The organism is Maricaulis virginensis (assembly GCF_027922185.1).
GTDB classification, from domain to species: Bacteria; Pseudomonadota; Alphaproteobacteria; order Caulobacterales; family Maricaulaceae; genus Maricaulis; species Maricaulis virginensis.
Genome location: NZ_BSFE01000004.1, coordinates 225,759 through 283,201, shown reverse-complemented (window position 1 = coordinate 283,201; position 57,443 = coordinate 225,759). Strand labels below are relative to the sequence as shown.

Here is a 57,443-nt window from a genome sequence, read left to right as displayed (position 1 = left end):
GAGGTCCTCAAGCTGGCGCTCACCGAGCCGGTTCAGCCGGTCGAATGGACCGAGGCCGACGAAGCCGCCCTGGCGGCGATGGCGTCGCAGACCGGCGCGGAAACCGGCGAGACACCCATGGCGCACTAATGCTGCCCCTATCGGGCACTCATGGTGTCGCTACGTGACAGGAAAAGGGCGGCTTTGGCCGCCCTTTTTCGTGGTCGCCGCCAGATTTTTGCACGCGCACGACGCAGATGCGGAAATTGAGCATTGACCTTGCGCAAAACCCCCGCCACTCTCGTTTCATGACTTTCGCGACGTTCTATTTCTTCGGCTACTTTACCAACGCAACCCGTGAGGGGGCGGTGGCCGGCTGACGTGTGTGAAAGCACCGGATTTGCAGGGCCTCCCCCTCGGGGAGGCCCTTTTCTTTTGCGTGAAAAGGAAGGTGAGACCGTGACGACGACAAAGAGCCGGGACGAGATCCGGGCGGAGATTTCCCAGATCGACGGGCAGTTGATCGATACCATTGCGCGACGCCAGGAACTGGTCGACGAGATACAGGCTGCCAAGGCCGCCAGCGGTCAGCCGGTGCGCGACCGCGAACGCGAGCAGGCCGTCCTGCGCGACGCGCTCGCACGCGCAAAGGCGCTCGGCTTGCCGCCCGAACTGGTCGAGAGCCTGTTCCAGGCCCTGTTCGAGGTGTCGATCCGCCGCCAGCGCCAGCGCTTCGATTCCATGCGCAACGAGGATCTCAACGAAGCCACCGTCGCCTATCTCGGCGGGCCGGGCAGTTACAGCCATATCGCGGCCCAGAAGGTCTTCGAGCGCCGCAACGCCACCGTCGTGCCGTCACCCAAGCGCGACTTCGTCTCGATCTTCCGCTCGGTCGAGAATGCCGAGGTCGATTACGGCGTGGTGCCGATCGAGAACACCACGACGGGCTCGATCAACGAAGTCTATGATATCCTGATCAATTCACGCACCCAGATCATCGGCGAATTCCTGCTGCGCGTCGATCACTGCCTGGTCGGCAAGGCCAGCGGGCAGGGGCGGATCAGCCGGGTCTTCGGCCATCCGCAGGCACTGGCCCAGTGCCGCCGCTATATCGCCTCCCACCCGGAGCTGGAGACGCACATGGCGGCCTCGACCACGCGGGCGCTGGAGCGCCTGCTGGAGGATGACGACACGGCGGCAGCCGTGGCCGGCGAGGACGCGGCACGCCTGTTCGGCATGGATATCCTGGCCCGTGGCATCGGTGATCACGAGCAGAATATCACCCGTTTCATCGTGATTGCCCGCAAGGCCAAGCTGCCGACCCGCGAAGTGGAGTGCAAGACGTCGATGATGTTCACCACGCGCGACACGCCGGGCTGTCTGGTCGACGCGCTGACCGGTTTCCGCGACCAGGGCGTGAACATCGTCAAGCTGGAAAGCCGTCCGATTGCCGGCAATCCCTGGGAGGAGATGTTCATCATGGATGTGGAGGGCCATGTCGAGGACGAGCGGGTCCGCCAGGCCATGAGCGTCATTGAAGAGCATACCCGCGAGATCAAGCTGCTCGGCTGCTATGCCGCCGATGCGATCGACCGGGTTACCGTTGCCGAATAGCGACACGGGCCATGAATGCCGCTGCTGCACATCCGGCAGCAGCGGCAAAACCGGTTGAATTTTGCCACCAGGCTGAATTCAATGGTCTGTAGACGAATGACCTCCATCATGGACCGGATGATGTCGGCCTGTGCCAAGCTTACGCACGGCATGGCCGGCTGACGGTTCGAGCGGGAAGTGCGTATGGATACACAACAGGCGACACCGACCCGGCCGCGTCCCCGGGGGCGGCCCGGCCTGACGCCGGAAGTCCGGGAACAGGCGCTGCTGACGGCGGGAGAGCTGCTCGCCGAGCAGGGGCTGAAGGGCATGCAGGCGCGCACGATTGCGGCGCGGGCAGGCCTGTCCGTCGGATCGATCTACAAGCTGTTCGGCGATATCGACGACCTGATCCGCGAGCTCAACCTGCGCACCTATCGCGATATCGAGATCCATCACAGCTCGGCATTGGAGGCGTCCGGACTGCCGCCGGAAGCGGTATTCGAGCGCGCCCTCGTGCTGGCGCGCGCCTATATCGAGTTTGTCGTGACCCAGAATGCGCGCTGGATGGCGCTCCTGTCCTTCAATCGCCGCCAGTCCGGCGCTGCACCGAAAGCCTATACCGAGACCGAGGACGCCCTGTTCGGGATCGTGGAAGGTGTGCTGGAGGCGGGCAGGGGGTTCGAGGACCCGGACTTTCGCCGGCGTGCTGCGCGAACGCTGTGGGCGTCGGTGCACGGCATTGTCACCATGACGCTGCCCAATGCGGCGCTGGAGGATCCGGTTGCCGAAGCCCTGGAACAGGCCTCGATGATGATCGGCGCGCTGATCCGCGATGCTGCGGCGCAGAAGTAGCGCGCGCTTGCCTCGAGGCACCGCCCCGGATTAAAAGCGCGGCTCATCTTGGACCGGGCGGTTAGCTCAGCTGGGAGAGCGACTGGTTTACACCCAGTAGGTCGGGGGTTCGAACCCCTCACCGCCCACCATTCTTTGCCCTGCGGGCCTCGGGGCCAAACCGCCCGCAGCGCGCATTCGGGGCGAAGCGGTGTCCCCGAGTCCTGGCGTGACGGATCGTATGCGGCAGGTGCCCGTTCCATCTCCGCCACGCTCTCTTGGGCGAACGACAGGCCTTATCACACCATCCTTGATCCACCTCAACTCACAGCGCACCATCGCGTGAGACCAGATCCTGCCGGGCCGGCCGGCCGACTAGCTTGAGTGAGCGATCGTGAAACTGATTCTGGCCCTGTTCCTGGCGAATTCGATCTGCGGTGCGTCCGGGGACGATCTCGCCCCGGCGCCTTCGCCGGCGGTGAGCAGTGTCTGCCTTTCCTGCAACGTCTTCGAGCGCCTCTACGATGGGCGTGACAATGCGCCGGCCTGGACGGGGTGGCGCAGGCGCAAGCATTTCCAGGCCCTCCTGGAGGCTGTGCGTGATGCCGGCTCGCACGGTCTGGATCCGGCCAGTTACGGTCTCGATCTGCTCGAAGCGGCCAATCCGCGCCGCTCGGACCGGCGGCTCGATGAAATCGCCACCCGCGCCTATCTCGACCTTGCCCATGATTTGCTGCGCGGCCGGCTGGATCCGCAGACGGTCGAGCGGGGCTGGTCCGCGCCGCGGCGCGATCTGGACCTTGCCACCTATCTCGCCAGTGCGCTCGAGAATGATCGGGTGCCGGAAAGCCTTGAAGCGCTGGCGCCCCGGGATGACGGTTATGCGCGGCTGCGTACGGCTCTGGCAGATTATCGTGCGGTGAACGCCAAGGGAGCCTGGCCGCGGATCGAGCCCGGCGCGGCGCTGCACCCCGGTGACCGTTCGCCCCGGGTGGCGCAATTGCGGGCACGGCTGCAAGCGACGGGTGAAGTCTTCCGGCTCGTGCCCGAGACCGAGCGCGACCTGTTCGATGACGAGATGGCGGCGGCCGTGCTGCGCCTGCAAGAGCGTGCCCATCTCGATGGCGACGGTGTGGCCGGGGCCGAGACGATCGAGTGGTTGAATGTGCCTTCGGAACACCGGGTGTGGCAGATCGCGGCGAATCTCGAGCGCCTGCGCTGGCAGGGCGGATCGCCGGAGGGGCGGCTCCTGCGCGTCAATATTCCCGACTTCGTGCTGGAAGCCTGGTCCGGGGGAGAGGTCGAGCAACGCCACAGACTGATTGTCGGCCGGCGCTCGCGGCCGACGCCGGTCTTCTCTGCCCAACTCGCCTATTTCATTCTCAACCCCTGGTGGGAGACGCCGCACAGCCTGGCAGTCCGCGACGAATTGCCGGCCTTTCGGCGCGATCCGGACATGGTGCAGCGCCTGGGCTTTCAGGTGCTCGACAGCGAGGGCAACCTGGTCGATCCCGGCGAAATCGACTGGAATACGGTGCCCGCCAGCGCTTTCCCCTATCGGCTGCGTCAGGCGCCGGGACCGCAGAACGCGCTGGGACAGGTCAAGTTCATCTTTCCAAATCCATACAACACCTACCTGCACGACACGCCGACCCGGCAATTGTTCGAGGAGGACCGGCGGGCATTTTCCTCCGGCTGCATGCGCGTCGACCGGCCGGTCGACCTGGCGCGCTGGGTCTCCGAGGGGCTGCCTGACTGGCCGCCCGAGCGGATCGACCGGGTGCTGGCCGGCGGTGTGGAAACCCGCGTCGATCTCTCTGAAGGGATCCCGGTCGAGGTGGTCTACCGGACGGTGGTACCCGAGGGCTCTCTTGGCGTCCGCTTTCTCGACGACCTATATAACAGGGACGGGATCATCATCGACGAACTTGAGGGAGCAGGTTCGACAGTGTCGGAGTAGTGCGTGTTCACCACGTTCCTGTTAGCGGCAGCTGCCGCAATTCCCAGCGGGACCAGCCGTGAGTTCTCCACGGAGCTTGCTGCCGCTTCCGCCCCGATCCGGGTGGAAAGTCTCGATAGGAGGTTCGATCCCGGCCGCACCGGCTTCACGGTGACCACGCCCGGCGGGTTCGGCATCGACTATCGCGAGTTCACGCTCTTTCTGCGTCCCGGCGAGACTTTGTCGCTGACGGCCAGCGAGCCGGTTGCCTGGGAGGGCGAGACCTCGTCGATGACGCTCGAATGGTCTGCGCCGGACACCCCCGGTCATCACCGCATGACGCTGACCGCCGAAGACGGCGCGCAGATGAGCCTGCATCTCGTCGTCATGCGCGCCCGTAACACCGGCGATTCCGAGATCAACGGCTATCGCCTCGGCCGCTATCCGGACGAACCCTATCTCGGCCTGGAAACCTACCGGGCGCCGGAATATTTCGTCGAGGTCTCTCCCGGCATCGAGGCGTTGCCCCTGTCGCCGCACTTCCGTCTCGGTCAGTTCCTGTGCAAGCAGGAGGGCGGGGATGGACCGGCCTATCTCGTCGTTTCCGAGCGCCTCGTGCTCAAGCTGGAGCAGATCCTGGAAGCGGCCAATGCCCGCGGCTGGCGCACCGACAGTTTCGCCGTCATGAGCGGCTATCGCACGCCGGACTATAATGCCGGCCTGGGCAATGGCAGCTATTCCCGCCACATCTATGGTGGCGCCGCCGACATCTTCATCGACACCGATGGCGATGGCGTGATGGATGACCTCAATGGCGACGGGCGTCACGACCGCGCCGACGCGGCGGCGCTCTACGATCTCGTCGAGGAAATGTCGGGCGCCGGCCATGAGAGCTGGCTGGCCGGCGGTCTGGGCGAATACGGGCCCAATACCCGGCATGGCGCCTTCGTCCATGTCGACGAGCGCGGCTTTCGCGCGCGTTGGGGCCGCTGAGGATCAGCTTGCCGCCGGTTCCGGCTGGGCGAAAAGGTCGACAAGACCGCTTGCATCGCCGGAGAAGATGCGCACATCGGCCCGCGGTGCAAAGCGCTGGATAGTCCGGGCAACGTCGCGGGCCGGGACGGGTTCGGCGTTGAAATCATTGACGATCACGGTGCAGCGGGCATCCAGGACACGCAGCGCTGTCAGCGTGTGCGAGATCGCGCCGAGATAGGCCCCCGCCACGAGGATCGGCCGGGCATCGAGATCGCGGATCAGGTCGAGATTGAGCCCGTCTGCCGTGAGCGGTGACATCACGCCGCCGGCGCCTTCCACGATGGTCGGCATGCCGGGATCGATCTGGTCGAGGCACCAGTGCAGCACGGCGTCGATCGCGAGTTCGCGGTTTTCCTGCCGGGCAGCCATGTCGGGCGAGAGCGGGGCCTTGAAGCGCCAGGGGGATACGGATTGCACCCCTTCGCCCGTCAATTCGGCCCCGTTGGCGCGCATCAGGCGTATCGTATCTGTCGCATTGAGTTGCGCGGGATCGAAGCCGGAGATCACCGGTTTGAGCACACGCGCTTTTCCACCGGCCCGGCGGTGAGCCTCCAGCATGGCACAGAGGATGTGGGTCTTGCCGACGTCGGTGCCGGTCCCCGTCACGAAAATGGGGCGCATTACTCGGCGGCCTCCGTCTGTTGCAGGATGGATTTCAGCGCGGCGGCGAGCCGGTCGATATCGGCGGTCTCGTGTGCGGCGGAGAAGGTGAAGCGCAGGCGTGCCGTTCCCGGCGGCACGGTCGGCGGACGGATGGCGGTCACCAGAAAACCCTCGGCCTCCAGGGCGGCCGAGGCGGCGAGTGCGGCGGTCTCGCTGCCCAGGATTACCGGCACGACCGGCGAGACGGGTCTGGAAAGGCCCAGCTTGCCGGCAAAGCGCCGTGCCAGTTCGAGCGGGCGTTCGCACAGCGCGGGATCGGCCGCGACGAGATCGAGTGCTGCGAGCGCTGCCGCGGCGCTGGCCGGGGGCAGGGCGGTGGTGAAGACCAGCGGGCGGGCCCGCGAGCGAAGAAGCTCGCACACGCGTTCCGACGCACACAGATAGCCGCCATAGCTTCCCAGCGCCTTGGACAGCGTGCCCATCTGCAGCGGTGCAGCGGCCGGCGGCGCGAAGGCATGGGCCGAACCGCGTCCGCCGCCGACCGTGCCGATCCCGTGCGCATCGTCGACCAGCGTCCAGGCGTCGAATTCCTCGCCCAGGGCCAGGATCTCCGGCAGGGGCGCGAAATCGCCGTCCATGGAAAACACGCCATCGGTGAGGATCATGGCGTGGCGGGCCTCGCCGCGATGTTCGGCCAGCAGGCCGCGCAGCTGGTCCATGTCGTTGTGGCGGAAAACCTCGACACGGGCCCGGGACAGGCGTGCACCGGCATGCAGGCAGGCATGGGCGAGGCTGTCGATCAGGACGAGATCGTCCGGTCCCGCCAGTGCCGGCGTGATGGCCAGATTGGCCAGATAGCCCGAACCGAAGACGATGCAGTCCTCGGTGCCCTTGAAGGCCGCGAGGCGCCGTTCCAGCTGGAAGAGGAGCGGGTGGCCGCCGGTCACCAGGCGCGAGGCCCCGGAGCCGGCGCCCCATTCGGCCGTCGCCGCGCGGGCGGCCTCGATCACCTTGGGGTGATGCGCCAGGCCGAGATAATCGTTCGAGCAGACATTGATCAGAGACCGCCCGTCGCGCTCGACATGGACCGCGTCGCGATGGCGCGTCTCCACCGTCCGGCGGCGGAGGGATTTGCGATCCAGCGCGGAGAGCTTGCCGGCGGCGAAGCGCTCGAGTGAGGCGGCTGCGGAAGTCATATCAAGCCTGTCGTTCGGGTGAGAGGCCTGCTAAAGCCCGCCCGTCATGTCCAACACATTGAAAACTGCGTTGCCCGGCGGGTTCAAGCCCGAAGGGCGACATCTCTGGCGGCCCTACACCCAGATGAAGACCGCTCAGCCGGCCCTGCCGGTCGTGTCGGCCGGGGGCGTGCGGCTGAACCTCGCCGATGGCCGCAGCCTGATCGACGGCGTCTCCTCCTGGTGGACCACCGTACACGGCTACAGCCACCCGCATATTGTCGGCGCGATTTGCGATCAGGTCGAGCGCCTGTCCCATGTCATGCTGGGCGGGCTGACGCATGCGCCCGCCGAACGGCTGGCGGCGCGCCTGGCAGCCCTGGCGCCGGGCGATCTCGACCATGTCTTCTTCTGCGAGTCGGGCTCGGTCTCGGTCGAGATCGCGATGAAGATGGCGGTGCAATCCTGGATCAATCGCGGTGTCCACGGCCGCACGCGCTTCGTGTGCTTCCGCGGCGGCTATCATGGCGACACCATTGCCACCATGTCGGTATGCGATCCGGAAGAGGGGATGCACGCCCTGTTTGCCGGCTCCCTGCCGCAGCAGATCGTTGCCGATCTGCCGCAGGATTCCGAAAGCACGGCGCGATTCGAGGCGCTGCTCGATGCGCATGCCCACGAGATTGCCGGCGTGGTGACCGAACCGCTGGTACAGGGTGCGGGCGGGATGCGATTCTTTTCCCCGGAAACCCTGCGCACGATCCGTGCCGCCTGCGATGCGCGCGGTCTGCCGCTGATCGTCGACGAGATCATGACCGGCTTTGGCCGGCTGGGCACAATGTTCGCCTGCGAGAAGGCCGGTATCGTCCCGGATGTGATGACGGTCTCCAAAGCGCTCACCGGCGGCACGCTGCCGCTGGCGGCGGCGATCGCCTCGCGCGGCATGTTCGAGCATTTCTGGCGCGATGAAGCCTCGGCCGCGCTGATGCACGGGCCGACCTATATGGGCAATCCGGCGGCCTGTGCGGCGGCGAATGCCTCGCTCGACCTGTTCGAGCGCGAACCGCGGCTGGACCAGGTGGCGCAGATTGAGGCCGCCTATGCCCGGCTCTTGCCGCCGGCGCGCGATATTCCCGGCGTCGTGGATGTGCGCTGGCAGGGCGCGATCGGGGTGATCGAAATGCCCGGACTGCCGGAGCTCGACGCGCTGAAATCGGGCTTTGTCGAGGCGGGCGTCTGGGTGCGGCCGTTTGGAAATATCGTCTATCTCATGCCGCCTTACGTGATCTCGCAGGAAGATCTGGAGCATCTGATCCGCACGACTGTCGCGGTGACACGCGCCTGGGCGGAACATCATTTTGGGGCCGGCTGAACAAGGTGCTGCATTATGTGCAGATCGCTTGCATTGGCCGCTTGACCGGACCGCGGTCTGCTCATAAACAACGCACCTCGCTTCGGCGAGCCGCTCAAGCGGGTGTAGCTCAGTTGGTTAGAGCGCCGGCCTGTCACGCCGGAGGTCGCGGGTTCGAGTCCCGTCACTCGCGCCATTTCCCTTGTCAGAAGGGGTGGTGCACGGATCGAAAAACGGCCGCTCCTGCCCGGAGCGGCCGTTTTCGTTTGCCAAACCGCCCGAAGCATGAAAAAGAGCGCCTACGTTCTGCGGTGAGTAGTCGGTCCCTTGAGGCTGCATTGCAGACGTTGGCGAGACTTTCCGCCCTTTCAAGGCCCGGTTCCGGGCCGGGCGCGTATCGATCATTGCCACCCTGGCGCCAGGCCGGCGCCGACAAGACGGCGGCTGATCTACGCAGGCTTCCACACTGAAAACCCGTTTGTTCGTGCGCGCGGCCCCTGGCGGCGCTCCGGACCCATGAAAGATGTATTTTGACACAGTTCAATGAACTCGGCCTGGCCGAGCCCATTCTCCGCGCGCTTGAAGATGCCGGCTATAACGAGCCGACCCCGATCCAGCGCGAAGCGATTCCCGCCCTTCTCGAAGGGCGTGACGTGCTCGGTATTGCCCAGACGGGTACCGGCAAGACGGCGGCCTTCGTGCTGCCCATCCTCCATTCCATCAGTGCCGACAACAAGCGGCCGGCGCCGAAGACCTGCCGGGCGCTGATCCTGTCGCCGACGCGCGAACTCTCGGCACAGATTCTCGAAAACCTGCGCGGCTATGCCCAGCACATGCGCGTATCGTCGGTGCTGGTCGTGGGCGGTCTGAAGATCGGTCCGCAGGTGAAAATGCTGGCGCGCGGCGTCGATGTTGTCGTGGCCACGCCGGGCCGCCTGCTCGACCTCGTGCGCTCCGGCGCGGTGAGCCTGTCGCAGGTGCGCACCCTGGTGCTGGACGAGGCCGACCAGATGCTGGATCTCGGCTTCATCCCGGCGATCCGCGATATCGTGTCCCGCCTGCCCGAAGACCGCCAGACGGCGCTGCTCTCGGCGACGATGCCCAAGCCGATCAAGGCGCTGGCGCACGACCTCCTGACCGATCCCAAACAGATCTCGGTCGCTCCGGCCTCGCGCCCGATCGAGCGGATCGAACAGTCGGTTGTGCTGACCCCGCGCGATTCCAAGCGCGACCTGCTGCTGGCATTGCTGTCGGACCGGTCCGTCGAGCGCTCGATCGTCTTCACCCGCACCAAGCGCGGTGCCGACCGGGTCAACAAGAGCCTCGTCCAGTACGGTCTCAAATCGGCCGCCATCCACGGCGACAAGACCCAGGGCCAGCGCGTGAAGGCGCTGGACGGCTTCAAGTCCGGCCAGGTGAAGATCCTCGTCGCCACCGACATCGCCGCACGCGGTATCGATGTCGACGATGTCTCCCATGTCGTGAACTACGAGCTGCCGAACATCCCGGAAAGCTATGTTCACCGGATCGGCCGCACGGCCCGTGCCGGCAAGACCGGTATTGCGGTCTCGCTGTGCGATCCGTCCGAATATGAATATCTGTGCGACATCGAAAAACTCACCGGTGTCGAGATCGAACGGGCGATTGTCGGCGAGGAAGCCGATTTCTTCGCTGAAGCCCGCAATACCAAGCCGGTGAAGAAGAAGCGCTCGCGCAACCGCAACAATCCGGGCCAGGGGCAAGGTCAGGGTCAGCGGGCCCAGGGCCACAATGCCCGGGATCAGAAACCCCGCGGTCAGAAACCTCGCGGTCCCAAACCCAACGGACAACGCGGCGAGGGACAGCCGGGTGAAGGCCAGAAGGCTGATGACAAACCGTTCCACGGTGATCGTGCGGCGCGCAGCGAGCGTCCCGGCCAGGCCTCGCGCGGTGAGCGCAAGCCGGGCCGGCCGCAGGAGCGTTCCGGCGAGCGTCAGCAGGCGCGCGGCGAGGCCGGCGGCAAGCCGCGGCGCCCGCGCAAGCGCCGCACCGGCAATGCGTCGCAAGCATCGGGTGGAGCCCACGTCCCGGCGTGATCAGGGTGTGCCTCGTTTCCAACTGACGAGGACGCATCATGTCACTTCTGACGAACAAGACTGCCATTATCACAGGTGCCAGCGCAGGGATCGGCCGTTCGGCCGCCCTGCGCTTTGCGCATGAGGGCGCCCGCCTGGTGATCAACGCCCGCGGGCCGGAGGCGCTGGATCGCGTCGCCGGCGAAATCCGTGACGCCGGTGGCGAGGTGCTGGCAATTGCCGGCGACGCGGCTGACCCGGTCCTTGCCGAACGCCTGGTCGAGACGGCCATGCAGCATTTCGGCGGGCTGGATATCGCCTTCAACAATGCCGGTGGGCTGGGTGATCTCGCACCGATCGAACAGCAGACCGCGCAGAACTGGCACGCCACCCTGGACGCCAATCTGACGAGCGCTTTCCATGCGGCCCGTTTCCAGCTGCCCGCGCTTTATGCCCGCGGCGGCGGTTCGCTGATTTTCACCGGCTCCTTTGTCGGCCACACGGCCGGCATGCCGGGCATGAGCGTCTATTCCGCCGGCAAGGCCGGTCTGATCGGACTGGTACAGGCGCTGGCCGCCGAGGCGGGGCCGCGCGGCGTGCGTGTCAATGCGCTGCTGCCGGGTGGCACCGACACCGCGATGGCGGCCCAGTTTGCCACGACCGACGAGATCCGGGCCTATGTCGAGGGTATTCACGCGCTCGGACGCATCGCCGATCCCGACGAGATCGCCGGCGCAGCGCTATACCTGGCCAGCGATCTGTCGAGCTTTGTGACCGGCACCGCCCATCTCGCCGATGGCGGCGTTTCGATCACGAAATAATGCCGCCACAGTGCGGGTGCCGGCCTGGAGCAGGATCGTTTTCTGCGGAATCGCCCCTGCTCCGGAATCCTGAGTAGTCGCGTGATCGAACCGGTGAACCGGTTCCCACTTCACCTGATCACGCTCGACTTGAGCGGTCGCGTGATCGAACCGGTGAACCGGTTCCCACTTCACCTGATCACGCTCTAGCCGGCTGCCTGTCTCCGCTCGCCGGTTTCAGGGGCGGCGCCCGTTCTGCGGTCCTCCGGCAGGAAGGCTTTGAGTATCTCGCTGTCGCGATAAAAGTCTTCCAGCCGGGGTTTGCTGAACAGATAGCCCTGGATGAGGTGGATCCCCGCATCCCGGACGGCGGTCATTTCGCCAACGGTCTCGATCCCTTCGGCGATGACGGCAATCCCCAATTCCTCGCACAGCCGGGTGGTGTGCCGTACAATGGCCTGGCGCCGGCGGTCGCTGTCGAGGCCGCGGGTCAGGTCCATGTCCAGCTTGACGTAGTCGGGCTGCAGGCGGGCGAGCTTGTTGAGGCCGGAATATCCGGATCCGAAATCGTCGATCGCCGTACGCAGGCCGTGGCGGGCATATTCGTCGATGATATCGTTCAGCATCGAGTGGTCCGTCATGTCCTCGTTCTCGGTGAACTCGAAGATGATGCGGTCCAGGGGCATTCCGGTCTTTCTGGCCGTGCGCAGCGTGGTGCAGATGCAATTGGCCGGTTCGTAGACCGCATTCGGCATGAAATTGATGCTGATGGCCGTCGGCACGCCGATCCGGCTTGCGGTCTCGATCGCCTGCACGCGACAGGTCTGGTCGAAATTATAGCGGTTCTCGTCCGTGATCTGCGCCAGCACGTGGCCGGCCCCTTCACCGTTCTCGCCGCGGACCAGGGCTTCGTGGGCGAAGACCCGGCCTGCGGCGATGTCGACGATGGGCTGGTAGGCCATGCGGATTTTTTGCGGGAAGCGCGCTTTCCCGCGAGAGTGGCACAGATTGCAGGCCGATTTTCCAGATGCCATTGCCCGGCTCTCCTGTATCGATCCGACAAGAGAGCAGAGCCGTCTTAAGATACGGTGTCCCGGCCTATGTGTCCCGGCCGCGGATGTGCCGGGCGCTAGCCGGAGGCTCCGGCGGGAAGTTCGTAGAAGAACTCCGCCCCGCCGGGACCCAGCGGCAGTCCGAGCATGAACCAGACCGCCATCATCAGGATCGACGTCACCAGAATGGCGATGGAGTAGGGCAGCATGGTTGCGATCAGGCTGCCCAGGCCGAATTCCGGCACGTAGCGCTGGGCGAAAATCAGGATGAGCGGCAGGTAGGGCATCAGCGGCGTGATGATGTTGGTGGCCTGGTCGCCCATGCGATAGGCCAGCGTCGAACCTTCCGGCGAAATGCCCAGCAGCATCAGCATCGGCACGAAGATCGGCGCCAGCAGTGCCCATTTGGCCGAGGCCGAGCCCATGAACAGATTGAGCACGGCGACCAGCAGAACCATGCTGATAATCAGCATCGGAGCGGGCAGGTTCAGCGCCTGGAGCCCCTCTGCGCCCGAGATGGCGATGACGGTGTCGATCTCGGATGCCCCGAACAGGGCGATGAAGTGCGCCATGGCGAAGGCAAGGATGATGTATCCGCCCATATCGGCCATGGACTTCGTGCCGAGCTGGACGAGGTCACGGTCTGACTTCACGGTACCGACGGCCACGCCGTAGAGCCCGCCGGCAACGAGGAAGACAATCATCAGGATTCCGACGATGGAGCGGAAGAAGGGCCCCAGTCCGCCATCGGCACCGCGCAGGATGCCGTTGGACGGCACGGTCATCACGAGAATGAGGGCGATCATGACGAGGATGGAGATACCCGCCCAGGCCAGCCCCTTGCGCTCGTTCGGCGACAGGGTTCCGCTGTCTTCGGGCTCGGCGAAGTCGGCGGGGCGCTTCCAGGTGCCAAGGCGCGGCTCGACGATGTAGTTGTTAACGAGCGTGCCGACCACGACCAGCACCGGTGTGAGGGCGATGGTGAAGTAGTAATTGCCCAGATTGTTCAGCGTCCATCCGGTTTCGATGGAGCGGGCGGCCGTCTGGGTGATGCCGAAGAGAAGGGGTTCGAGCGAGGTGACGACCAGATTGGCGGAGAAGCCGGCAGAGACGCCGGCGAAGACCGCTGCCAGGCCTGCAACCGGATGGCGGCCGACGGCGGCGAACACGACCGCGCCGAGCGGCACCATGACGATATAGCCGGAGTCGACGGCGAGATTGCCCATGACGCCTGCGAAGACGAGTGTCGGGGTCAGGAGCATGTTGGAGACGCCGGACACCATGCCGCGCATGCCCGCTGCCAGCAGGCCGGTCTTTTCTGCGACACCGGCGCCGATCATGACCACGAGGACCATGCCGAGCGGGGCGAAGCCGGTGAGAACCGCCGGCATGTTGACCAGGAGGTTTTGCAACTGGGCACCGGTGAGCAGGTTCACGACCTCGATCGTTTCACCGGTAACGGGGTGTTCGACGGATACGCCCAGCATCGACAGACCCAGCGAGGCCATCATCACCACGCCGATCAGGATGAAGAAGATCGTTACCGGATCGGGCAGGCGGTTGCCGGCACGCTCGACGGCGTTGAGTATCGAATTCCCCAGGCTCATGTCATCTCCCCAGACTTGTTGCCGGGGCAAAATGGACGCGTTCGGGAACAAAGTGCAATGTTTTCCGGGCCTGCCGGGGCAGTCGGCGCGCGATCTAGCCTCGGGCGGGCGTGTCGCCGGCCTTCAGTGCCGCAAGGGCGGGGCTGGCGAACTGCCGGTAGATCAGGATCGCCGCGACAGCCAGCGTCACCAGGATCTGGGCGGCCGGGCCGCCGATCCAGGCCAGATAACCGATCGACATGAAGAGCGTGCGCAGGCCTCTGTTGAACTGGCGTCCGGCGACGACATTCATCGCGCCGGCCCGGCGGGCGGCGGCCAGGATGTCTTCCGAGGCGGCCGCGTCGCGGCCGGTGTCCGGCGTCGCGCCGAGCAGCATGGCGGAATAGTTCACCAGCCGGTAGGCCCAGCCGAACTTGAAGAAGGCATAGGCGTAGATCACCAGCAGGCCCAGCGACATCACCTCCCATTGCAGGCGCGAGGAGGCGTCGAGAAAGGGCACGTCCTGCACGGCGCTCATCACCGGATCGAGCGCGGTGATGAGCGTGAAGGCCGCGCCGATACCCAGAAGGGCGGTCGAGGCGAAGAAGGCGATGCCGTTCTGCAGTCCGGCGATGATCTGGCTGTCCATGATCCGCACCTGGCGGTTGGCCATGCCTTCCATCCAGCGGCGCCGGTGCACGTCCATCGCGCGCGACAGCGTGTGTTTCGAGAACGGGCTGTGATCGACCAGCCAGGAAAACCCGCCTGCAATCAGCAGGAAGCCGATAACCCCGTAATAATCCGACATGGTCTGCCCGTTCGTCCGCCGTGGACGATCAGTCTAGGCATATTCGCGCCGCGGGAAAGCCGCCGCGGCCGATGGTGCAGAGGCCGTCGATGGGGTGACGCCCGTCAGGCGTTCGCAACCAGGAAAAGCAGGAGCGCAATCGCGGCTGCGGCGGTGGAGATCCCCAGGACCCAACGCACGCCATGTCCCTTTTCACCCTGGCGAGCCTCTTGGGAGTTCAGAATAGACATTCCGTACCTCTTTCGTGGCTATACTCCCCAATATAGGGCGAATGGGGCGATTTGTCGGCCCCCGGCGGGCAGCGTCCGGGTTTCAGGCCATGCTGGACTGGCGAGCCGGGGCTGCGCGCCAGGCGAGACTGAGGGCGATCAGGGCGGCGCCCGCCAGGAGGCCGGCATTGATCACCCAGGCCATCGGATCGGCATAGCCGGCGCCATGCCGCAGCACGTGCGCCAGGGGCAGGGCAGTCAGCAGGACCGCACTCGCGACGCGCAGGCCGGCGGACAGGGCGACGGGTCCGAATGGCACCGTCAGGCCCAGGCACAGCCCGGTCGCGATGGCCCAGACGAGCAGCGGATCGGGCCCGGGCCACACGAGCGCAGTCAGGGCGGAGAGCGCATAGGCGAAAGGCTGGCTCCACACGGTTGCGGCCCACAGACGTTCCGTGACAGGGGCGGGGTGGCCCTTGGAGCGGCGGCGGGCGGTCCAGATGGCAACGCCGGTGCTGGTCACCCAGGTCAGTGCGGCGCCCAGGAGAATGTAGGCGATCTTGGAAATCCAGCCGGCAAACCAGCCGAAATGATAGGGGCCGATCGTCTGCAGGATGCGGGTGCCCAGTGAGCTTTCGGACACCTGTTCGCTGTGGAACAGGGCGCCATTGCCGTCATAGATATAGCTGTCGCCGAAGGCGAGCTTGTCGGCATAACCCATTGTGACATGAACGGATTGGCCGGTCTCGCCCGGATGGTCCAGGCGCAGCATGCGCAGCTCGGCACCGGGCGCACGGGCCGCAGCGTCGGCCAGGATGGCCTCGAGATCGGGGATCGGCGCGGGCGTGGTGTCGTCCTCCAGCGCGGGCGGGAAGAAGAGCGCATAGGTCTGTTCCACATCACCCTTGAAGAAGGCGAGCGCCAGCGTGCCGGCGATCAGCGTCGTCAGGCCCAGCAGCGCGCCGGTCAGCGCGATGACGATGTGGAAGGGCAGGGCCCAGATGCCGGCCCGGTTGTGCAGGTCGGCCTCCTGCAGGCGTTTCGTGCCGCCCAGCCTGATATGGAAGGCGTCGCGGAAGATGCGCGGATGCGACAGGAGGCCCGAGATCAGCAGGGAGAGCAGCGCCACTCCGGTCATGCCCACCACAAAGGAGCCGACAGCGTGCGGCAGGTGGAGGTCGATATGCAGGCCGAGCATGAAAGCCGACCAGGGCGTCTGCGCCGGGCCGGGCCAGGTGCCGTCCGTGCCGGCGAAGCCCTCCAGAATCTCCCCGTCATGCAGCTCGGCGTAAACGCGCGTGCGCGGCGAATTGATGTCGGGCAGGGAGATGAAGATGTGCTCGGTCGCCGGATGCCCGGAAAGAAAGCTCCGGGCCGTCGCGACTGCGGTATCCGGCCCCGCCGCCTCGACAGGCGCGACCACCGGCGTTTCCCAGCGCTCGAAATCATGGACCAGGACCGCCACCGTGCCGGAAAAGCAGACCAGATAGATCAGCGCGGCAAAGGCGAGACCCAGCGAGGAGTGGCCGGCGAGCACGGCCTGCACGAAAGGTGCGGACATGCGCGGCCAGATCGTCCTGGCCCGGGTGCGTTGTCGTTCAGCCATGTCAGAAGCCTTCGATTGCGATCAGCGCAGCGCCTGCCAGGGTCAGCGCGATCATGGTGAGGGCGGGACGCAGGATGCGGTCATCGGTCAGGGCCCAGGCCATGGCGCCGGCCCACAGGACAGGCACCAGCGCACCGCCCAGTACGATCCGCGTCTGCGGGTCGGAGGGAAACCAGACGGTCCAGGCGATGCCCAGGGTGAGCGAGACGACACAGCCCAGCGGCGCCGCGACGAGGGTGCGGATGATGCCGCGCCAGATCTTCGCGCCGCGCAGGGAGGGCTCCAGCGCCCGCGACCGGGCCACGCGGCCATTCGCCTCGCGCCGCTTCACGCCGGTCGCGACCAGCGCCAGGGCGCCGGCCGGCATCAGGGCCATGGCGAAGGCGGGGCCCCGGGCCGGGCCGAGGGCGATGGCGGCGATCACGACAAGCGCAGACACGGCTGCCCAGCCCGCCAGGATCAGGACCGGCCTGGCAGCGGAGGGATGCCGCCAGGCCTGCCGGAGCGTGAAGGCTGCGGCGATCCCGGTCGCGACAAGCGCTGGAATGACGAGGGCGCCGGTCACCAGTTCGTCTCGAGCGTGACGCCGACAACCCGCGGCTGGCCGAGGATGGCGTAGGGAAGATTGCTCCGCCGGTACTGGAAATAGTCCTCGTCGAACACGTTGTTGACGAAGAGCGACACCGCCCAGCTGTCCTGTTCATAGCCGACAGACCCGTTGACGAGCGTCCGTGCGGCGACTTCCGATCCGGCCTGGCTGACGCCGGTGACCGTGTATTCCTCGCTGCGATGGCTGCCGTTGAGATTGGCAAAGAGGCCGTTGCTCCAGGTCCAGTTCGCGCCGGCGGCCAGCGTCCAGGCCGGGGCGTAGGCGAATTCGGAGCCGGACAGGTCGTCGGTGGAGCTGCCATTGACGATGACGAAATCGTCGAATTCGGTCTTGGTGTGGCCGAGCGAGGCATACCAGTCGAAGCCGCGGGATATCCGGTGGGCGACTTCCAGCTCGAACCCGTAAAGATGCGAGCTGCCGGCATTTTCGGTCTGGGTGTCGAAGTCGTTGAGACCGAGATTGACCCACACCTGCTGGTCGGTCCAGTCGATGTAATAGGCGTTGGCATTGACCGAGAGGTCGCCGTCCAGCCACAGCGAGCGCAGCGAGAACTCGTAGTTCCAGGTGTATTCGGGATCGTAGGGCACGACGGTCGAGCGGGCGATGTTGACGGTCGAGCCGCCGGACCGGTAGCCGCGCTGCACGATGGCGCTGGTCGAGAGATCGTCGGTCCAGTTGTAGGTCAGGCCGAGCTTGGGCAGGAAGGCCTCGAAATCGCGCGAGTCCGTCGGCGCCGAGGCGCCCGCCTGGGCGACGAAGAGATCGACGACCTGGTTCAGGCCCGCAATGACCGGGGCGTAGGGACCGTACAGGGCCGGGTCCGGATAGGTGCCGGCAAACACCGCCGTCTGGTCCGAGGTGATGGTGTAGGTCTCGCGGTCATAGCGGAAGCCGCCGAGCAGGGTCAGCCTGGGCGTCAGCTCGAACCGGCCGTCGGCGAACAGGGCCGAAGTCTCGATCGAGGACGGGGCCTGCGATCCGTAGGAGACCGCAATCTGCGGCAGCGCCGACACGTAGAGGCCGGCGGCGAAGGCGGCCGTGGCGGCATCGAGCCCGAAGGGCGGGCCCTGCAGCACGCCGACCAGGGTGGTTTCCGGCGTATTCACGAGCGTGAGGCTGGAGCTCGCATTGTCGACCTCGCGATCCGACAGGTAGAGGCCGACGAGGCCTGTCAGGCGGTCGCCGGAATAGTCGAGGCGGAATTCCTGGGTCAGGGTCTCGGTCTCGTTGTCCGTGTCGCCATAGGCTGCGGGCTGGGCGCTGAGATCGTTGTCATACTGCAGATAGGTGTCGACCAGGCTCCAGGCGGTCAGACTGGTCAGCACGACCCGGTCGGCCAGCGCGTAGTCGATATTGAGCGTGACCATGTCGGTCGTTGAATCGTTGGAATTTGGCGCGTCGGACGTGTTGATCCGGTTGTCGAAGAAGTCCGGCGTGTCGGTACGGATATAGGTGTAGGGATAGCCCGACTCCTGCTCGTAATGCGTATAGCTGCCCAGGACCGACAGGCCGGGCACGGCTTCCGGTTCGATCAGCAAGCGCGCACGGGCGTGCAGGTTGGACACGCTGTCGACCGTGCCGCCGCGGGTCGGATTGCCGACAATGCCGTCAAACTCGCGGTTCTCGATGGCGATGCGGAACGCGACCTGGTCCTCGACGATCGGGCCGCCGCCGGCGAAAGAGAGGGTGACATCGTCCTGATCCGTCGCGGACAGGCGGGCGCGGGCATCCCAATCCCAGGTCGGCGCGCGCGACTGGACGACAATCGCGCCGGCCAGCGAGTTGCGGCCCTGCAGGGTGGATTGCGGACCGCGCAGGATTTCAACCTGCTCGACATCCCACATGTTGAAGGGGCCGGCCGAGGTGCCGGTCACGCCGTCCGGCACGGCCACGCCGTCGACATAGATGCTGGCCAGCCCGCCCGTGCCGCCGCCGGACACATTATGGCTGGCGATGCCGCGGATGGTGAATTCGGTCGGGCCGTAGGTCTCGCCGACATTGGCGGTGCGGTTCACGATATCGAACAGGGTGCGGATATTCTCGTTCCCGATCCGCTCGGCCGTGGTGACCGCAACACTGGTAGGCGTGTCCTGCAGCGAGCGTTCGATCTTCTCGCCCAGGATGGTGATGACATCCGCGCTGCTGTCCGCCGCCTCCTGGGGCATTGCTGGTTGAGCCAGTCCGAAAACCAGGATGCCGGCCGTTCCGGCCAGCAGGAATTGACGATTGAACACGGTGAGCCCCCTCGATGTTGAACGGATGCGGGTCTTGTCATTGTTACAAATGCGAGTCAATCTCATTCTCATCTAGGTGCAGATGCAGGACGCGGGGCAAGAGGGGGGGGGACAGGCGGGCGGGCGATCCCGCTGGCGGGTTTCGTCCGGGCGGGCAGATTGCGTCAAATGAACGCACGATCCGTCCGGCCCCTTCCGATTCTCCGCCTGATCGATCCGGTCTGGCCGCCACTGCTGCTGGCGGCGTGCTGTCTCGTCCTTGCCTTCGCGGTTTCGCCCTTCTTGTGGCTCGACGGGCTGGCGATACTGGGATGCGGTGTGCTGGTGCTGGATACCGCGGCGCGCTACCGCCAATACCGTGTGCTGCGCATGGCCTTGCGCCAGGCCAATGGCGTGACCGGACGGGCCCGGCGGCTCTTCCGGCGTGCCCGGGGGACCTGGTGCACACGCCGGGCCGCCCTGGCGGCGGCGCATGCCGAGGGTTTCGGCCGTGAGGCCCGGGCGCTGGTCTGCCGGTGGGGCTATCGCCCCTGGCATATTTTTCCGGACGGGACCTTCACCCGCCGCTCGCCCTTCCTCCGGATCGCCTTCTGGCGTTCGGTTTTCGGGCTGGAGCCGCGCGGGCCGGGCCATCCCGGTTGATTTCGATATTGCAAATCATTTGCATTTATTGTTCGTTGTGTGTCGCTATATTCGCCAGAACTGACAGAGGGCGGCCTTTAGGCCTTGCCCGCAGCGCCGCTGCGCTCTAGCTTCCGCGCCAAATCGGGCAGGGGGTCCCGTTGCCGGTGGTTGATTCGTCCCGAGGCGGATCACACCTTGAAAACAACGGCCTCCCGCACCGCAAAACCGACGCTAGAAGGCGAGGCTAGATGCGATGGACGCGCTGCTTCTCGATTACCTGCCCATCCTGATCTTTTTCGGACTGGCCACTGCGATCGGCCTCGGCTTCATGCTGGCCGCTTTCGTGATCGCGCCGTCGAAACCGGATCCGGAAAAGGTCTCGACCTATGAATGCGGCTTCAACGCCTTCGACGACGCCCGCATGAAATTCGACGTGCGATTCTACCTCGTCGCCATCCTGTTCATCATCTTCGACCTGGAAGTCGCCTTCCTCTTCCCCTGGGCCGTGACCCTGCGGGAGCATCTGGGCGAGTTCGAGTTCTGGTCGATGATGGTGTTCCTGGGAGTTCTCACCATCGGCTTCATTTACGAGCTGAAAAAAGGCGCGCTGGATTGGGAGTAGTCCACCATGGCATCTGATCTGACCCCTCATGCCGGCCTGGCCGGACGCGCGACCGTTCCCGGCTATGACCCGAAGAAGCACGACCCGTTCTTTGACGGCGTCAGCGATGCGCTGGCCGACAAGGGTTTCGTCGTGGCCGCGGCCGACGATCTCGTCACCTGGGCCCGCACGGGCTCGCTGATGTGGATGACCTTCGGCCTGGCCTGCTGCGCCGTCGAAATGATGCAGGCCTCGATGCCGCGTTACGACGTCGAGCGCTTCGGCTTTGCGCCGCGGGCCTCCCCGCGCCAGTCGGACGTGATGATCGTCGCCGGCACGCTCACCAACAAGATGGCGCCGGCCCTGCGCAAGGTCTACGACCAGATGCCCGAGCCGCGCTATGTGATCTCGATGGGCTCCTGTGCAAACGGCGGCGGGTATTACCACTATTCCTATTCGGTCGTGCGCGGTTGTGACCGCATCGTTCCGGTCGACGTCTATGTGCCGGGCTGCCCGCCCACCGCAGAGGCGCTGGTCTACGGCATTCTTCAACTGCAGAAGAAGATCCGCCGTGAAGGCTCGATCGAACGGTGATGGCAGGCGCGAGGAGTGACAAGGCGATGAGCGAAGCTCTCAAGGTTCTCGGCGAGCACATCCAGGCGGGCCGGCCCACGGCTGTTACCGGCTGGACTGTGACCCAGGGCGAGCTGACCGTGACGATCCATCGCGACCAGGTCGAGGATGTGATGACCTGGCTGCGCGATGAGCCGGCCTGCAAGTTCACGACACTGGTCGATATCTGCGGTGTCGACTATCCGCAGCGCGCCGAGCGGTTCGAGGTGGTCTACCACCTGCTCTCCATGCACCAGAACCACCGGGTGCGGGTGAAGCTGTCGACGGATGAGGAGAACCCGGTTCCCTCGATCCACCATGTCTATCCCGTTGCCGACTGGTTCGAGCGCGAGGCGTTCGACATGTACGGCATCGTCTTCTCCGGCCATCCGGATCTGCGCCGCCTGCTGACCGATTACGGTTTCGAGGGCTATCCGCTGCGCAAGGACTTCCCGCTCACCGGCTATGTCGAAGTGCGCTGGGACGAGGAGCAGAAGCGCGTGGTCTACGAACCGGTCGAGCTGGTCCAGGAATACCGTGACTTCGATTTCATGAGCCCGTGGGAAGGCGCCAAATACGTCATCCCGGGCGACGAGAAGGCGGAGGGCTAGAGCCATGGCTGCCGACGACATGACGCAATCGGGCGAACGCAAGTTCACCCTCAATTTCGGTCCCCAGCACCCGGCCGCCCACGGCGTGCTGCGTCTCGTGCTGGAACTGGACGGCGAGGTGGTCGAACGCGTCGATCCGCATATCGGCCTTCTGCACCGCGGCACCGAGAAGCTGCTGGAGCACAAGACCTATCTCCAGGGCATCGGCTATTTCGACCGTCTCGACTATGTCGCGCCGATGAACCAGGAGCACGCCTTCTGCATGGCGGCCGAGCGCCTGGCCGGAATCACCGTGCCCAAGCGCGGCCAGTATGTGCGCGTGCTCTATTGCGAGATCGGCCGCATCCTGAACCATCTGCTCAACGTGACCACCCAGGCCATGGACGTCGGCGCGCTGACGCCGCCGCTCTGGGGCTTCGAGGAGCGCGAGAAGCTGATGGTGTTCTACGAGCGCGCTTCGGGCAGCCGTATGCACGCTCACTATTTCCGTCCCGGCGGTGTCCACCAGGATCTGCCGCCGAAACTGATCGAGGACATCCGTGCCTGGTGCGACCAGTTCCCGGAAAAGCTGGACGATATCGACAGCCTCCTGACCGAGAACCGCATCTTCAAGCAGCGCAATGTCGATATCGGCGTGGTGACGAAGGAAGATGTGCTCGCCTGGGGCTTCTCCGGCGTGATGGTGCGCGGTTCGGGCCTGGCCTGGGATCTGCGCCGCGCGCAGCCCTACGAGGTCTATAACGAGCTGGAATTCGACATTCCGGTCGGCAAGCACGGCGACTGCTATGATCGCTATCTGTGCCGCATGGAAGAGATGCGCGAGAGCGTGAAGATCATGATCCAGTGCTGCGACTGGCTCATGAAGGAGGAGAATGCGGGCGAGGTGCTGGCCACCGACTCGAAATTCTCGCCGCCGCGCCGCGCCGAGATGAAGCGCTCGATGGAAGCGCTCATCCAGCACTTCAAGCTCTATACCGAAGGTGTCCACGTCGAGGCCGGCGAGGTCTATGCAGCCGTCGAGGCGCCGAAGGGCGAGTTCGGCGTCTACCTGGTCGCCGACGGGTCGAACAAGCCGTATCGCGTGAAGATCCGGGCGCCCGGCTTCCCGCACCTGGCAGCCATGGATTTCATGAATCGCGGCCACATGCTGGCGGACGTCTCCGCCATCCTGGGCTCGCTGGACATCGTGTTCGGGGAGATCGACCGATGAGCGTTCGTCGTCTCGCGAAAGACCAGCCGGAAAGCTTCGCCTTCAACAAGAAGAGCGAGGACGAGATCAAGTTCTGGCTGGCGAAATATCCCGAGGAAAAGAAAGCCTCGGCCGTCATCCCCATGCTGTGGATCGCGCAGAAGCAGGAAGGCTGGGTCTGTGAACCCGCTCTCCGCGAGATCGCCGACCGGCTGGAGATGCCCTATATCCGCGTCTACGAGGTCGCGACCTTCTACACCATGTTCAACCTGGCCCCGGTGGGTGAGCACCTGATCCAGGTCTGCGGCACCACGCCGTGCATGCTGCGCGGGTCGGACGAGCTGATTTCGGTGTGCAAGAACCGCATCGGCAAGCAGCACGAGATTTCCGAGGACGGCAAGTTCACCTGGGTCGAGGTGGAGTGCATGGGCGCCTGCGCCAATGCGCCGATGATCCAGCTCGCGAACAAGGATGGCGACCACTACATCGAGGATCTCGACGCAGAGAGCTTCGAGAAGCTGCTCGACGACCTCGCCGCCGGCAAGAAGGTCAAGTACGGCCCGCAATCCGGGCGTAATGCCTCCGAGCCGCACGGCACCAAGGTGCTGACCGATGAGAGCCTCTATGACGGCTCGCGCGCCAAGCCGGTCACGCTTCCCAATACCGGCAAGTCCGACAAGGCGGAGGGCTAAGTCATGACCCAGCTTCTCCAGGACAAGGACCGCATCTTCACCAACCTGTTCGGCCATCATTCTCCGGACCTCGAGGCGGCGAAGCAGCGGGGCGCATGGAACGGGACCAAGGAAATCCTCGAACAGGGCCGCGACTGGATCATCGACCAGATGAAGGCGTCCGGCCTGCGCGGCCGCGGCGGCGCCGGTTTCCCGACCGGTCTGAAATGGTCCTTCATGCCCAAGGACGTGGGCGCACGTCCGCACTATCTCGTCGTCAATGCCGACGAGTCCGAGCCGGGCACGTGCAAGGACCGCGAGATCATGCGGCACGATCCGCACCTTCTCATCGAAGGCTGCCTGATCGCGTCCTTCTCGATGCAGGCGCACGCCTGCTACATCTATCTGCGCGGCGAATACGTCACCGAGCGCCTGGCGATGGAGAAAGCCGTCAAGGAGGCCTATGAGGCCAAGCTGATCGGCGAGAAGAACGTCCATGGCTGGCCGTTCCACGTCTATATCCATCACGGTGCCGGCGCCTATATCTGCGGCGAGGAAACGGCCCTGCTGGAAAGCCTGGAAGGCAAGAAGGGCCAGCCGCGACTGAAGCCGCCATTCCCGGCCAATGCCGGCCTCTATGGCTGCCCGACCACGGTCAACAATGTCGAATCCATCGCGGTGGCCGGCACGATCCTGCGCCGCGGCGCGCAATGGTTCGCCAGCTTCGGGCGCGAGCGCAATGTGGGCACCAAGATCTTCTCGATCTCCGGCCATGTGAACAAGCCGTGCAATGTCGAAGAGGCCATGTCGATCCCGATGAAGGCGCTCATCGAGACACATGCCGGCGGCGTGCGCGGCGGCTGGGACAATCTGAAGGCCGTCATTCCGGGCGGCTCCTCGGTGTCGCTGCTGCCGAAGGATATCTGCGACGACGTGCTGATGGATTTCGACGCCCTGCAGGCGCACAAGTCCGGTCTGGGCACCGCCGCCGTCATCGTCATGGACAAGTCCACCGACGTGGTGAAGGCGATCGCGCGTATTTCCTACTTCTACCGGCATGAAAGCTGCGGCCAGTGCACGCCCTGCCGCGAAGGCACGGGCTGGATGTGGCGCGTGCTGGAACGCATGGCGCGCGGCGAGTCGACCATCGAGGAAATCGACATGCTGCTCGACGTCGCCGGTCAGGTGGAAGGTCACACGATCTGCGCGCTCGGTGACGCGGCCGCCTGGCCCGTCCAGGGCCTGATCCGCCATTTCCGGGGCGAGATCGAGGAACGCATCAATAATTATCGCGCCGGCAAACCCGTGTTTGTCAGCCAGGCCGTTGCGGCAGAGTAGGCAGAGGTTATCCGTCTTTCCGATGATCGAGACCGCTTTCATCCATATCGGTACCGAGAAAACCGGCACGACGACGATACAGGACTTCCTGTATCGCAATGATGCTGCGCTTGCTTCGGCGGGATACTGCGTGCCGACCGGGATGGGGCGGCGCAACCAGACCCGTCTGGCGGCCTATGCGATGAAGGACCGGCGCAAACCCACGCACCTGCATCTGCGGTACGGTATCGACGGTCCTGAAGCGCGCCGGGAGTTCGATTCGGGGGTCGAGGCGGATTTCGGCCGGACGATGGCGTCTGCCGGGACGGCGCACAGCGTGATTGTCTCGAGCGAGCACCTCCAGAGCCTGTTGCGAACGACATCCGAGCTGGAAAAGCTCAAGGCGCTGTTCGGACGGTACGTGAAAAATTGCCGGGTTATTGTGTATCTGCGCCGCCAGGACGAGATGGCTGTGAGTCTTTACTCGACCCGGATCAAGGCGGGTGGCGGTACCAATTCAAAGGTCTTTCCGAAACCCAAGGATCGCCTGCCCTTCAATTACGATTATGCCGGTCTGGTTGAGCGGCTGGAGGCGGTATTCGGTGCGCATGCGCTGGACATCCGGCTGTTTGATCGCGCGCATCTGGTGGAGGGCGATCTGATCGCCGATTTCTGTGCGGCGACGGGGATCGACCCCGCGCTGGACCTTGAAAGCCCGGACAGCCGCAACCCGTCACTCTCCAGTCTGGGGATCCATTTCCTCGAGACTTTCAACAAGCACGTGCCTGACCGCGTGGGCAGTGATCTCAACAAGGTACGGCGAAACGTCGTCGAGATCATGGAGGAGAATTTCGCCGGTCAGTACAAGATGGTGGCCCGGGCTGCGGCAGAAGCGTTCTACAGCCAGTTCCGCGAGGGCAATGCGGTCATCCGGGACAAGTATTTCCCGCAACTGACCCGGCCGACGCTGTTCGATGAAGATTTCAGCGCCTATCCGGAGGCGGCAGAACTCCCCGAGTACGACTTCGAGGATGCCGTTGAGGTCGCCGCTGCACTCTGGGCCGGCGCCTCCCGCAAGCTGCGCGAGCTGCAGGCCGAGAACGTCTTTTTGCGCGGTCAGTTGCTGACTGAACGCGGTGATCACGAGGATGCCGCCATCCACTTCCAAAGGGCCGTGGATGCGCTTGACACACCGCCGGAGCGATACCTCACGGCGCTCGAAGCGTCTCGTGAGCGGGTCGAGCAGGCACGGGCGGCGGAAGCCGACAATTCGATGGTTGTTGAGGCCGCTGGGCCGAGGAACAAGTGATGAGCGAAGATCTCCGCAAAATCATCGTCGACGGCGAGGAAGTCGAAGTACCGAATTCCTTCACGCTGTTGCAGGCAGCCGAGGCTGCGGGTCGGGAAATCCCGCGCTTTTGCTATCACGAGCGCCTGTCGGTCGCCGGCAATTGCCGGATGTGCCTGGTGGAGCTCGTCGGCGCGCCGAAACCGGCCGCGTCCTGCGCCATGCAGGTCCGCGACATGCGCGGCGGGCCGAACGGCGAACCGCCGGCCATGAACACGCTGTCGCCGATGGTGAAGAAGGCGCGCGAAGGGGTGATGGAGTTCCTGCTCATCAACCACCCGCTGGACTGCCCGATCTGCGACCAGGGCGGCGAGTGCGACCTGCAGGACCAGTCGCTGGTCTACGGACGCACCGGCTCGCGCTTCCCGGAAAACAAGCGCGCTGTCGAAGACAAGGAAATGGGTCCGATCATCAAGACGGAGATGACCCGCTGCATCCAGTGCACGCGCTGCGTCCGCTTCGTCACCGAAGTCGCCGGCGTGCCCGAGATCGGCATGATCGGCCGCGGCGAGGATGCCGAGATCACGACCTATCTGGAAAATGCGGTGACGTCGGAACTGTCCGGCAATGTCATCGATCTGTGCCCGGTGGGTGCGCTGACCTCCAAGCCCTACGCCTTCAATGCCCGTCCCTGGGAGCTGAAGAAGACCGAGACCGTCGACGTGATGGACGCGGTCGGCTCGAATATCCGCGTGGATGCCCGCGGCGGCGCCGTGCTGCGCATCCTGCCGCGTGTGCATGAGGGCGTGAACGAGGAATGGATTTCCGACAAGACGCGCTACGCCTGGGAAGGCCTGGGCAAGCGCCGTCTGGACAAGCCCTATGTCCGCGAGAACGGCAAGCTGCGCGCCGCGAGCTGGAGCGAGGCGCTGGACGTGGCGGCCAAGCGCCTGTCGGGCGATGCCTCGAAAATCGGCATGATCGCCGGCGATCTGTGTTCGGCAGAAGAGATGAAGGCGGCCAAGGATCTGGCGGATGCCTTGGGCATCGCCTCGATCGACTGCCGCCAGGACGGCGCCAGGCTGGGCACCGGCCCGCGTCAGGAATACCTGTTCAACGCGACGATCGCCGGTATCGAGGAGGCAGACGCCATCCTCATCGTCGGCGCCAATCCGCGCGTCGAGGCGGCCATCGTCAATGCGCGTATCCGCAAGACCTGGCTGCACAATGACACCAAGGTCGGCGTGATCGGCGAACCGGTCGACCTGACCTATGAGTACGAGCATGTCGGGACCGGCGCCAAGGATCTCGCCGGCCTGAAGAAGAAGCGCTCGGGCTTCATCAAGACACTGAAGGACGCCAAGCGCCCGCTGATCCTGGTCGGTGCCGGTGCTCTGACCCGCGAGGACGGCGCCCAGGTGCTGCGCGCGGCCGGCGATCTTGCCGCCGCCGTCGCCGCTGTCAGCGAAGACTGGAACGGTTTCTCGGTCCTGCACACGGCCGCCAGCCGCGTGGCGGGCCTCGATCTCGGCTTCGTGCCGGGCGAGGGCGGTCAGGACGTGGCCGGCATGCAGTCGGGCAATATGGAGACGATTGTCCTCATGGGCGCCGACGAGCTGGACATGTCGAAGTTCGGCGAGGCCTTCGTCATCTACATCGGCAGCCATGGCGATGCCGGTGCCCACCGCGCCGATCTCGTGCTGCCGGGGGCGGCCTGGACGGAGCAGGACGGCCTGTTCGCCAATACCGAAGGCCGCGTACAGCTGGCTTTCCGCTCGGTCTTCCCGAAGGGCGAGGCCAAGGAAAACTGGGCCATCTTCCGCGCGCTGTCCGAGCGTGTCGGCAAGACGCTGCCCTATGACAATCTCACCCAGCTGCGCCTGAAACTGTTCGAGGACGTTCCCGTGCTCGGCGGAATCGATCATGCCCCGGGAGCCGAAGGCGCGGCGGAGTTCGACGCCAAGTCGATCGGTGCCGACGGGGATGTCGCCGATGCGGCCTTCACGGCGGCGGTGCGCAATTTCTATTTCACCAACCCGGTTGCCCGGGCTTCCAGGACGCTGGCCGAATGTGCCGCGCTCAAGGACGCCCCGGCGGCAGTAGCGGCGGAGTAAGCGATGAGCGAGTTCGTCTCCCAATTCGGCCCGCTCTGGGGCACGCTTGCCGTGATCGGCCAGATCCTGGCCTTCATTATCGTGCTGCTGATCTCGCTGGCCTTCCTGCTGCTGATGGACCGCAAGGTCTGGGCGGCGGTGCAGATGCGCAAGGGCCCGAACGTGGTCGGCGCCTTCGGCCTGCTGCAATCCTTCGCGGACTTCTTCAAGTTCGTGTTCAAGGAAATCGTCGTGCCGGCCGGCGCGGACCGCTCGCTCTACCTGCTGGCGCCGCTGATCACGCTGATCCTCGCCTTCATCACCTGGGCCGTCGTGCCGGTGGCGCCGGGCTGGGTGATCGCCGACCTCAATGTCGGCATCCTCTACCTGTTCGCGATGTCGTCGCTGGGTGTCTACGGCATCATCATCGGCGGCTGGGCCTCGAACTCGAAATATCCCTTCCTCGGCGCGCTGCGCTCGGCGGCGCAGATGGTGTCCTATGAAGTCTCGATCGGCTTCATCATCGTCACCGTGCTGCTGTTCGCCGGTTCTATGCGCCTGTCCGACATCGTCGATATCCAGGCCGGCGGCTTCTGGAACTGGAACCTGCTGGCCTTCCACGCCTTCCCGCTGCCGATGTTCCTGGTGATGGTGCCGATGGCGGCGATGTTCTTCATCTCGGCCCTGGCGGAAACCAACCGTCCGCCCTTCGACCTCCCCGAGGCCGAATCCGAACTCGTGGCCGGCTATCAGGTGGAATACTCCTCGACGCCCTACCTGCTCTTCATGGTGGGCGAGTATCTCAACATCGTGCTGATGTGCGCGATGACGGCCATCCTGTTCTTCGGCGGCTGGCACGCGCCTTTCCCGGACGGCTTCGTCAATGACTGGCCCTATCTGGCTTCGCACGCCTGGCACTTCTTCTGGTTCGCCGCCAAGGTCGTGTTCTTCTTCTTCATGTTTGCGATGGTGAAGGCCCTGGTCCCGCGTTACCGCTATGACCAGCTGATGCGCCTCGGCTGGAAGATCTTCCTGCCGACCTCGCTGGTTGCGGTGGCCCTGGTGGGTGCTGCCGTCGTCTACGGCCCGCAAGGATAACTCCCATGAGCCGACTGCAACAAACCATTCGCGGCGCCCTGCTGATGGACTTCTGGTCCGCCTTCGGCTTGGGCATGCGCTACTTCTTCAAGAAGAAGGCGACGCTGAACTATCCCTTCGAGAAGGGGCCGCTCAGCCCGCGCTTCCGCGGCCAGCATGCGCTGCGCCGCTATCCCAACGGCGAAGAGCGCTGCATCGCCTGCAAGCTGTGCGAGGCGATCTGCCCGGCACTGGCGATCACGATCGAGGCGGAACCGCGCGCCGACGGCTCGCGCCGCACCACCCGCTACGACATCGACATGACCAAGTGCATCTATTGCGGCTACTGCCAGGAGGCATGCCCGGTGGATGCAATCGTGGAAGGCCCGAACTTCGAGTTCGCTGCCGAGACCCGCGAGGAACTTTTCTACGACAAGGCAAAACTGCTCGAGAACGGCGATCGCTGGGAACGGGAAATTGCCAGAAACCTGGAACTCGACGCGCCGTACCGCTGATCGGCGGCGCGTTGGCTGAACAATAGACGGAAGAGGGCATCATGCTCGCATCACTGGCCTTCTGGGCCTTTTCCGGAGTGGCGATCCTGTCGGCCCTGATGGTCGTCATCGCCCGCAACCCGGTCAGGTCCGTGCTGTTCCTGATCCTGGCCTTCATCTCGGCCGCGGGTCTGTTCGTGCTGCTCGGCGCCGAATTCCTGGCGATGCTGCTGATCGTTGTCTATGTCGGCGCGGTCGCGGTGCTCTTCCTCTTCGTCGTCATGATGCTGGACGTCGACTTCGCCGAGCTTAAGCAGGGCTTTCTGAGCTATCTGCCGCTCGGCGGGCTGATCGCCGTCGTGCTGGCGATCGAGCTGGCGATGATCGGGATGAGCTGGGAAAGCGCGCCGCAGGCCGAAGCCCTGCGCGCGGCGGCGATGCCGGACGGGATGAGCAATGTCGAGGCGCTCGGCACGGTCATCTACGACCAGTACGTCTACTTCTTCCAGATTGCAGGCCTGGTGCTGCTGGTCGCCATGATCGGCGCCATCGTGCTGACGCTGCGTCACAAGGAAGGCGTCAAGCGCCAGAGCGTGACCGCCCAGGTCGGCCGGGATCGCAAGACCGCCGTTGAAATGCTGGATATCAAGCCGGGACAGGGGATTGGAGAATGATGGAGATCGGGCTGGGGCATTACCTCGCCGTCGCCGCGGTGCTCTTCACCATCGGTGTGTTCGGCATTTTCGTGAACCGCAAGAACGTCATCATCCTCCTGATGTCGATCGAGCTCATCCTCTTGTCGGTGAACATCAACCTCGTCGCCTTCTCGTCCTTCCTGGGCGATCTGGCGGGGCAGGTGTTCGCGCTGTTCGTACTGACCGTGGCCGCGGCGGAAGCCGCTGTGGGCCTGGCCATTCTCGTCGTCTTCTTCCGCAACCGGGGCGATATCTCGGTTGAGGGCGTCAACCTGATGAAGGGCTAGGGGATCATGGCACCTATTATCGTCTTCGGGCCGCTCCTCGCCTCGGCCTTTGCCGGTCTCTTCGGCAATTATGTCGGCCACCGCGCCGCGCAGATCGTCACCACCGGTGCGGTCCTGCTGTCGGCCATCCTGTCCTGGATCGTCTTCTTCGACGTGACGGTCGGCGGCAACACGACCACGATCCATCTCGCGACCTGGATGAGCGTCGGCGATTTCGACGTCTCCTGGGCGATCAAGCTGGACAGCCTGTCGGCCGTCATGCTGGTCGTGGTGAACTCGGTCTCCTCGCTGGTGCACATCTACTCCTGGGGCTATATGTCCCACGATCCGCACCGCGCACGCTTCTTCTCCTACCTGTCGCTCTTCACCTTCGCCATGTTGGCCCTGGTGACCGCCGACAACTTCCTGCAGCTCTTCTTCGGCTGGGAAGGGGTGGGGCTGGCCTCCTATCTGCTGATCGGCTTCTGGTACAAGAAGAAGTCGGCCAATGACGCGGCGATCAAGGCCTTCGTGACCAACCGTGTCGGCGATTTCGGCTTTGCCCTGGGCATCATGGCGATCTTCCTGGTCTTCGGCTCCGTGGCCTTTGACGATGTCTTCGCCCAGGTCGGCGACCAGGCCGATGCGGTCCTGTCCTTTGCAGGCATGTCCTTCAATGCGATCGAACTGATCGCCTTCCTCCTGTTCATCGGCGCGATGGGCAAGTCGGCGCAGTTCTTCCTGCACGTCTGGCTGCCGGACGCGATGGAAGGTCCGACGCCGGTTTCCGCCCTGATCCACGCCGCGACGATGGTGACGGCCGGTGTCTTCCTCGTCTGCCGGGCCTTCCCGATCTACGAGATGGCGCCGAACGCCTCGGCCATTGTTACCGTGATCGGTGCCGTGACGGCGCTGTTCGCGGCCACGGTCGGCATGGCGCAGAACGACATCAAGCGGGTTGTCGCGTATTCGACCTGTTCGCAGCTGGGCTACATGTTCTTCGCGGCGGGCCTGGGCCTTTACGGCGCGGCCATGTTCCACCTGTTCACGCACGCCTTTTTCAAGGCACTTCTGTTCCTCGGCTCCGGCGCGGTGATCCACGGCGTCCATGACGAGCAGGACATGCGCAAGATGGGCGGGCTGTTCCGCATGATGCCGATGACCTGGCTGATGATGATCATCGGCACGCTGGCGCTGACCGGTGTCGGTTTCTCCTTCGGTGCGCTCGGCCTCTTCCTGCCGGATCTCGGCTTTGCCGGCTTCTTCTCGAAGGATGCCATCATCGAGGGCGCCTTCATGGCAGGCCGCGAGGGCGTGTTCTTCGGTATTCCGGCCTTCTGGATCGGTACCGTCGCGGCATTGCTGACGAGCTTCTACTCCTGGCGCCTGATCTTCATGACCTTCCATGGCACCTATCGCGGTCCCAAGGATGTCTATGATCACGCCCACGATCCGAAATGGCCGATGGCGCTGCCGCTGGTCGTTCTGGCTGTCGGTGCGGTGCTGGCCGGCGGGCTCTACAAGTCGAGCTTCATCGGTGACCATTCCGGCCACTTCTGGGGCGAGGCTCTTGCTGCCGGCGCCCATGGTCCGGCCGTTGCCGGCGAGGACACGCATGCCGTGGCCGCAGACAGCCATGCCGAGCCGGCGGCCGGCGATCACGCCGTCGCTGCGGCTGACGACCATGCGGTCGCGGCGGACGAGCATGCGGCCGAGGGGGATCATGGCGGTGGCCACCATCCGCCGGTCTGGGTGTTGCTCTCGCCTTTCTTCGCGACGCTGATCGGTTTCCTGGGCGCGATCTGGTTCTATCTGATCAATGAGGGCATGGGGGCCCGCATCGCCGCCCGCGGCGGTCCGCTGCACAGCTTCCTCTACAACAAGTGGTATGTGGACGAGATCTACCACTTCGTCTTCGTGCGCGGCGCAAAGGGGCTGGGCGACCTGTTCTGGAAAATCGGCGATGTCCGCATCATCGACGGCTTCGGCCCGAACGGTGTTGCCGGCTCGACCCTGGCGGCGGCCAGGCGCCTCGCCAAGGCCCAGTCCGGTTATCTCTATCACTACGCATTCGTCATGCTGATCGGCGTGCTGGGGCTTCTGCTCTGGGCCCAGTTCGGCGCAGGAGGCCAATAGATGTTTGGCGAGTTCGAAGCCTTTCTTTCGATCCTGACCTTCGTCCCGGCCATCGGCGCGCTGGTCATCGCGCTCTTCCGCTTCACGGCGCGGCCCGAAGACCAGGCCCTGATCGACCGGAATTCGCGCCTGGTGGCCTGGGTGGCGACCATGGTGACGCTGGTCCTGTCCATCATCCTGGTGGCCAATTTCGACCGTGAAACGGCGGGCTTCCAGTTCGTGCACGAGATCGAGTGGCTGTCCGAGATCGGCATGGGCTACCGGCTCGGCGTCGACGGCATCTCCGTGCTGTTCGTGCTGCTGACTGCCGGTCTGATGCCGCTGTGTATCATGGCGTCCGGCGCGATCGAGAAACGCGTCGCCGACTACATGATCGCCTTCCTGCTGCTGGAAACCCTGGTGATCGGCGTGTTCTGCGCGCTCGACCTGGTGGTGTTCTACATCTTCTTCGAAGGCGGCCTGATCCCGATGTTCATCATCATCGGCGTGTGGGGCGGGCAGAACCGGGTCTATGCGGCCTTCAAGTTCTTCCTCTACACCCTGCTTGGCTCGGTGCTGATGCTGGTCGCGATGGTCTACATGTTCCTGCAATCGGGAACGACCGACATCACGGCGCTGCTGGACTATGAGTTCGCCCGTAATGCCCAGATGTGGATGTGGCTGGCCTTCTTCGCTTCCTTTGCGGTGAAGATGCCGATGTGGCCGGTGCACACCTGGCTGCCGGATGCCCACGTGCAGGCGCCGACGGCGGGCTCGGTCATCCTGGCCGGTGTGCTGCTGAAGCTGGGCGGCTACGGCTTCCTGCGCTTCTCCATCCCGATGTTCCCGGAAGCGTCGGACTATTTTGCGCCGCTGGTCTTCGCGCTGTCGATCATCGCCATCATCTACACCTCGCTGGTTGCCTTCCGTCAGACCGACATCAAGAAGCTGATCGCCTATTCCTCCGTCGCCCACATGGGCTTCGTGACGATGGGCCTGTTCGCGATGAACGAGACGGGCGTGCAGGGCGCGATCTTCCAGATGATCTCGCACGGCGTGATCTCCGGCGCGCTTTTCCTGTGCGTCGGCGTGATCTATGACCGCATGCACACCCGCGAGATCGCCTTCTATGGCGGCCTCGTGCACCGCATGCCGGCCTATGCCGCGATCTTCGCCCTGTTCACCATGGCCAATGTCGGCCTGCCGGGCACGTCCGGCTTCATCGGCGAGATCATGACGATGGTCGGTGCCTTCCAGGTGAGCTGGTGGATCGCCACCGGTGCGGCGGCCGGCGTCATCCTGTCGGCCATGTACATGCTGACCATGTATCGCGATGTGGTGTTCGGCGAGATCACCAATCCGAAACTCGAGACCATCACCGACCTCAACCGCATGGAATGGGCGATCTTCATCCCGCTCATCATCATGACGCTGTGGCTCGGCGTGTCCTCGACCGTGGTGACCGACATCACGGCGGCCTCGGTCGACAATCTGATCACCAATTACAATGCGGCACTGCCCGCACCGGCCCAGTAGGAGAGGCACGCCATGACTGCGGACATGCTTTCCCAGGATCTGACGCTCCTCATCCCGGAAATCCTCCTGGCCTGCGGCGCGATGGCGCTGCTCATGCTGGGCGTGTTCCTGAAGGGCGAGGGTGCCAATCGCCTCGTGCAATGGCTGACGGTCGGCTTGCTGGCCGTCGCCGGTCTGGCAGCCCTGTTCGCCGTGACGGGCGAGGGGACAGCCTTCTCCGGCAGCTTCATCTTCGACAGCCTGGCCCGCTTCTCCAAAGTGGCCATCGGCATTGTCGCGGCGATCGCCATGCTGCTCGCCATGCCTTATCTGCAGGCGGAAAAACTCGGCAAGATGGAATACGCCATCCTGGTTACGCTCGCCGCCGCCGGCATGATGATGATGGTGTCGGCCAACGACCTGATCTCCATGTATATGGCGATCGAGCTGCAATCCCTGGCGCTCTATGTGCTGGCGGCCTTCAACCGCGACAGCCTGCGCGCCTCGGAAGCCGGCCTGAAGTATTTCGTGCTCGGCGCACTGTCGTCCGGCCTGCTGCTCTACGGGGCATCGCTGGTCTACGGTTTTGCCGGTGCCACGGGCTTCAACGAGATCGCTATCGCCGTGGAAAGCGGTCCGACGGTCGGCCTCATCTTCGGCCTCGTCTTCGTGATCTGCGGTCTGGCCTTCAAGGTTTCCGCCGCGCCTTTCCACATGTGGACGCCGGACGTCTATGAAGGTGCGCCGACGCCGGTGACGGCCTTCTTTGCGACGGCTCCCAAATTTGCCGCCATGATCCTGCTGGCCCGCGTGCTGGTCGAGCCCTTCGGCGGCATGGTCGAACAATGGCGCGACGTGATCTGGATCCTGGCCGTGCTGTCCATGGGCATCGGCGCCTTCGGTGCGCTGACCCAGACCAATATCAAGCGCCTGATGGCCTATTCCTCGATCGCCAATATGGGCTATGCCCTGGTGGCCGTCGCGGCGGCGAGCCAGACCGGTATGTGGGCGCTTCTGGTCTACATGGTGCTCTACATGATCTCGGTGATCGGCTCCTTCGGCGCCATCCTGTCGATGCGCACGCGCGAAGGCATGGTGGAACAGATCTCCGATCTGGCCGGCGTGGCCCAGCGCAATCCGGGCCTGGGCTGGTCGATCACGGCGCTGATGTTCTCCATCGGCGGCCTGCCCTTCATGGTCGGCTTCTTCGGCAAGTTCTTCCTGATCTACGCAGCCGTCGAATCCGGCCTCCTGATCCTGGCGGTCCTTGCCGTTCTCTTCTCCGTGGTGGGCGCGGCCTACTATCTGCGGGTGGTGAAGACGGTCTGGTTCGACGAGGGCGAGGTGGAATTCGTTCCGGCAGCCCTGTCGATCTACTGGGTAACGCGCCTGGCAGGCCTGGCCACGGTGGCCCTGCTGCCGGTGGTGGGCTGGGTCGTCTACCGGGCCGTGTCCGTCGGGCTGACTGTCCTCTAGACCTTGTCGGCCCCTTCGCCTGCGATCGAGTGGCTCGACGAGACGCAATCGACCAATGCGGATGCGCGTGAGCGGGCTCTGGCTGGCGAGCGCGGTCCGCTCTGGATCGCCGCACGCCGGCAGCTCGCCGGCCGTGGCCGTCGCGGCCGGGCCTGGACCGGGCTCGAGGGCAACCTCTTCACCACGGGGCTCTACACCTTCCAGGCCGAACCCGGCCGGGTGGCGGAACTCTCCTTTGCGGCAGCCCTGGCTGTCGCGGAAGTGTGCGACACGGCACTGCGCGATCCGGCCGCCACGCGTGTGAAATGGCCCAATGACGTGCTTGTGAACCGGCGCAAGGTGTCCGGCATCCTGCTTGAATCGGGCCAGGCCCCCGGCGGCGGTCTGTGGCTGGCGCTCGGGATCGGGATCAATCTGGCCGCCGCGCCGGATGACAGCGAACGGCCGGCGACCTCGCTGGCGGCTGCGGGCGGTGCGATCCCGCGTGAACAGGCGCTCGACACCCTCGTCGATGCGTTCGAGCGCTGGCGCCGCCGCTGGCTGCAGGACGGGTTCGGCCCGCTGCGCGATGGCTGGCTCGCCCGGGCTCACGGGCTGGGCGAGCGCTGTGAGGCGCGGCTTCAGAACGAGACCGTGAGCGGGGTGTTTGCCGATCTGGGCCCTGACGGATCGCTGCGGCTGGACTTGGACGATGGCGGACGGCGATATATCTCCGCTGGTGACGTCTTCTTCCCCGCCGGGGTGACGGCGCCGGCGCTGAGGAGAGACTAGCCATGCTGCTTGCCATCGATTGCGGCAATACCAACACGCTGTTCGCCGTTCACGACGGCAAGACCTGGGTCGCGCAGTGGCGATCCGGCACGGATTCGACCCGTACGGCCGACGAGCATGCCGTCTGGCTGTCGCAGCTGATGTCCCTGCAGGGGTTCAAGCTGAGCGATATCACTGGCTGCGTGATCTCCACCGTGGTGCCGCAGGCCTTGTTCAACCTGCGTAATCTCTCGCGCCGCTATTGCAACGCCGAGCCGGTGATCGTGGGTGAGCCGGGCGTGCTGATGGATATCGAGGTGCGTCTCGACCGGCCGCAGGACGCCGGTGCCGACCGCCTGGTCAACGCGCTGGGCGCTCGTTCGGTCTATCAGGGCCCGTTGATCATCATCGACAGCGGCACGGCAACGACATTCGACGTGATCGGCGCCGACGGAGCCTTCGAGGGCGGGATCATTGCGCCGGGCATCAACCTGTCCATGCAGGCCCTGCACGCCGCCGCCGCTAAACTGCCGCGGGTCGCGATCGCCAAGCCACAGCGCGTGATGGGCAAGGATACGGTCTCCGCTATGCAGTCCGGCGTGTTCTGGGGCTATATCGATCTGATCGACGGTCTGGTAAACCGTCTGAAGACCGAATGGGGCGCGCCGATGACGGTTGTCGCCACCGGGGGCGTGGTGTCCCTGTTCGAAGGGGCCTCCCGCACCATCGACCATTACGATGGCGACCTGACCATTCGCGGCCTCATGGAAGTCTGGAAACTCAATGGCGGAAGCCTTGACTGATAGTTTGTATTTTCTGCCGCTCGGCGGCTCCGACGAAATCGGGATGAATCTCAACCTCTATGGCTACGGCCCGGAGGACAATCAGAAATGGATCATCGTCGATTGCGGCGTCACTTTCGGTGACCTGTCGACCCCCGGGGTCGACATCATCATGCCCGACCCCGCCTTCATCGAGGAGCGGCGCGACGATCTGATCGGCATGGTCCTGACCCATGCACACGAGGATCACATGGGTGCCGTAGCGCACCTGTGGCGCCGCCTTAAGTGCCCGATATGGGCAACACCCTTTACCGCCTGGCTGGTGCGTGACCGCCTGCGTGAATTCGGTCTCGAGGACGAGGTCGAGCTGCACGAGATCGCGCTCGACAGCCGCTTCGATCTCGGCCCCTTCGATATCCAGCTGATCACGCTGACCCACTCCATTCCCGAGCCCAACGGCCTGGCGATCCGCACGCCGGCCGGTCTGGTGCTGCACACCGGCGACTGGAAGATCGACCCCGATCCGCTGATCGGCGAGACGACCGACGTGTCGGCGCTGACGGCGCTGGGCGAGGAGGGTGTGCTGGCCATGGTCTGCGACAGCACGAACGTCTTCTCGGCCGGCGAGAGCGGCTCGGAATCGGGCGTGAAGGAAGAGCTGGTGAAGGTCGTCGGCGAGAACACGACCGGCAAGGTCGCCATTGCCGCCTTTGCCTCGAATGTGGCGCGCCTGCAGTCGGCGATCGAGGCCGCCGAGGCCAATGGCCGGCGCGTGTGCCTGGTGGGCCGTTCCATGCATCGCATGACGGCGGCGGCGAAGTCCGTCGGACTGCTGAGCCATGTGCAGGATTTCGTCGGGGAAGAGGAGGCGGGTTTCTTCCCGCCTGAGAAAATTCTCTATCTGTGCACCGGGTCCCAGGGCGAGCCGCGCGCGGCGCTGTCGCGGATTGCCGAGGGCAATCACCGCAATGTCACGCTGGGTTCGGGCGATACGGTGATCTTTTCCAGCCGCGTCATTCCCGGCAATGATATCGGCATTTTCCAGCTGCAGAACCGGCTCGCCGAGCGTGGTGTGGAGATCATCACCGAGAAGAACCGCCCGGTTCACGTTTCCGGCCACCCGTGCCGCGACGAACTGGCCCAGATGTATCAATGGGCCCAGCCGAAGGTGGCGATCCCGGTGCATGGCGAGCGCCGTCACCTGATCGAGCACGCAGCCTTTGCCCGCCAGCTGCAGGTGCCGCACGCCGTCACCGTGCGCAATGGTGACATGGTGGAGTTGCGCGCCGATGGCGGGGCGTCGATTGTCGACGAGGCGCCGGCGGGCCGGCTGCATCTGGACGGCAATTTCGTCACCGACGCCAATGCCCTGTCGATGCGCGAGCGCCGCAAGCTGGCCTATGCCGGCCAGGTCACTGTGGCGATGGCGGTGCATGGCAAGAAGGGCGAGCTGGTCTCCGGTCCCGATGTGCGGTCCATGGGTGTCGCCGAGGACCGGTCCTTCTCGCTGGACGAATTCCTCGACGCGCTGGCCGACGAGGCCGAGCGCGCTTTTGACCGCCTGTCCAATCGCGACCGCCGTGACGCCGAAACGGCGGAAGAGGAAGTGCGCCGCGCGGTGCGCCGTGAAGCGTCGCGGATCTGGGGCAAGAAGCCCTGGGTCGAAGTGATCATTCTGGAGGTTTGAGATGAAAATCGGACGTCTGAACCATGTCGGCGTGGCCGTGCCGGATATCGAGGCGGCCAAGGCGACCTATGCCGGGCTCTACGGCGCGGACGAGGCGACGCAGACGAAGGACTTCCCGCATCTGGGCGTTCGCGTCGCCTTCGTGCATCTGGCCAATTCCGAGATCGAACTGCTCGAGCCGCTCGGCGATGACAGCCCGGTCCACAAATTCCTCGAACGCAATCCCAGGGGCGGCCAGCACCATCTGTGCTTTGAAGTGCCCGACATCGTCGCGGCGCGCGATGCGATGGTGGCAAAGGGCGCGACCGTTCTGGGGACGGGTGAGCCCTATATCGGCGCTCATGGCGTGCCCGTGATCTTCATTCATCCGAAGAATTCCCACGGACAACTCATTGAACTCATGCAGGAACCGGCCTGATGCCGCGCTGGGCTCAATACGTCCTGCCGGGGATCGCTTTGGCGCTCTGGCTGTCCCGCTTCTTCATCCGCGATGACGGGGTGGGCGTGGTCAACGGGCTGGTCGTCTTCCTGATCGTGTGGTGGCTGGTCTTCTTCATGATGCTGCCGATCGGCGTGCGCTCGCAGGAAGAGGCCGGAGATATCGTGGCGGGAACCGAGCCCGGTGCGCCGATGGCGCCCGACCTGATCAGGAAGGGATGGTGGTGCACGATCGTCACCTCCGGCATCTGGATCATCTACTACATCATCAACGAATCCGGCCTGGTGGCGCGCTACATGCCTACCGATGGCAGCTGGGGATAGAACAGACGGCCTTCGGGAGACGGGCCGGCAGTGAGGGGAAACGCATGAGTGACAGTCAGACGGAACGGGGCGCGCCGCGCCGCGGGGTTTTCACGCGGTTTCTCGACGGGGTGGAATGGCTGGGAAATCTGCTGCCGCACCCGGTCACCCTGTTCGCGATCCTGGCCATCGGCATCGTGCTGCTGTCCGGCGTGTTAGGCTGGCTCGGGGTCGCGGTCGAGGATCCGCGCCCGGCCGGTGCCCGCGGCGTCGCCGAGGATGGCATGATCCGCGCGGTGAGCCTGCTCGATGGCGATGGCATTCGCCGGATCTGGACCAACCTCGTCACGAATTTCACCGGTTTCGCACCGCTCGGCGTGGTGCTGGTCGCCATGCTGGGCGTCGGTGTGGCCGAGAAGTCCGGTCTCTTGTCTGCTGCCGTCCGGGCGATGGTGCTGTCCGCGCCGCGTCACGTGGTGACGGTGGCTGTCGTGTTCGCCGGCATTCTCTCGAACACGGCCTCCGAGGTCGGCTATGTCGTGCTGATCCCGCTCGCCGGCGCGATCTTCTACGCTCTGGGCCGGCATCCGCTGGCCGGCATGGCCGCCGCCTTTGCCGGTGTCTCCGGCGGTTACAGCGCCAATCTGCTCATCGGCACGATCGACCCGCTGCTCGCCGGCATCACCCAGGAAGCGGCGCGGCTGATTGATCCGGATTATGAAGTCCTGGCGACCGCGAACTGGTATTTCATGTTCGCCTCCACCTTCGTGATCACGGCCATCGGCTCGCTCGTGACCATTTTCATCGTCGAGCCCAAGCTGGGGAAATACGATCCGTCCCGGGCCGACGAGACCGTGCTCGACAAGCACATGATGCAGCCGTTGGCGGCGGTTGAGCGCAAGGGCCTGCTGTGGGCCGGTCTGGCCATTCTGGGCGTCTTCGCCCTCATGGCGCTCACGCTTGCGCCTGAATGGGGCGTGCTGCGCAACCCGGACACCGGCGACCGTATCGCGTCACCCTTCTTCCGCGGTTTCGTGGTGTGGATCCTGATCTTCTTCATTGCGGCAGGCTATGCCTATGGCCGGGCCACCGGCACCATGAAGACCGACCGGGACGTGATCGACGCCATGGCCGGTGCGATCAGCGCCCTGGGCCTCTATATCGTCCTGGTCTTCTTTGCCGCCCAGTTCGTCGCCTTCTTCGGCTGGACCAATCTGGGTGCGATCACGGCCGTCACCGGCGCGCAATTCCTGCAGGATACCGGCATGACCGGCCCGCTGGTCTTCTTCCTCTTCATCCTGATGTGCGCGGTGATCAATCTGTCGCTGGGATCGGCCTCGGCGCAGTGGGCCGTCACCGCGCCGATCTTCGTGCCGATGCTGATGCTGATCGGCTATGCCCCGGAAGTGATCCAGGCGGCCTACCGGATCGGCGATTCATCGACCAATATCATCACCCCGATGATGAGCTATTTCGGCCTCATCCTCGCCTGGGCAACGCGCTATGACAAAAACCTGGGCGTCGGCACGCTGATCGCGATGATGCTGCCCTACAGCATCTTCTTCCTCCTCTTGTGGTCCAGCTTCTTCTTCCTGTGGACGTTCGGCCTCGACCTCCCGGTCGGCCCGGGATCGCCCACCTATTATCCGGTCGAGGCCGAGTAGGGCTCAGGCGCGTTCGACCCGCGCGGCAAAACAGCCGTGTGCGGCATTGTGGACGTCGATATAGGCGATCTCGCTGCGGGCGAGGGCGGTCTCGATGGCCGCGCGCGGATCGCCGGTCAGGACCAGGTCGGCGCCGGCCAGCATCCCCGTGCTGTCGAACAGGCGCAGCGCCAGCGGGCGGCCCCGCATGACGGGCGGGATCTCGTCGGTCAGCTCGGCGGCCTCGGCCGCGTTCTCCCGCACATAGATCGCATAGGCCGAGCGGTAGGGCGTGTCGGCGCTGTGGCTTTCATGATGGAGCAGCAGCACGCTTTCGCCCGGCTCGGCATCGTCCAGCGTGATGCGGCAGGGAAAGCCGGGCTTGGCGGTCACGGTCTTGCGGACAATGCCGCGGGCGGCGAGTTCCGCGTCGGGCAGACCGAACAGGGGGCGGAAGGGTTCCGGCGACAGGCCGGTGATACGGAAGGTCATCTCGGGCACTCCTGGATGTGACGATCACCTTGTGCCGCCGGCCAATGGCTGCGCCCACCCGATCCTTGCGATTGTATCCGGCCTTGCGATTGTATCCGGCATGGCCTGACGCCATGTCTTGAACGATCTGACCCTCAACCGGAGCCTGACCCATGCCGCACGTCATCCTGCACCATTCCGATCTCGACGCCCTGGGCCTGACGCCCGAACGGCTGGTCGATGCGGTCTTCCACGGCATGGAGGCGAGCGAGCTTTTCGATCCGAACGACATCAAGGTGCGCGTCGTGCCCGTCAGCCACTACCGCAATGGCCGCAACAACTATTCCTTCATCCACGCCGAAGCCCGGATCATGCCGGGGCGCACGCCGGCGCAGAAGGCGGCGATGTCCGACCTCGTCCTGTCGGCCGTGCAGGCGCTCGATACGCCGGTGGCGTCCATCACCGTCGAGGTCAGCGATATCGACCGGGCCTGCTATGCCAAGGCGGTGACGCAGGAAAGCGGTGTGACACTGAAGGCCTGAGCCCTGTGGCGCAGGACTGACAGAGGCGGGGAAGGTGCCTTGTCATCGCTTCCCAACGCGTTCTAATGGGGGTTGAACCTCTTATCGCGGAATTCCCCACCCATGCGCCTGTCCCGCTTCTTCCTGCCCGTCCTCAAGGAAACCCCCTCCGACGCCCAGATCGTCTCGCACCAGCTGATGCTGCGCGCCGGCATGATCCGGCAGCAATCCGCCGGCATCTATTCCTGGCTGCCGCTGGGTCTGAAGGTGCTCAAGAAGGTCGAGCAGATCGTCCGCGAGGAGCAGAACCGCGCCGGTGCGGTGGAGCTGCTGATGCCGACCATCCAGTCGGCCGATCTGTGGCGCGAAAGCGGCCGCTATGACGATTACGGTGCGGAGATGCTGCGCATCACGGATCGTCACGAGCGCGACATGCTGTTCGGGCCGACGAACGAGGAGATGATCACCGAGATCTTCCGCTCCTATTGCCGGTCCTACAAGGACCTGCCCAAGCTGCTCTACCACATCCAGTGGAAGTTCCGGGACGAGATCCGCCCGCGCTTCGGCGTGATGCGGGGCCGCGAATTCCTGATGAAGGATACCTATTCCTTCGATCTGGACGAAGAGGCGGCGCGCCGCTCCTACAACAAGATGTTCATCGCCTATCTGAACACCTTCTCGCGGATGGGTCTGAAGGCCGTGCCGATGAAGGCGGATACCGGCCCGATCGGCGGTGATCTGTCGCACGAGTTTATCGTTCTGGCGGAAACCGGCGAGAGCGAAGTGTTCTGCCATGCCGATCTTGTCGACATGGGCGCACCGGGCACGGACATCGATTTCGACGGCGATCTGCAGCCGCTGGTCGACCAGCGCACCGCGCTCTATGCCGCAACCGACGAGATGCATGAACCCGACGTGTTCGCCCGGGTGCCCGAGGACCGCCGTCTGACGGCGCGCGGTATCGAGGTGGGGCATATCTTCTATTTCGGCACCAAATATTCCGATCCGATGAAGGCGCTGGTCACGCATCCCGACGGTAAGGAGCGGGCAGTGCATATGGGCTCCTACGGCGTCGGCGTGTCGCGCCTCCTGGGCGCGATCATCGAGGCGCATCACGACGAGAAGGGCTGTATCTGGCCCGAGGAAGTCGCGCCCTTCGGTGTCGGTATTCTCAATCTGCGTGCCGGCGATGGCGAGGCCGATGCGGCCTGTGAAGACGCTTATGGCAAGCTCACCGCCGCCGGTCTCGACCCGCTCTATGACGACACGTCGGAACGGCCGGGCGGCAAGTTTGCCACGGCCGACCTGATCGGCTTGCCCTACCAGCTCGTCATCGGTCCGCGCGGTCTGAAAGAGGGCAAGGTGGAGCTGAAAGTGCGCCGCACCGGCGAAACCCACGAGCTTTCGCCGGAGGATGCCGTCAACCGTCTCGCCGAAAGGGCTTTTGCCGATGGCTGATCCCGCAGTCCGTGCAGCCGGGGGCGCACGCCCCTTCTCGCCCTATGAATTCATGCTGGCCTTCCGCTATCTGCGGGCCCGGCGGAAGCATGGCGGCGTCGCACTGATTGCCATGATCTCCTTTGGCGGGATCACACTGGCCGTTCTCGGCCTGATCGCTGTCATGTCGATCATGAACGGTTTCCGGGCGGAGCTCTTCAGCCAGCTGCTCGGCTTTCAGCCGCATGTCTATGTCGATACACGTAATCTCGATGCCGAGCGTGTCGATGCGCTGGTGCGCGAGCTTGAGGCGATGCCGGGCGTGCTCAGCGCCGATCCGGTGGTCCAGGGGCAGGTCCTGGCGTCGTCCGAGCGCTATCAGAGTGTCATCGTCGTGCTGGGTACCCGGCCCGGGGACGTTGCTGCGCTGGACGTGATTGCCAATCCATCGCCGGACGGCCGCACCGGCCTCGTCGAGGGCAGTCTCGACGGCTTCGGTGAGGGCCATAATGGCGGTGACACGATCATCCTGGGCTCGGGGATTGCCCGGCGTCTCGCTGTCGGTGTCGGCGACCGGGTGACCTTCACCACGGCCCGCGGCACGCCGACCGTGTTCGGGGCGCGGCCCAACCAGAAAGCCTATTATGTCGGGGCCGTCCTGGCCGCCGGCGTGTCGACCATCGACGAGAGTGCGGCCTTCATGCCGCTGGACCAGGGGCGGGTCTTCTTTGCCAAGGGCGAGGGGACCGACCAGATCCAGGTGCGGCTGACCGATCCGGACATGGCCGCCAGCATGGTGGGAAGCATCGGTGCGCTCGCCGGTCCCGACGCCGCCGCCTATGACTACACCCAGCTCAACCCGGCCTTCTACAACGCGCTGGAATTCGAGCGCACCGCGATGCGGCTCATCCTGTCGATCGTTGTCGCGATCGCCGCGATGAACATCATCTCCGGCCTGGTGATGCTGGTGAAGAACAAGGGGCGCGACATCGCCATCCTGCGCACCATGGGGGCAACGCAGGCGTCCGTGATGCGCGTCTTCCTGATCGTCGGAGCGTCGATCGGGGTTCTCGGCACGCTGGCCGGCATCCTTCTGGGCATTCTCTTCGTGGTGAATATCGGCCCGATCCAGGATTTCATCACCTGGACGACAGGCACCAATCCCTGGGATCCGAGCGTCTATTTCCTCTATCGCATTCCGGCCAAGCTGGACTGGGGCGAGGTGGCCTTCATCTCCATCTTCGGCTTCATCGTCTCGCTGCTGGTGACGCTGCCGCCGGCCTGGCGCGCCGCGCGTCTCGATCCCGTGGAGGCGCTGCGCTATGAGTGATCCCGTCCTCGATCTGCGCGAGATCGTGCGCACCTACGTAACCGAAGCCGACACGCTGGAAGTGCTGCGCGGGGTCAGCCTGACCCTGATGCCCGGCGAGATCGTCGGCCTGGTCGGACCCTCCGGTTCCGGCAAGTCGTCGCTCCTGCATGCCGCGGGTCTGCTGGAACGGCCCGATGGCGGGGAAGTGGTTGTCTGCGGCGCGGCGACAAGCGGCCTGTCCGACCGGCAGCGCACGGCGATCCGCCGCCGGGATATCGGCTTTGTCTACCAGTTCCACCACCTGCTGCCCGAATTCGATGCGCGCGAGAATATCGTGCTGCCGCAGCTGATCGGAGGTGTGCCGCGCAAGGCGGCCATCGCGCGGGCCGATGCCCTGCTCGAGCGGCTGGGCCTGTCCGACCGCGCCACCCACCAGCCCTCGCAATTGTCCGGCGGCGAGCAGCAGCGTGTCGCCATCGCCCGTGCGCTGGCCAATGCACCGCATGTGCTGCTGGCCGACGAGCCGACCGGCAATCTCGACCCGACCACCTCGGCGACCGTGTTCGAGGCCTTCCGCGAGACGGTGCGCGATGCCGGGGCCGCGGCCCTGGTGGCGACGCATAATCACGACCTCGCGGCCAGGATGGATCGTGTCGTGACCTTCCAGGACGGGCACCTTGCGCCCTACAGCCCGGAAACGGCCTAGATATTCCCGGAGCACGCCTGACGGAACATTTGCGGAACTTTCTGCTTGACGCCGTGCTTGTGCCGAAATAGAACAAACACGGAACATGAATTCGGGAGGTTGTCATGCGCCGCGTTCTTCAAGATGTCTCTGCCGCCACGGCTGTGCTGGGTTTCGCCTGGATGATCGCCATGTGGGGAAGCGTGCTCGGCGCGGCCTGAGGCGAGCGCGGGCGCAGTGCAGGCCGCGGGTCTTTCCGGTCGCGTTTACTGAGATCGGGCCCGCAAGCCTGATTTCGCCTGAGGCGTTCCTGGCGTAGTTTATTGGCCTCTCGACTCGCGGCGGCCGGTTTCGGTTTGTTTGGCGGGGCTTTTGTCCCGATGATGCGCGTGGCGGGGCGGTTCTGAAACGCTGACGGAGCGGGCGATGACGGCGAAACAACCCTTTGTGCATCTTCGGGTCCGCTCGCCCTATTCGCTGCTCGAGGGTGCGATCCGCATGCCGCAGATGGTGTCGGCCTGCCGCGAGCACGGCATGCCCGCCATCGCGCTGACCGACAGCAATAACCTCTTCGGCGCCCTGGAATTCTCCGAGGTCATGGCCGGGGCAGGGATCCAGCCGATCGTCGGCTGTACGCTCGCTGTGCGCACGGTCGACCCGCATCCGGGCGAACGCGCCGAACCGGAAGGCATGCTGGCACTGCTGGTGCAGGACCGCACCGGTTATGAAAACCTCATGGCACTGTCCAGTGCCGCCTATCTCGACGTTGACGGGTCGGAAGAGCCGCATGTGCCGCTGTCCCTCGTGCTCGAGCATGCGGAAGGCCTGATCTGTCTGACGGGCGGTCCGGACGGCGTGCTTAACCGCTTTGTGACCGGCGGGCGGCAGCCGGAAGCAACCCGGTTGCTGGAGCGCCTCTCGGCGGCCTTCGGCGACCGGCTCTATGTCGAGCTGCAGCGTCACGGGCTCGCCGAGGAGCTGGAGGCCGAGAACTGGCTGGTCGAGGAGGCCTACAGCCGCGGCCTGCCGCTGGTCGCCACCAACGAGGCCTATTTCCCGGACCCCTCGATGCACAAGGCGCATGATGCGCTCCTGTGTATTTCCGAAAGCTCCTACGTCTCGGTGCAGGACCGCCGCCGGGTGACGCCGGATCACTATCTCACCTCGCCGGACGACATGAATGCGCGCTTTCCGGATCTGCCCGAAGCGCTCGCCAACACGCTGGAGATCGCCCGGCGCTGTGCCTACCGGGTGCGCACGCACGCGCCCATCCTGCCCAGCTTTCCCACCCGGGACGGGCGTGACGAGGCCGAGGAGCTTGCCGCCCGCGCCCATGAGGGCCTGACGGAACGCCTCGCCGCCGGCGCCGATGCCGCGCCGGAGGAAGCCTATCGCGAGCGGCTGGATTTCGAGCTGGGCATCATCCGCCAGATGGGCTTTCCCGGCTACTTCCTGATCGTTTCCGACTTCATCCAGTGGGCCAAGGCGCATGACATTCCGGTCGGGCCGGGCCGGGGTTCCGGCGCCGGCTCGCTCGTGGCCTACGCGCTGACCATTACCGATCTGGACCCGCTGCGCTTCGGTCTCCTGTTCGAGCGCTTCCTCAATCCGGAACGCGTCTCCATGCCGGACTTCGACGTCGACTTCTGCCAGGAGCGGCGCGGCGAGGTGATCCGCTATGTGCAGGAGCGCTACGGTCATGACCGCGTGGCGCAGATCATCACGTTCGGCACCCTGCAGGCCCGCGCCGTGGTGCGCGATACCGGCCGCGTGCTGCAATTGCCCTTCGGCCTGGTCGACAAGCTGGCCAAGCTGGTGCCGTCCAATCCGGCCAATCCGGTCACCCTGGCCGAGGCGCTCAAGATCGAGCCGCGGCTGGAGGAGATGCGCCGCGACGACGATGCCGTCGACAGCCTGCTCACGGTCGCGCTGCGGCTGGAGGGCTTCTTCCGCAATGCCTCCACCCACGCCGCCGGTGTGGTGATCGGCGACCGCAAACTGTCCGAACTCGTCCCGCTCTATCGCGATCCGCGCTCCGACATTCCCGCCACCCAGTTCAACATGAAATGGGTCGAGCCGGCGGGCCTGGTGAAGTTCGACTTCCTGGGCCTGAAAACCCTCACCGTGATCGCCCGCGCGCTGGGCTATATCGCCTCGGCCGGCAAGGAGGTTCCCGATATCGAGGGGATCGACTTCGACGACAAGGCGACGTTCGAGCTTCTCCAGTCCGGCCATGCTATCGGCGTGTTCCAGCTGGAAAGCTCGGGCATGCGCGACACGCTGAAGAAGATGAAGCCGGACGCGATCGAGGACCTGATCGCCCTGATCTCGCTCTACCGCCCCGGGCCGATGAAGAATATCGACGTTTATGTCGACCGGAAGTTCGGCCGGGCCGAGGTCGATTGTCTCCACCCAGATCTGGAAGGCGTGCTGCAGGAGACCTACGGCGTCATCATCTACCAGGAACAGGTGATGCAGATCGCGCAGATCCTGTCCGGCTACTCGCTCGGCGAAGCCGACCTTCTACGCCGTGCCATGGGCAAGAAGAAGAAGGAGGAGATGGACAAGCAGAAAGTCCGTTTCCTCGAGGGCGCCGAGGCCAAAGGTGTGAGCCGCGAGAAGGCCTCCTACATCTTCGAACTCGTTGCCGAGTTTGCCGGCTACGGCTTCAACAAGTCCCACGCCGCCGCCTATGCCGCGATCGCCTACCGGACGGGCTATCTCAAGGCCAATTATCCGGTCGAGTTCATGGCGGCGCTGATGTCGCTCGACGCGGCCAATACCGACAAGCTGGCCGCCTTCTTCCAGGAAATCCGCCGCATGGGGATCGAGGTGCGGCCGCCGGACGTCAATGCGTCCGAGGCCGATTTCTCGGTCGAGGAGGGGACGATCCGCTTTGCCCTCGGCGCGATCCGCAATGTCGGCTTTTCGGCGATGGAGCACATCGTGGCCGAGCGGTCGGAGAACGGGCCGTTCAGGGATCTCTATGATTTCGCCGAACGCGTCGATCCGCGGCATATCAACAAGCGCACATTCGAAAATCTGGCGCGGGCCGGGGCGTTCGACAGTCTCGATCCCGACCGGGCCCGGGTGCTGGAAAGCGCGGAAACCCTGCTCTCCATGGCCCAGCACGCCGCGCAGCAGCGCGAGAGTGCCCAGGCCAGCCTGTTCGGCGGTGGCGGGGATGATGTCGCGCTGGAGCGCCCGCGCCTGCCGCAACCCGATCCCTGGACCGCGACCCAGAGGCTGGATGCGGAACTCTCCGCCATCGGCTTCTATCTCTCCGGTCACCCGCTGGATGACATGGCCGAACACCTGGCCAGCCGCGGCGTCGTCTTCCATGCCGAGGCGCCGGCGCGTGTCGCCGACGGCGCTACCGCGCTGCGCCTGTCCGGCATGGTGCGCCGGCGTCAGGAGCGTGTCTCGAACAAGTCCGGCGAGCGCTTTGCCTGGGTGACGCTGTCGGATCCCACGGGCGAGTTCGAGGTGTTTGTCGCGCCGGAACTCCTGCGCACTTCGCGCGACCTGCTCGACAGCGGCCAGGCGGTGCTGGTGAATTGCCGGGTCGACGAGCGGGACGAGCAGATTTCCTTCTTTGCCGACCGTCTGGAAGTGCTGGATATGCAGGTGTGTGCCGAGCGTCTGCGCGTGCGTCTGGACGATGCGGCAGCGCTGTCGCGCATCCATGCGCGGCTGGAGCGGGCCAACGGCCGGGCGGATGTCTCCAGGGACGCGGTGATCGATCTTTTCGTGCCGATTGCGGGCGGCGGGGAGGTGGAATTGCGCCTGCCGGGCCGGCACAGCGCCGACAGCGCGCTGCAGGCGGCGCTGAAGGGCGTTGACGGTGTCGCTTCGGTTGAAGTGGCCTAGGCATTGGCATGACACGGCCGGACACCGGCTGTCCGCGTGATCCGCTGCTCTGAAGCGCCTTGCCCCGCTTGCCAAACCGGCTGTCTTGGGCCTATAAGCCGCGCCATCACGCACACGGGGCATCGTCCGGCCGAAGGCCTGACGCTCCGGTGCCGTTCGCATGTGCGGGCGGCTCCGCTCCGTGGAGGCCAACCGGAAAAGGAAAAATCGATGGCTCTCCCTGAATTCAGCATGCGCCAGCTGCTCGAAGCCGGCTGTCACTTCGGTCACCAGACCCACCGCTGGAACCCGAAGATGAAGGACTTCATCTTTGGCGAACGGTCCAACATCCACATTATCGACCTGTCCCAGTCCGTCCCGCTGCTTCACCAGGCCCTGGTGAAGGTGCGCGAAACGGCGGCCAAGGGCGGTCGCGTCCTCTTCGTCGGCACGAAGCGCCAGGCCCAGGAACCCCTGGCCCAGGCTGCGTCGCGCTGCGCCCAGTACTACATGAACCAGCGCTGGCTCGGCGGTACGCTGACCAACTGGCGCACCATCTCCAACTCGATCGCCCGTCTGCGCGAGCTGGAAACGATGTTCGAAGGTGAGGGCGGCCTGGCCGGCCTGACCAAGAAGGAACAGCTGATGCTGACCCGTGAGCGCGAGAAGCTCGACCGGTCGCTCGGCGGCATCAAGGACATGGGCGGCACGCCGGACCTGATGTTCGTGATCGACACGAACAAGGAAGCCATCGCCATCCAGGAAGCCAAGAAGCTGGGCATTCCGGTGATCGCCGTGGTCGACACGAATTGCGACCCGGATCCGATCGACTTCCCGATCCCGGGCAATGACGACGCCTCGCGCGCGATCGCCCTGTACTGCGACCTGATCGCTGACGCTGTGCTGGACGGCATGGCCGACAGCCAGATGGCCATGGGCATGGATCTGGGCGAAGCCGAAGCACCGGTCGAGACGCTGGTCGAGGAAACTGCCGCCGAAGAGACCGCTGCCACGGAAGCCGAAGCCGCGAAGGGCGACGAGGCTGCCACGGAAACGTCGTCTGAATCTGACAAGACCGAAGCGTAAGCTTCGATTTCACGAGCGATAATCCAGGAGATACCGATGGCCGCGATTACTGCTGCTCTCGTCAAGGAACTGCGCGAAAAGACCGGCGTAGGCATGATGGACTGCAAGAAGGCGCTGAACGAGACCGATGGCGACTTCGAAGCCGCCGTTGACTGGCTGCGCAAGAAGGGCCTGTCCAAGGCTGCCAAGAAGGCTGACCGTGTTGCTGCCGAAGGCCTCGTTGCCGTGGCAACCGAAGGCGGCCAGGGTGCCGTCGTCGAGGTGAACTCGGAAACCGACTTCGTCGCCCGGAACGAGAAGTTCCAGTCGGCGGTGAAGGAAATCGCCGCGCTCGCGATCGGCACGTCCGGTGATGTGGACACCCTGAAGGCCGCCAAGCTCGCTTCCGGCGACACCGTCGAGGACAAGCTGACCAACCTGATCGCCACGATCGGCGAGAACATGGCGCTGCGCCGCGCCGCCGTCGTGACGGCCGAGCCGGGCGTGGTCGCCAGCTATGTCCACAATCCGGCTGCGGACGACATGGGCGCCATCGGCGTCCTGGTCGGGCTGAAGTCGGGCGGCGATGCCGCCAAGCTGGCCGATCTTGGCCGCAAGATCGCGATGCACGTCGCGGCCGGTTCGCCGGCTGTGGCCGTCTCCGTCGATGTCGACGGCGTCGACTCGGCCCTGGCGGACAAGGAACGCGAAGTGTTCGCCGACCAGGCCCGCCAGTCCGGCAAGCCGGAAAACATCATCGAGAAGATGGTGGAAGGCCGCATGCGCAAGTTCTACGAGGAAGTCGTGCTCTTGAAGCAGGCTTTCGTCATGGACCCGGACCGCACCATCGAGCAGGTGCTGGCCGATGCCTCCAAGGAACTGGGCACGCCGGTCGAGATCTCCGGCTTCGCGCGCATGGCGCTGGGCGAAGGCGTCGAGAAGAAGTCCGAAGACTTCGCCGCCGAGGTCGCTGCGGCGACCGGCCAGTCCTGATCGTACTGAAAGCGGTGGCGCTTTAAAGCGCCGCCGCTTTCTATATGCTGCACGCCGTGACTGATTCATCTGTATCCGGGCCGGTTTCAGGCCAAGAGAACCCGCCGCAATTCCGGCGGGTTCTGCTCAAGATTTCCGGCGAAGCCCTGATGGGCGACCAGAACTACGGGATCGATATGCCGATGGCAGATCGCATCGCGTCCGAGGTCGCCGAGGCCGTGCGTGCCGGTACCGAAATCTGCCTGGTGATCGGCGGCGGGAATATCTTCCGCGGGCTCTCCGGTGCCGCCAAGGGCATGGACCGGGCCGCGGCCGACTATATGGGCATGCTGGCCACCGTCATGAATGCGCTGGCCATGCAGACCGCGCTGGAACGCATCGGTGTCCAGACGCGTGTCCAGTCTGCCATTCCCATGACGACAGTGTGCGAGCCCTATATCCGGCGCCGCGCCATCCGCCATATGGAAAAGGGCCGGGTGGTGATCTTCGCCGCCGGCACGGGCAATCCCTTTTTCACCACCGATACGGCTGCCGCCCTGCGTGCGGCCGAGATGGGCTGCGACGCGCTGCTCAAGGGCACGCAGGTCGACGGTGTCTATTCCGACGATCCACGCAAGAACCCGGACGCGGAACGCTATGATCAGCTCGACTATCTCGACGTGCTGACCCGCGATCTCAAGGTGATGGACGCCTCGGCGGTGACGCTGATGCGGGAAAATGCCATTCCGATCGTCGTGTTCAGCATTCACGAGAAGGGCGGTCTGGCCCGCGTCCTGGCCGGCCAGGGCGTGTGCACCATGATCGGCAAGCCGCGGCCCGCCCCGTCAGCTGGCAAATAACAGGAAAGAGCAAGCCATGAGCGACGATATCGATTTCGACGAAGCCGACCTCAAGCGGCGCATGGACGGGGCGATCGAGGCCCTGCGCAAGGAATTCGGCGGTTTGCGCACCGGCCGCGCCAGCGCCGGCCTGCTCGATCCGATCAAGGTCGAGGCCTATGGCACGCCGACCCCGATCAACCAGGTCGCAACGGTCTCGGTTCCCGAACCGCGCATGATTTCGGTCCAGGTGTGGGACCGGACCATGGTCGCTGCCGTGGACAAGGCGATCCGCAATTCCGGTATCGGCCTGAACCCGGTGATGGAAGGCCAGTTGCTGCGTATTCCGATCCCGCCGCTCAATGAGGAGCGCCGCGCCGAGATCGCCAAGCTGGCCGGCACCTATGCCGAGCACGCCCGCGTCGCCGTGCGCAATGTGCGCCGCGACGGTATGGATGCGCTCAAGAAGATGGAAAAGGATGGCGTGCTGTCCGAGGACGAGCACAAATCCTTCGCCGAGGACGTGCAGAAACTGACGGACGATGCGATCAAGCGGATCGATGAGAGCCTGAAGACCAAGCAAGAAGAGATCATGCAGGTCTGATCCCCCGCTTGCGGAGCGAACCCATGACCGACGACGCTTCCGCTTCCCGGCCGGGGCCCGCCCATGTGGCGATCATCATGGACGGCAATGGCCGCTGGGCGAAATCCCGCGGCCGGCCGCGCGCCTTCGGGCACCGGCGCGGCGTCGAGACCGTGCGCAAGGCGGTCGAGACCGCCGGCGATCTCGGCGTGCGCTATCTGACATTGTTCTCTTTCTCGACGGAAAACTGGAACCGTCCGGCCGATGAGGTCGGGGCGCTGTTCCAGCTGATGAAGACCTATGTCGAGGCCGATCTCGAACAGCTTGCCGCGCGCGGCGTGCGGATCCGCATCATCGGCCGGCGCGACAATCTGGGCGAGGACATCAAGGCGATCATCGAACGGGCCGAGACGCAGACCGCCGCAAACGACCGGTTTCACCTCACCATCGCCTTCAATTACGGCGGACGGGACGAGCTGGTGCGTGCCGCGCAGACGCTCGCCCGGGCCGCGCGGGACGGCGAGATCGATCCTGACACCATCGACAATGCAGCCTTCGAGCAGGCCCTCGACACGCATGGCCTGCCCGATGTCGATCTTTTGATCCGCACCAGCGGGGAAGAGCGCATTTCCAACTTCCTGCTGTGGCAGCTGGCCTATGCGGAACTCCTCTTCCTCGATGTGCTGTGGCCGGACTTCTCGGCACAGCATTTCGCCGAGGCGGTCGATGCCTTCAAGCAGCGCAGCCGGCGCTATGGTGGGCTCGATGCCGGCGCGGCGTGACCCGGTCTTCCGGCGCCGTCTGATCTCGGCGCTGCTGCTGGGGCCGCTGGCGCTGGTCCTGTTGTGGATGGGCGGGCTGGTCTTTACCGCCTGGGTGGCCGCCTTCGCTGCGGCCATGGCCTGGGAATGGATCCAGATGTCGGACCCCAAGGCGCCGCCGGTGGCCTATGCCATTGCCTGTGCCACCGCCTCCGGGGCGGTCCTGCTGGCTGGCGAGACCTCGACCCAGGATGCGCTGTTCTGGGGCGCCGCCGGAACGCTGGCGGCCGGTATCGAGCGCTGGCGGCGCGGCTGGTCGATCGAGGTGCTGGGCGTGCTCTACGTGTCGCTGGCTGCGGGATTGCTCGCTTCCATGCGCGCCGAAGCCGAGCATGGCCTGCCGATGGTGGTGCTGCTGTTTGCCATCGTTTGGGCTGCGGACAGTCTGGCGTATATTGCCGGAACCTGGCTGGGCGGTCCGAAACTCGTGCCCCAGGCCAGTCCCAACAAGACCTGGTCCGGCTTCATTGCCGGGCTTGCCGCCGGAACCGCTGCGGGCGTGGCCGCCGGCGCGGTCTTCGATCTCAACCTGCCGGTGGTGGCCGTTTTTGCGGCGGTCGTCGCCGTCGCATCCGTGCTGGGCGATCTGGCGATGTCCCTGTTCAAGCGCAGTTTCAACGTCAAGGATTCCGGAACGCTGATTCCGGGCCATGGCGGCGTGCTGGATCGTGTCGATGCGCTGATGCTGGCGGTGATCACCGCCGTGCTGTTCCAGCGTGTGATCCCGCTGGGCTGGGGAATGTCATGACCGCGCCCCGCCGTATCAGCGTTCTGGGCGCTACCGGCTCGGTCGGACTGGCCACGCTCGACCTGGTCGCCCGGGCGGCGCCGGGGACGTTTGACGTGGTCGCGCTGACCGCGCGGACCAATGCCGTGGAGCTGGCCCGGCAGGCGATCCGGCACCGGGCCTCGCATGTCGCGATTGCCGACCCCGCCGCCGCGCCGGAATTGCGCGAGGCCCTGGCCGGTCATCCCGGCATCTCCATCGGTGTCGGCGAGGATGCGGTGTGCGAGGCGGCTGCAGTGCCGGCCGACTGGACGATGGCGGCCATTGTCGGCGCGGCGGGGCTGCGGCCGACGCTGGAAGCCGTCCGCCAGGGCGCCGCGCTGGCCTTTGCCAACAAGGAATGCCTGGTCTGCGCCGGGCCGCTCTTCATGCAGGAAGCGGCGCGCTGCGGCGCGACGCTGCTGCCGGTGGACAGCGAGCACAATGCCGTCTTCCAGGTCTTCAACGCGGCGCACAGGTCTGCGATCCGCTCGATCACGCTCACAGCGTCGGGCGGGCCGTTCCGCACCTGGCCGCTCGAACGCATGGCGGCCGCCAGCCGCACCGACGCACTGACCCATCCGACCTGGTCGATGGGGGCCAAGATCACCATCGACAGCGCGTCGATGATGAACAAGGGGCTGGAGATCATCGAGGCCTGCTGGCTGTTCGATCTGCCGCCGGAACAGGTCGAGGTGGTGGTACATCCCCAGTCCATCGTGCACGGCCTTGTCGAATATGCCGATGGCAGCCTGCTGGCCCAGCTGGGCTCGCCGGACATGCGCACGCCGATCGCCAGTGCGCTGGCCTGGCCGGAGCGCATGGAGGCGCCGGTCGAGCGTCTCAGACTGGACCAGATCGCGCGGCTGGAGTTCGAGGCACCCGATCCTGTGCGGTTTCCGGCCATCCGTCTGGCCCGCGATGCGATCCGGGCAGGGGGGATTGCCCCCGCCGTGCTGAACGCCGCGAATGAAATTGCAGTCGAGGCTTTCCTGGCCGGGCGGATCGGCTTCCTTGACATCACGGCGAGTGTTGAAGAGGTTCTGGCGCTCGCCCAGGCGGATGCGGACATGCCGCGCGCGCTTGCAGCCTTCGAGGATGTGTTCGCCATCGACCGGCGGGCCCGCGAGCTGGCACGCGACTTGATTGGTGGCCTGTCAGTGGAAACGAGATCACGGAACACGATGTCATGAGCCTGATCGGCACCGGCTTTCTCACGATTTTCTCATTCGTCTTCCTGATCTCGATCGTCGTCGTGATCCACGAGCTTGGCCACTACTGGGCCGGCCGCGTGTGCGGCGTGCATGCCGAGGCCTTTTCCATGGGGTTCGGCCCGACAATCGCCTCCTGGCGCGACAAGCGCGGCACGGTCTGGCGCATCGCGGCCTTTCCCCTTGGCGGATATGTGAAATTTCTCGGCGATGCCGGCGCGGCCAGTGAGCCTGACGCTGAAAAGCTCGAGGAAATCCGTAAGCGCATGGGGCCGGATGCCGAGCGCTGCTATCACTTCAAACCGATCTGGCAGCGCGCTTTCGTGACGGCGGCCGGACCGATCGCGAACTTCATCCTGGCCATCTTCATCTTCGCCAGCCTTGCCCTGGCGCTGGGTGGCCCGCCCTACCAGCCGCCGGTCGTCGGCACCGTCGCCGAGGACAGCGCCGCCGCAGAAGCCGGCTTCCAGGCCGGTGACCGCATTGTCGCGATCAACGGTACCGGCATCGATTCCTTCGACGACATCGTGACGGAAGTCGTCTGGCGGCCGGGCGAGGAGATGCGCTTCGATATCGAACGCGCCGGCGAGATGATGGTGCTGCGGGCGGCGCCACGGGCCACCGAGGTCGAGGACCGGTTCGGCGGCACGCGCACACTCGGGCGGATCGGCCTGGGCTCGGTCATGACGCCGCCGCTGCGCGACAGCTACAACCCCGTTACCGCCATCGGCTACGGTATCGACCGCACCTGGACGGCGGTGTCGATGACGGCGCGCTATGTGGTCCGCGTCATCACGGGCCGGGTCTCGCCGGAACTGCTCAACGGCCCGGTGGGAATCGCAACGGCGGCCGGCCAGACCGCCGTGACCAGCGTCGAAGCGGGCGGAAATGCCGGCGAAAGCACTTTCTTGCTGCTTGTTAATCTCGTGCATCTGGCAGGCTTCCTGTCGGTTGGACTGGGTTTGGTGAATCTTCTACCGATCCCCATCCTCGACGGCGGCCATCTGGTGTATTACGCCTATGAGGCGGTTGCCCGGCGTCCGCTGAGCATGAAAGCGCAGGCCATCGGATTCCGGGTGGGACTTGCACTTGTGCTCGGTATGATGCTTGTAGCGACCTGGAATGACCTGAATTACCTGCTCGGGCAGATTTTCTGACCGGGCCCAGCAAGCGGCGATCTTCCATGGCGAGTGTTC

Annotated in this window: 53 protein-coding genes and 2 tRNA genes (2 of these 55 cut by a window edge); 46 read left to right on the top strand and 9 right to left on the bottom strand. The window is 65.1% G+C overall.

What is annotated here, in order from left to right; all coding sequences use genetic code 11:
- The 6 genes from lon to PKE71_RS09720 form a co-directional block, all read left to right on the top strand.
- A protein-coding gene (gene lon / locus PKE71_RS09745) for an endopeptidase La (RefSeq protein ID WP_271186776.1) crosses the window boundary here: on the top strand, positions 1-129 show its final stretch. Its footprint begins 2,277 nt before the window's first position; the window shows 129 of its 2,406 coding nt (coding positions 2,278-2,406); its start codon lies off the left edge, out of view; it ends in the stop codon at positions 127-129.
- 309 nt (positions 130-438) lie between these two features.
- Positions 439-1,593 (top strand): prephenate dehydratase, encoded by a 1,155-nt coding sequence (gene pheA, locus PKE71_RS09740; protein ID WP_271186775.1) that lies wholly within the window; start codon positions 439-441, stop codon positions 1,591-1,593.
- Positions 1,594-1,776: 183 nt separating this feature from the next.
- A complete protein-coding gene (locus PKE71_RS09735) occupies positions 1,777-2,427 on the top strand; it encodes a TetR/AcrR family transcriptional regulator (RefSeq protein WP_271186774.1) in 651 nt (216 codons plus the stop codon).
- Positions 2,428-2,482: 55 nt separating this feature from the next.
- Positions 2,483-2,558: transfer RNA gene (locus PKE71_RS09730), tRNA-Val, on the top strand.
- 242 nt (positions 2,559-2,800) lie between these two features.
- Entirely contained in the window at positions 2,801-4,366 is a 1,566-nt protein-coding gene (locus tag PKE71_RS09725; RefSeq protein WP_271186773.1) for a L,D-transpeptidase family protein, read from the top strand.
- Between the two features lie 3 nt (positions 4,367-4,369).
- Positions 4,370-5,338 carry a D-Ala-D-Ala carboxypeptidase family metallohydrolase gene (locus tag PKE71_RS09720; protein WP_271186772.1) on the top strand — a complete coding sequence of 323 codons (969 nt, stop codon included), beginning with the start codon at positions 4,370-4,372 and terminating at the stop codon, positions 5,336-5,338.
- Between the two features lie 3 nt (positions 5,339-5,341).
- Here the strand turns inward: PKE71_RS09720 and bioD are convergent, their stop codons facing one another.
- On the bottom strand, positions 5,342-6,001 hold the full coding sequence (gene bioD / locus PKE71_RS09715) for a dethiobiotin synthase (RefSeq protein ID WP_271186771.1): 660 nt from the start codon (positions 5,999-6,001) through the stop codon (positions 5,342-5,344).
- Positions 6,001-7,179 (bottom strand): 8-amino-7-oxononanoate synthase, encoded by a 1,179-nt coding sequence (gene bioF / locus PKE71_RS09710; RefSeq protein WP_271186770.1) that lies wholly within the window; start codon positions 7,177-7,179, stop codon positions 6,001-6,003. Before bioF ends, bioD begins: the two co-directional genes overlap by 1 nt.
- A gap of 46 nt (positions 7,180-7,225) precedes the next feature.
- Here bioF and PKE71_RS09705 point away from each other — a divergent pair, with 46 nt between their 5' ends.
- From PKE71_RS09705 to PKE71_RS09690, 4 genes are all read left to right on the top strand, one after another.
- Complete coding sequence (locus PKE71_RS09705) at positions 7,226-8,530, top strand: adenosylmethionine--8-amino-7-oxononanoate transaminase (protein ID WP_271186769.1); 1,305 nt, start codon at positions 7,226-7,228, stop codon at positions 8,528-8,530.
- Between the two features lie 98 nt (positions 8,531-8,628).
- Positions 8,629-8,705, top strand: a tRNA-Asp gene (locus tag PKE71_RS09700).
- Positions 8,706-9,039: 334 nt separating this feature from the next.
- The gene (locus PKE71_RS09695) at positions 9,040-10,584 is read left to right on the top strand and encodes a DEAD/DEAH box helicase (protein WP_271186768.1); all 1,545 of its coding nucleotides are present in this window, start codon (positions 9,040-9,042) and stop codon (positions 10,582-10,584) included.
- Positions 10,585-10,622: 38 nt separating this feature from the next.
- A complete protein-coding gene (locus PKE71_RS09690) occupies positions 10,623-11,384 on the top strand; it encodes an SDR family oxidoreductase (protein WP_271186767.1) in 762 nt (253 codons plus the stop codon).
- Between the two features lie 185 nt (positions 11,385-11,569).
- Here the strand turns inward: PKE71_RS09690 and PKE71_RS09685 are convergent, their stop codons facing one another.
- From PKE71_RS09685 to PKE71_RS09660, 6 genes are all read right to left on the bottom strand, one after another.
- A complete protein-coding gene (locus PKE71_RS09685) occupies positions 11,570-12,397 on the bottom strand; it encodes an EAL domain-containing protein (RefSeq protein WP_271186766.1) in 828 nt (275 codons plus the stop codon).
- Positions 12,398-12,492: 95 nt separating this feature from the next.
- Positions 12,493-14,022 (bottom strand): AbgT family transporter, encoded by a 1,530-nt coding sequence (locus tag PKE71_RS09680; RefSeq protein WP_271186765.1) that lies wholly within the window; start codon positions 14,020-14,022, stop codon positions 12,493-12,495.
- A gap of 94 nt (positions 14,023-14,116) precedes the next feature.
- Positions 14,117-14,809 (bottom strand): DUF599 domain-containing protein, encoded by a 693-nt coding sequence (locus PKE71_RS09675; protein ID WP_271186764.1) that lies wholly within the window; start codon positions 14,807-14,809, stop codon positions 14,117-14,119.
- 312 nt (positions 14,810-15,121) lie between these two features.
- Complete coding sequence (locus tag PKE71_RS09670; RefSeq protein WP_271186763.1) at positions 15,122-16,624, bottom strand: PepSY-associated TM helix domain-containing protein; 1,503 nt, start codon at positions 16,622-16,624, stop codon at positions 15,122-15,124.
- 1 nt (position 16,625) lies between these two features.
- Positions 16,626-17,189: a hypothetical protein gene (locus PKE71_RS09665; RefSeq protein ID WP_271186762.1), complete on the bottom strand. Its 564-nt coding sequence runs from the start codon at positions 17,187-17,189 to the stop codon at positions 16,626-16,628.
- Positions 17,186-19,468: a TonB-dependent receptor gene (locus PKE71_RS09660; protein WP_271186761.1), complete on the bottom strand. Its 2,283-nt coding sequence runs from the start codon at positions 19,466-19,468 to the stop codon at positions 17,186-17,188. Before PKE71_RS09660 ends, PKE71_RS09665 begins: the two co-directional genes overlap by 4 nt.
- Before the next feature lie 168 nt (positions 19,469-19,636).
- Here PKE71_RS09660 and PKE71_RS09655 point away from each other — a divergent pair, with 168 nt between their 5' ends.
- The 22 genes from PKE71_RS09655 (at position 19,637) to PKE71_RS09550 (ending at position 41,736) form a co-directional block, all read left to right on the top strand.
- Positions 19,637-20,110: a hypothetical protein gene (locus PKE71_RS09655; RefSeq protein WP_271186760.1), complete on the top strand. Its 474-nt coding sequence runs from the start codon at positions 19,637-19,639 to the stop codon at positions 20,108-20,110.
- 235 nt (positions 20,111-20,345) lie between these two features.
- On the top strand, positions 20,346-20,714 hold the full coding sequence (locus PKE71_RS09650; protein ID WP_271186759.1) for an NADH-quinone oxidoreductase subunit A: 369 nt from the start codon (positions 20,346-20,348) through the stop codon (positions 20,712-20,714).
- Between the two features lie 6 nt (positions 20,715-20,720).
- Entirely contained in the window at positions 20,721-21,287 is a 567-nt protein-coding gene (locus tag PKE71_RS09645) for a NuoB/complex I 20 kDa subunit family protein (protein ID WP_271186758.1), read from the top strand.
- 26 nt (positions 21,288-21,313) lie between these two features.
- Entirely contained in the window at positions 21,314-21,916 is a 603-nt protein-coding gene (locus PKE71_RS09640) for an NADH-quinone oxidoreductase subunit C (RefSeq protein ID WP_271186757.1), read from the top strand.
- A gap of 4 nt (positions 21,917-21,920) precedes the next feature.
- Entirely contained in the window at positions 21,921-23,126 is a 1,206-nt protein-coding gene (locus PKE71_RS09635; protein WP_271186756.1) for an NADH-quinone oxidoreductase subunit D, read from the top strand.
- Positions 23,123-23,797 (top strand): NADH-quinone oxidoreductase subunit NuoE, encoded by a 675-nt coding sequence (gene nuoE, locus PKE71_RS09630; RefSeq protein WP_271186755.1) that lies wholly within the window; start codon positions 23,123-23,125, stop codon positions 23,795-23,797. Before PKE71_RS09635 ends, nuoE begins: the two co-directional genes overlap by 4 nt.
- 3 nt (positions 23,798-23,800) lie before the next feature.
- Entirely contained in the window at positions 23,801-25,114 is a 1,314-nt protein-coding gene (nuoF, locus tag PKE71_RS09625; RefSeq protein WP_271186754.1) for an NADH-quinone oxidoreductase subunit NuoF, read from the top strand.
- Between the two features lie 22 nt (positions 25,115-25,136).
- Positions 25,137-26,402, top strand: coding sequence for a hypothetical protein (locus PKE71_RS09620; RefSeq protein WP_271186753.1), 1,266 nt, complete (start codon positions 25,137-25,139; stop codon positions 26,400-26,402).
- On the top strand, positions 26,402-28,495 hold the full coding sequence (nuoG, locus tag PKE71_RS09615; RefSeq protein WP_271186752.1) for an NADH-quinone oxidoreductase subunit NuoG: 2,094 nt from the start codon (positions 26,402-26,404) through the stop codon (positions 28,493-28,495). Before PKE71_RS09620 ends, nuoG begins: the two co-directional genes overlap by 1 nt.
- A 3-nt stretch (positions 28,496-28,498) precedes the next feature.
- Positions 28,499-29,572, top strand: coding sequence for an NADH-quinone oxidoreductase subunit NuoH (nuoH, locus tag PKE71_RS09610; protein WP_271186751.1), 1,074 nt, complete (start codon positions 28,499-28,501; stop codon positions 29,570-29,572).
- Between the two features lie 5 nt (positions 29,573-29,577).
- Positions 29,578-30,066 (top strand): NADH-quinone oxidoreductase subunit NuoI, encoded by a 489-nt coding sequence (gene nuoI, locus PKE71_RS09605; protein WP_271186750.1) that lies wholly within the window; start codon positions 29,578-29,580, stop codon positions 30,064-30,066.
- A gap of 41 nt (positions 30,067-30,107) precedes the next feature.
- Positions 30,108-30,719, top strand: a complete 612-nt coding sequence (locus PKE71_RS09600) for an NADH-quinone oxidoreductase subunit J (RefSeq protein ID WP_271186749.1) — start codon at positions 30,108-30,110, stop codon at positions 30,717-30,719.
- A complete protein-coding gene (gene nuoK / locus PKE71_RS09595) occupies positions 30,719-31,027 on the top strand; it encodes an NADH-quinone oxidoreductase subunit NuoK (protein WP_309297594.1) in 309 nt (102 codons plus the stop codon). Before PKE71_RS09600 ends, nuoK begins: the two co-directional genes overlap by 1 nt.
- Positions 31,028-31,033: 6 nt before the next feature.
- On the top strand, positions 31,034-33,142 hold the full coding sequence (gene nuoL / locus PKE71_RS09590; RefSeq protein ID WP_271186747.1) for an NADH-quinone oxidoreductase subunit L: 2,109 nt from the start codon (positions 31,034-31,036) through the stop codon (positions 33,140-33,142).
- Positions 33,143-34,657, top strand: a complete 1,515-nt coding sequence (locus tag PKE71_RS09585) for an NADH-quinone oxidoreductase subunit M (protein ID WP_271186746.1) — start codon at positions 33,143-33,145, stop codon at positions 34,655-34,657.
- A 12-nt stretch (positions 34,658-34,669) separates the two neighbouring features.
- A complete protein-coding gene (gene nuoN / locus PKE71_RS09580; protein ID WP_271186745.1) occupies positions 34,670-36,112 on the top strand; it encodes an NADH-quinone oxidoreductase subunit NuoN in 1,443 nt (480 codons plus the stop codon).
- Positions 36,113-36,115: 3 nt separating this feature from the next.
- Positions 36,116-36,883, top strand: a complete 768-nt coding sequence (locus PKE71_RS09575) for a biotin--[acetyl-CoA-carboxylase] ligase (RefSeq protein ID WP_271186744.1) — start codon at positions 36,116-36,118, stop codon at positions 36,881-36,883.
- Between the two features lie 2 nt (positions 36,884-36,885).
- The gene (locus PKE71_RS09570) at positions 36,886-37,665 is read left to right on the top strand and encodes a type III pantothenate kinase (protein WP_271186743.1); all 780 of its coding nucleotides are present in this window, start codon (positions 36,886-36,888) and stop codon (positions 37,663-37,665) included.
- Complete coding sequence (locus PKE71_RS09565) at positions 37,646-39,331, top strand: ribonuclease J (RefSeq protein WP_373878807.1); 1,686 nt, start codon at positions 37,646-37,648, stop codon at positions 39,329-39,331. Before PKE71_RS09570 ends, PKE71_RS09565 begins: the two co-directional genes overlap by 20 nt.
- A gap of 1 nt (position 39,332) precedes the next feature.
- On the top strand, positions 39,333-39,749 hold the full coding sequence (gene mce, locus PKE71_RS09560) for a methylmalonyl-CoA epimerase (protein WP_271186741.1): 417 nt from the start codon (positions 39,333-39,335) through the stop codon (positions 39,747-39,749).
- A complete protein-coding gene (locus PKE71_RS09555; RefSeq protein ID WP_271186740.1) occupies positions 39,749-40,093 on the top strand; it encodes a DUF1467 family protein in 345 nt (114 codons plus the stop codon). The genes mce and PKE71_RS09555 overlap by 1 nt, the downstream gene beginning before the upstream one ends.
- A 44-nt stretch (positions 40,094-40,137) precedes the next feature.
- Positions 40,138-41,736 (top strand): AbgT family transporter, encoded by a 1,599-nt coding sequence (locus PKE71_RS09550; RefSeq protein ID WP_271186739.1) that lies wholly within the window; start codon positions 40,138-40,140, stop codon positions 41,734-41,736.
- 3 nt (positions 41,737-41,739) lie between these two features.
- Here PKE71_RS09550 and PKE71_RS09545 read toward each other — a convergent pair whose 3' ends face one another.
- Positions 41,740-42,207 (bottom strand): DUF1203 domain-containing protein, encoded by a 468-nt coding sequence (locus tag PKE71_RS09545; protein ID WP_271186738.1) that lies wholly within the window; start codon positions 42,205-42,207, stop codon positions 41,740-41,742.
- Positions 42,208-42,359: 152 nt separating this feature from the next.
- On the opposite strand from PKE71_RS09545, the gene PKE71_RS09540 reads away from it, so the two are divergent.
- The 14 genes from PKE71_RS09540 to bamA all read left to right on the top strand — a co-directional run.
- Positions 42,360-42,728 (top strand): 5-carboxymethyl-2-hydroxymuconate Delta-isomerase, encoded by a 369-nt coding sequence (locus PKE71_RS09540; protein ID WP_271186737.1) that lies wholly within the window; start codon positions 42,360-42,362, stop codon positions 42,726-42,728.
- 102 nt (positions 42,729-42,830) lie between these two features.
- Positions 42,831-44,165: a proline--tRNA ligase gene (gene proS, locus PKE71_RS09535; protein ID WP_271186736.1), complete on the top strand. Its 1,335-nt coding sequence runs from the start codon at positions 42,831-42,833 to the stop codon at positions 44,163-44,165.
- Positions 44,158-45,474 carry a lipoprotein-releasing ABC transporter permease subunit gene (locus PKE71_RS09530; RefSeq protein WP_271186735.1) on the top strand — a complete coding sequence of 439 codons (1,317 nt, stop codon included), beginning with the start codon at positions 44,158-44,160 and terminating at the stop codon, positions 45,472-45,474. The genes proS and PKE71_RS09530 overlap by 8 nt, the downstream gene beginning before the upstream one ends.
- Positions 45,467-46,162, top strand: coding sequence for an ABC transporter ATP-binding protein (locus PKE71_RS09525; protein WP_271186734.1), 696 nt, complete (start codon positions 45,467-45,469; stop codon positions 46,160-46,162). The genes PKE71_RS09530 and PKE71_RS09525 overlap by 8 nt, the downstream gene beginning before the upstream one ends.
- 405 nt (positions 46,163-46,567) lie before the next feature.
- Entirely contained in the window at positions 46,568-50,011 is a 3,444-nt protein-coding gene (dnaE, locus tag PKE71_RS09520) for a DNA polymerase III subunit alpha (RefSeq protein WP_271186733.1), read from the top strand.
- Positions 50,012-50,221: 210 nt separating this feature from the next.
- Positions 50,222-51,076 (top strand): 30S ribosomal protein S2, encoded by an 855-nt coding sequence (rpsB, locus tag PKE71_RS09515; protein WP_271186732.1) that lies wholly within the window; start codon positions 50,222-50,224, stop codon positions 51,074-51,076.
- Between the two features lie 36 nt (positions 51,077-51,112).
- Positions 51,113-52,048 (top strand): translation elongation factor Ts, encoded by a 936-nt coding sequence (gene tsf / locus PKE71_RS09510; RefSeq protein WP_271186731.1) that lies wholly within the window; start codon positions 51,113-51,115, stop codon positions 52,046-52,048.
- Positions 52,049-52,092: 44 nt separating this feature from the next.
- Positions 52,093-52,887, top strand: a complete 795-nt coding sequence (pyrH, locus tag PKE71_RS09505; RefSeq protein ID WP_373878806.1) for a UMP kinase — start codon at positions 52,093-52,095, stop codon at positions 52,885-52,887.
- 16 nt (positions 52,888-52,903) lie between these two features.
- Positions 52,904-53,470 (top strand): ribosome recycling factor, encoded by a 567-nt coding sequence (gene frr, locus PKE71_RS09500; protein ID WP_271186729.1) that lies wholly within the window; start codon positions 52,904-52,906, stop codon positions 53,468-53,470.
- Positions 53,471-53,493: 23 nt separating this feature from the next.
- The gene (locus PKE71_RS09495; RefSeq protein WP_271186728.1) at positions 53,494-54,231 is read left to right on the top strand and encodes an isoprenyl transferase; all 738 of its coding nucleotides are present in this window, start codon (positions 53,494-53,496) and stop codon (positions 54,229-54,231) included.
- Positions 54,176-55,018 (top strand): phosphatidate cytidylyltransferase, encoded by an 843-nt coding sequence (locus PKE71_RS09490; protein WP_271186727.1) that lies wholly within the window; start codon positions 54,176-54,178, stop codon positions 55,016-55,018. Before PKE71_RS09495 ends, PKE71_RS09490 begins: the two co-directional genes overlap by 56 nt.
- A complete protein-coding gene (dxr, locus tag PKE71_RS09485; protein ID WP_271186726.1) occupies positions 55,015-56,229 on the top strand; it encodes a 1-deoxy-D-xylulose-5-phosphate reductoisomerase in 1,215 nt (404 codons plus the stop codon). The genes PKE71_RS09490 and dxr overlap by 4 nt, the downstream gene beginning before the upstream one ends.
- Positions 56,226-57,404 (top strand): M50 family metallopeptidase, encoded by a 1,179-nt coding sequence (locus tag PKE71_RS09480; protein ID WP_271186725.1) that lies wholly within the window; start codon positions 56,226-56,228, stop codon positions 57,402-57,404. Before dxr ends, PKE71_RS09480 begins: the two co-directional genes overlap by 4 nt.
- 26 nt (positions 57,405-57,430) lie before the next feature.
- Positions 57,431-57,443: the start of an outer membrane protein assembly factor BamA gene (gene bamA, locus PKE71_RS09475; protein WP_271186724.1), read on the top strand. The gene runs 2,369 nt beyond the window's last position; 13 of the gene's 2,382 nt are visible here — the first part of the coding sequence; it begins with the start codon at positions 57,431-57,433; its stop codon lies off the right edge, out of view.

Bases quoted from the DNA above. Each gene is read 5' to 3' on its own strand.
- PKE71_RS09735 (WP_271186774.1), top strand. From the start codon at position 1,777: ATGGATACACAACAGGCGACACCGACCCGGCCGCGTCCCCGGGGGCGG.
- bioD (WP_271186771.1), bottom strand. From the start codon at position 6,001: ATGCGCCCCATTTTCGTGACGGGGACCGGCACCGACGTCGGCAAGACC.
- bioF (WP_271186770.1), bottom strand. From the start codon at position 7,179: ATGACTTCCGCAGCCGCCTCACTCGAGCGCTTCGCCGCCGGCAAGCTC.
- PKE71_RS09705 (WP_271186769.1), top strand. From the start codon at position 7,226: ATGTCCAACACATTGAAAACTGCGTTGCCCGGCGGGTTCAAGCCCGAA.
- PKE71_RS09690 (WP_271186767.1), top strand. From the start codon at position 10,623: ATGTCACTTCTGACGAACAAGACTGCCATTATCACAGGTGCCAGCGCA.
- PKE71_RS09685 (WP_271186766.1), bottom strand. From the start codon at position 12,397: ATGGCATCTGGAAAATCGGCCTGCAATCTGTGCCACTCTCGCGGGAAA.
- PKE71_RS09680 (WP_271186765.1), bottom strand. From the start codon at position 14,022: ATGAGCCTGGGGAATTCGATACTCAACGCCGTCGAGCGTGCCGGCAAC.
- PKE71_RS09675 (WP_271186764.1), bottom strand. From the start codon at position 14,809: ATGTCGGATTATTACGGGGTTATCGGCTTCCTGCTGATTGCAGGCGGG.
- PKE71_RS09670 (WP_271186763.1), bottom strand. From the start codon at position 16,624: ATGGCTGAACGACAACGCACCCGGGCCAGGACGATCTGGCCGCGCATG.
- PKE71_RS09655 (WP_271186760.1), top strand. From the start codon at position 19,637: ATGAACGCACGATCCGTCCGGCCCCTTCCGATTCTCCGCCTGATCGAT.
- PKE71_RS09650 (WP_271186759.1), top strand. From the start codon at position 20,346: ATGGACGCGCTGCTTCTCGATTACCTGCCCATCCTGATCTTTTTCGGA.
- PKE71_RS09645 (WP_271186758.1), top strand. From the start codon at position 20,721: ATGGCATCTGATCTGACCCCTCATGCCGGCCTGGCCGGACGCGCGACC.
- PKE71_RS09640 (WP_271186757.1), top strand. From the start codon at position 21,314: ATGAGCGAAGCTCTCAAGGTTCTCGGCGAGCACATCCAGGCGGGCCGG.
- PKE71_RS09635 (WP_271186756.1), top strand. From the start codon at position 21,921: ATGGCTGCCGACGACATGACGCAATCGGGCGAACGCAAGTTCACCCTC.
- nuoE (WP_271186755.1), top strand. From the start codon at position 23,123: ATGAGCGTTCGTCGTCTCGCGAAAGACCAGCCGGAAAGCTTCGCCTTC.
- nuoF (WP_271186754.1), top strand. From the start codon at position 23,801: ATGACCCAGCTTCTCCAGGACAAGGACCGCATCTTCACCAACCTGTTC.
- PKE71_RS09620 (WP_271186753.1), top strand. From the start codon at position 25,137: ATGATCGAGACCGCTTTCATCCATATCGGTACCGAGAAAACCGGCACG.
- nuoG (WP_271186752.1), top strand. From the start codon at position 26,402: ATGAGCGAAGATCTCCGCAAAATCATCGTCGACGGCGAGGAAGTCGAA.
- nuoH (WP_271186751.1), top strand. From the start codon at position 28,499: ATGAGCGAGTTCGTCTCCCAATTCGGCCCGCTCTGGGGCACGCTTGCC.
- nuoI (WP_271186750.1), top strand. From the start codon at position 29,578: ATGAGCCGACTGCAACAAACCATTCGCGGCGCCCTGCTGATGGACTTC.
- PKE71_RS09600 (WP_271186749.1), top strand. From the start codon at position 30,108: ATGCTCGCATCACTGGCCTTCTGGGCCTTTTCCGGAGTGGCGATCCTG.
- nuoK (WP_309297594.1), top strand. From the start codon at position 30,719: ATGGAGATCGGGCTGGGGCATTACCTCGCCGTCGCCGCGGTGCTCTTC.
- nuoL (WP_271186747.1), top strand. From the start codon at position 31,034: ATGGCACCTATTATCGTCTTCGGGCCGCTCCTCGCCTCGGCCTTTGCC.
- PKE71_RS09585 (WP_271186746.1), top strand. From the start codon at position 33,143: ATGTTTGGCGAGTTCGAAGCCTTTCTTTCGATCCTGACCTTCGTCCCG.
- nuoN (WP_271186745.1), top strand. From the start codon at position 34,670: ATGACTGCGGACATGCTTTCCCAGGATCTGACGCTCCTCATCCCGGAA.
- PKE71_RS09570 (WP_271186743.1), top strand. From the start codon at position 36,886: ATGCTGCTTGCCATCGATTGCGGCAATACCAACACGCTGTTCGCCGTT.
- PKE71_RS09565 (WP_373878807.1), top strand. From the start codon at position 37,646: ATGGCGGAAGCCTTGACTGATAGTTTGTATTTTCTGCCGCTCGGCGGC.
- mce (WP_271186741.1), top strand. From the start codon at position 39,333: ATGAAAATCGGACGTCTGAACCATGTCGGCGTGGCCGTGCCGGATATC.
- PKE71_RS09555 (WP_271186740.1), top strand. From the start codon at position 39,749: ATGCCGCGCTGGGCTCAATACGTCCTGCCGGGGATCGCTTTGGCGCTC.
- PKE71_RS09550 (WP_271186739.1), top strand. From the start codon at position 40,138: ATGAGTGACAGTCAGACGGAACGGGGCGCGCCGCGCCGCGGGGTTTTC.
- PKE71_RS09545 (WP_271186738.1), bottom strand. From the start codon at position 42,207: ATGACCTTCCGTATCACCGGCCTGTCGCCGGAACCCTTCCGCCCCCTG.
- PKE71_RS09540 (WP_271186737.1), top strand. From the start codon at position 42,360: ATGCCGCACGTCATCCTGCACCATTCCGATCTCGACGCCCTGGGCCTG.
- proS (WP_271186736.1), top strand. From the start codon at position 42,831: ATGCGCCTGTCCCGCTTCTTCCTGCCCGTCCTCAAGGAAACCCCCTCC.
- PKE71_RS09530 (WP_271186735.1), top strand. From the start codon at position 44,158: ATGGCTGATCCCGCAGTCCGTGCAGCCGGGGGCGCACGCCCCTTCTCG.
- PKE71_RS09525 (WP_271186734.1), top strand. From the start codon at position 45,467: ATGAGTGATCCCGTCCTCGATCTGCGCGAGATCGTGCGCACCTACGTA.
- dnaE (WP_271186733.1), top strand. From the start codon at position 46,568: ATGACGGCGAAACAACCCTTTGTGCATCTTCGGGTCCGCTCGCCCTAT.
- rpsB (WP_271186732.1), top strand. From the start codon at position 50,222: ATGGCTCTCCCTGAATTCAGCATGCGCCAGCTGCTCGAAGCCGGCTGT.
- tsf (WP_271186731.1), top strand. From the start codon at position 51,113: ATGGCCGCGATTACTGCTGCTCTCGTCAAGGAACTGCGCGAAAAGACC.
- pyrH (WP_373878806.1), top strand. From the start codon at position 52,093: ATGCTGCACGCCGTGACTGATTCATCTGTATCCGGGCCGGTTTCAGGC.
- frr (WP_271186729.1), top strand. From the start codon at position 52,904: ATGAGCGACGATATCGATTTCGACGAAGCCGACCTCAAGCGGCGCATG.
- PKE71_RS09495 (WP_271186728.1), top strand. From the start codon at position 53,494: ATGACCGACGACGCTTCCGCTTCCCGGCCGGGGCCCGCCCATGTGGCG.
- PKE71_RS09490 (WP_271186727.1), top strand. From the start codon at position 54,176: ATGCCTTCAAGCAGCGCAGCCGGCGCTATGGTGGGCTCGATGCCGGCG.
- dxr (WP_271186726.1), top strand. From the start codon at position 55,015: ATGACCGCGCCCCGCCGTATCAGCGTTCTGGGCGCTACCGGCTCGGTC.
- PKE71_RS09480 (WP_271186725.1), top strand. From the start codon at position 56,226: ATGAGCCTGATCGGCACCGGCTTTCTCACGATTTTCTCATTCGTCTTC.